Source organism: Gordonia sp. AC31, assembly GCF_031844505.1.
In the GTDB taxonomy this organism is placed as follows: Bacteria; Actinomycetota; Actinomycetes; order Mycobacteriales; family Mycobacteriaceae; genus Gordonia; species Gordonia hongkongensis.
On the sequence record NZ_JAUZVK010000003.1, the window covers coordinates 1 to 57,671 of the forward strand.

The window sequence follows — 57,671 nt, forward strand, 5'->3', positions numbered from 1 at the left end:
GGCGTTTCAACACAATCAGGAAAGCACAACCTGACCAAAATAAACCTAGCAAAATGTGACACCCAGGACGGGGCCCGAACGCCACACAAAAAACAAACATCTACATCCACAAAGATGCACGATGCCACATTGGCATCAGACAATTCATCATCACACTATCGAGTTCTCAAAGAACACACACCCACCAGCTACCCACCCCAAATCAGGGCTCCCACCAGCAGACTTCGCATTCAACCTTGCCAGCCACCCCGTCTCCGGGGAAACTCTTCCAGCCTACCAGACCCCACCCGCAGCCCGCAACCCCGAAGAATTCCGAACCACTGAGAGACCCAGCAACCCCAAACACTCTACCCGAGCCACAACGACTCAAGCCAAAATATTCAGGGGCGGCCAGCCAAGAAACCCGGTCTCCACTCCCCACCATCAGACCCTTCCAGGCCCTTCCGGGGCGGCGCCGTGGCTCGCTGACTTGAAGAAAGTTACGCAAGCGGATCGCTGGGGTCAAATCGCCTGCTCGCCGCCCGCCAGTACAGCCATCGTCGCAGGTCATCGCTTTCCCATCGGAGTCGAATCCCGCTGCTGCGCGCGGATTTCGGTGAATCACATCGATGTGACGTGCGTCGCAGACCGTCCTTTCGGACAGGTCATCACCCCCGGTCGGTCAGTTATGCGCAGGTCAGAGGGTTCATACGGTCGAAACATGACCGCGACCGAACTGGCCACGACCCCGACGACCGCGCCCATCGGCGCATCGCCGGTACCCGGACTCCCACCGCGGGTTGTCTCGTCCGCGCTTGTCCCCGAGGGGTTCACGCGTTGCGGTCTCCTCTCCTGGCGCCGACAGGCGGGCGTCCTGCACATCGCCCATCCCTTCGACGAGCACAGCATCTCCGACGCCGTGGTCGTCGACGGACTCGTCGCTCTCGTCGAGGCCGGCGTGTTGGCCGGGCAGTCGCAGTTCGAATCCGCCGCGATGGGGATCATCCGCACCTCGGCGAGTAGGTCCACCGACGCGTGGGCGGCTTTCTACGACAACTCGCTTCGCGAACTACGCACGGGCGCATCGGCATTCGCGCCCGTCCACAAACGCGCGCGGAGACTCGTCTCGGGCGGGGCCGTCCTCGAGGTGGGATCGTGCTTCGGCTTCTTCGCTCTCGCCTGCGCCCTGGACGGTCTCCAGGTCGCGGCCTGCGACATCTCGCCCGGAGCGGTGTCGTTGCTCTCCGACGCCGCTCACCGACTCCGACTGCCCGTCGTCGCAACCGTCGGGAACGCGATCGCTCTCCCCTACGCCGACGACTCGGCCGACACCGTCACGCTCATCCATCTCCTCGAACACCTCGATCCCGCGGGGGCGCACGCCGCGATCGGCGAGGCCCTCCGGGTCGCCCGGCAGCGCGTGGTCATCGGCGTGCCGTTCGAAGACGAGCCGAGCCCGCACTTCGGCCACCTCGTCCGGCTCACCGAGAACGACCTGTGCGGCTGGGCTCGAGCCGTCCCGCATGCCGGCGCCGAGGTCCTCGTCGATCACGGCGGATGGCTCGTCCTCACCCCCGGGTCCTGATTCCTCGAGTCCGGCCGCGGTACCGAGCGACCGCGTCATATCAGCCCGCGTTTGCTGGCGATGTACACCGCGTCGGTCCGCTTGGACACCCCGAGCTTGCGAATGATGTTGCGAATGTGGAACTTCACGGTTGACTCCGAGATGTAGAGCGTCTCGCCGATCCGCTTGTTCGACAGCCCGTCGGCGAGGAGCCGCAAGACCTCGCGCTCCCGGTCGCTGAGTGCCTCGGACTTCTCGTTCTCGCCGGACACCGCGCGGAGGACGACGGCCGCGCTGCGCGGGTCGAAGGCGCTGCCGCCGCCGGACACCGCCTGGATCGCGCGCACGAGTTCGGTCGTGTCGACATCCTTGACCACGTACCCCCGGGCTCCCGCCCGCACGGCGCGCACGACCAGATCGTCGTCGAGGAACGTGGTCAGCACCAGCGCGGCGACCTCCGGGTGGCGCTGCGCGATCTGCTCGATGAGCCGCAGCCCCTCGTACTCGGTGCCCGCCGACAGCTTGAGGTCGACCACGACGACATCGGGGTGTCGGGCGTTCACCTCGGCCAGCGCGGCGTCGGCCGATCCCGCCTCGCCGACCACGTCCACGACGTCCTCGCGCTCCAGCAGCGACCGCATCCCCTGGCGCAGGAGGGCGTGGTCGTCGACGAGAAGGGTCCGGATGGGGCGCCTGATGTCGTTGTCACTCAACCGAACTCCTTCGTTCTGAGCGGGTCGTCGGGCGTCGCGGTGCCGGCCGTGCCGATCGGCAGCACCACCGCGACGCGGATACCGCCGATGCGCGACCGGCGGATCCGCAGTTCGCCTCCGAGCTCGGCGGCGCGCGAGGACATGTTGGCCAGGCCGCGGTGCCGTCCGGCCGTGAGATCGCCGAGCGACGCAGTGCGCATCACCCGGCGCAGATGTTCGGGATCACCGACGCCGTCGTCGTCGACCGACAGTGCGACGGTGTCCATGGCGTAGGTGAGGGTCACCGTGACCTGGTGGGCACGCGAGTGTACGGCGGTGTTGAAGAGGGCCTCGCCGGCGATCCGCAGCAGGGCGTGCTGGACCTCATCGGCAAGATCGCGCTCCCGGCCGCGCATGTGGACCGCCGTGCGCAGGTCCGGCGGCATGTGCAACGAGCACAGCTCGGTCAGGACGTCGCGCACACTCGGCGACGGCGCGTTCGTGGCGTTGTTGAGCGCGTAGATGAACGACCGCAACTGCTCCACGGCCTCCTTGGTCAGCCGGCCCGCCATCTCCAGGCGATCGAGTGCGGGACCTTCGACGATGCCGCGACACAGTTCGATCTGCACCCCCGCCGACAGCACCGACTGGGTGACCGAGTCGTGGAGCTCGCGGGCGATCCGTCCGCGCTCCTCGTTGAGCACGGTCGCCCGCATCGCCGCCGACAGTTCGCGCTGGGTACGTTCCAGTTCGGTGTTGCGCTCGGCGAGTTCCATTGCGTGGCGGTCGGTCTCGGAGAACAGCTCGGCGTTGAGCAGTGCGACGATCGCCTGGCTGGCCAGGATGCGCAGCACGACGAGATCGGTGGGATCGACCATGCGACCGACCGGTGTCCAGGCCGACAGTCCCCCGACGACGTTGCCGTCGAGTTCGACGGGGACGTGGACGTGGTCCTCCTGGAGGATCGCGCCGTGCAGGACGGTCTCGTGTCCGCGGAGGATGTCGTTGAGCCGGTTGAGCACCTCGTCGGGCAGGTCGTCGGGTGTGGCGGCCCGCTCGGACCCTTCGAAGGCGTAGAGCCGACCACCGCTCGCGCTGATCAGGTGGCGCGGGGCCGACTGCTCGAGTCGGCCGTCCGCGAGCGCGAAGACGACCCAGTCCGCGCCCAGATGGTCCCGTGCCGCCTCGACGACCGCGATGACCAGGGCCTCGGGCCCCTCAGCCGTACGGACGAGCGCGCGCGAAATCCGTTCCAGCGCATCGACGACGCGACTCAGTCGCGCCTCGACACCGCGCAGCGCCGCGTAATGGCTGCCCTTGACGCTGCGGAGTCCGACCAGGCTCTCGAGGTCGGCCTGTTCGGGGAGAGCGCTTCGCTCGGGCGACGGACCGGTCATCACAGCGCTTCGGCGTAGAGGTCCCGGATGCCTGCGGCCTGCGGACGCCGCGGGTTGGTGGTCATGCACGAATCGGCCAGCGCGTGGGCGGTGAGGCGGTCGAGGTCGGCGCTGCGCACGCCCAGCGGTTCGAGCGACGCCGGCATGCCGACCCGGGCGCCGAGCGCGGCGATCGCATCGGCCAGTCGGTCGGCGACGGTCCGGGCGTCACCGGATGTCTCGACCCCGATGGCGTCGGCCAGGTCGACGAAGCCGTCGGCACACACATGGGCGTTGTAGCGGATCACGTGCGGCAGCAGGACGGCGTTGATCGCGCCGTGCGGGGCGTCGCAGTGCCCGCCGACCGGGTGACTCATCGCGTGCGTGGCGCCGAGTATCGCGTTGGTGAACGCCATCCCCGCCCGTAGCGCCGCGAGCGACATCTCCTCGGCCGCCACCCGGTCACGCGGATCGTCGACGAGCCGTTCGAGATGCGTCCACACGCCGCGAATCGATTCCAGCGCAAGCGAATCCGTGAGCCGCCCGTGCGCGAGCGAGACATAGGCCTCGACGCAGTGGGTCAGCACGTCCATGCCGACCTGCGCGGTGACCTCGGCGGGCGCGGTCATCAGCAGGGTCGGGTCGCTCACCGTCACATCCGGCACCAGCGACCGCCCGATGATGGTCACCTTGGTGCGCCGCTCGGCGTCGTTGATGATGCAGAACTGGGAGACGTCCGCGCCGCTACCTGCCGTCGTCGGCACCGCGATGAGCGGTGGGAGCGGTCGCCGCGCGCGGTCGATCCCCTCGTACTCGAGGATGTGGCCGCCGTTTGCAGCCAGCACGGCGACCCCTTTCGCGGCGTCGATCACCGAGCCGCCACCCAGTGCGACGAGTCCGTCGGCGTCGTGCGCCTTGTAGGCGAGGAACGCGGCCGCGACCTCGCCTGACCGCGGGTTCGGCGACACATCCAGGTACGACGCCGCGTCGAGTCCACCGGCGCGCAGCCCGGCGATCAGCTGGGCGTACCAGGGCGTGCGCTCGAGACAACGGTCGCTGACGACGAACGGTCTGCGCATCCCGAGTCCCGCCGTCGCCACCGGCACCTCTCCGAAGGCTCCCGGTCCGAGGACGATCTCCGGGGTGTGGAACTTGGCGACCTGGCCCGAGGTCCGGCGGCGCGCGTCACCCAGCATCCGACCTGCCTCCGATCCATCCGTCCCGACCACTCCGCTCGACCACACCGGCCGGTCGTCTCACCGGTACCCCGACGCTACCCACCTCATCGGAGCGCCGCACCCAACTCGTCGCAGCGCGCGAGCATCTCGGCACCGTCGCGCACGCTGACGACGCCGCTGCAGTGGTCGGCGTAGTCGGCCATCGCGCACCCGGACTGCTGCCAGTAGCGTTCGGGTTCCGGTGTGATCCAGGCGATCCGATGCGATCGCCGGCCCACCTCGGCGACGAGGTCGACGCGCGGGTCGAGTCCGTTGCTGCGCGCGTCCCCGACGACCAGTACCGAGGTCCGTCTGCTGATCAGGTCTCCGAACTCGCCCAGCAGTTCGCCGAACATGCGCCCGTAATCGCTCGTCGCGGCGAGATCGAGACCGTCGGCGGCCAGCACCGCTGCGAGGGCCGAGTCGGCGGCCGCGGTCCGCAATGCGGTCGTGACGCGCACCGGCCTATCCACGAACGCGATGACCTCGCAACGGTCACCGAAGCGGTGCAGTGTCTGTGCCAGACGCAGGATGAACCCCGTGACCGGCCGGACCGAGAGCGAGACGTCCACGAGGACGAGCATCCGGACCGGACCGGGGCGCCGGCGGCGTCGCCACAGTTCGGCGGGCACACCGTCGGTCGCGGCCGCCGCTCGCATCGTTGCCCTGATGTCCAGCGCACCACGGTCGACCGGACGGACCACCCGTCGCGGCGCGCCGCGCATGCGCTGGATCAGCCGGTGGCACGCGCGATCGATCTCCGCCTGGTCGACGTACCCCTCGGCCCGCCGGTCCGCGCCGGACACTGCCTCGACGACTCCGTCGGCGTCCAGTCGGGCGACCAGTGCGTCGACGAAAGCACCCAGTGCGCGTTCGAGTTCGGCTCTCCGCGCATCGCCGAGGTCGTCGTTGCCGTCGGTGCCGTATGCCTTGCGCGGATCGTAGGCGTCGAGTGCGGCGAGGATGGCGTGGGCGCCGGTCAGCCCGAGCGGCCGACTCGAGACCCGGGCCGCCGATCCGGTCAGTTCGCCGACGGTCGACGAGTCGGCGGAGTCGACCTCGACCGTGTAGGTCACTCCCCCACCGGTCGTGCCGCCGTCCGGGTCGACGCCGAGCTGCTCGGCGCCGGCCGAGACGCTGAAGTCGTTCTCCTCCCGGTGAGCGCTCTCGGCGTTCCGGTGCGCGGCGTCGGGATCGTCGGCCATCAGGTGGCCGATCTCGTCGGTGTGTTCGTCGGCGCCGATCTGGCGGGCAGCGCCCTCGAATTCCTCGTCCCAGACCACGTCATCGGGCAGATCGGCCGCGACGCCGCGGGCCCGGGGAAGGTCGTCCTCGTCGGCGCTATCGGGTTCGGCGCCGAGGAAGAAAAGCTCGAAGGCCCGCTCGAAACCCGCTGTCTCGTAGCCGTATTTGACGCACACGCTCTGTAGCGCCGCACGCAGGACCGCCGGCTCGGCACAGCCGACCATCGACAGGGTCCGCCGGATCTCGATGACCTCGGCGGGCGAGGCCGCGATCCCGGAGCTCCGCAGGACCCTTCCGAACGCGACCGCGAGCAGGTCGAGCGGGTCCGCCCGCCTCGCCTTCGCGACGGGTACCGGGGTGGCCGACGCCGCAGTCATCGGCGTCATCGTCCCGGTCGGACACCCGCACTGCGGGCGCGCCCCGCTCCGAAGGCGCGCGCGGTCACCGACCCTCCGGGCGTGGTCCCGTCCACGCCGACCGGCGAGCCTGCCGGCGGCGACCCTCCGTGTTCGGAAGACAGAGCGCGACGGGCGATCTCGCCGTCCGAACCGAACTTCACGAGCAACGCCAGCAGAGCGCTGCGATGCTCGGCGTCGATCGGCGTGCCCACCTGTCCGTCCCGTGCTCCGAGGTACGAGGCGGCCCGCGCGGCGTCTATGACCTCCGCGATGGACGGACTCTTGCGCAACGGGAGATCGCGAAGCCGCCGGGCGAGGTCGACGACCTCGCCGATGATCGTCTCCTCGACGTCGGGGGCGCGGACCGCGACGATGTCCCGCTCGGTCTGCGGATCCGGGTAGTCGACCTGGAAGTGCAGGCAGCGACGTTTGAGCGCGGGCGAGAGTTCGCGGGTGTCGTTGGAGGTCAGGATGACCCACGGCGACGACCGTGCCGTGAACGTCCCGAGTTCGGGGACCGTCACCTGGCGCTCGGCGAGGACCTCGAGCATCACCGCTTCCATCGCCTCGTCGGTGCGGTCGATCTCGTCGACGAGCAGGACCGTCGGCGAGGGCGACGTGATGGCCGCCATCAGTGGCCGGGCCACCAGGAAGTCTTCGGTGTAGACGCCGACCTCGGCGCGCGCCAGCGCCGAACTCGCGGCCGAGAGGGTCGTCTCGGCGGCGAGTTCCGCACTGATGCGATCGCGCAGCATCTGCACATGGAGAAGCTGTCGTGCGTAATCCCATTCGTAGAGGGCACGCGACTCGTCGAGACCCTCGTAGCACTGCAGCCGTACCAGCTCGCGCCCCGAAGCCGCCGCCAACGCCTTCGCCAGCTCCGTCTTGCCGACCCCGGCCGGCCCCTCCAGCAGGAGGGGCCGGTCGAGGAGCGTCGCGAGATGGACGACGACCGCGAGTTCCGGACCGATCAGGTAGCCCTGCTCACCCAACGCGTCGGTCAGCTCCTCCACGGACGGGAAGGAACGGCTGTCCGGGGTGATGTCCCGGGTGATGTCCTCGGCGGTTTCCCGAGGTGCGCACACGTGCGTCATCGGATGTCGGACTCCTTGTCGGCCTGCGGTTCTCGGAACAGTCGGGATCTCGGATCAGGCGGGCGAGCGGGCGGATCAGTAGCTGCCCGTGAATGCGTGCGCCACCATCGGGATCAGCGATTCGACGGTGCTCTCACGCGGGTTGCCCGGCGTGCACCAGTCGTCCATCATGTGCTCGGCGATGGCGCGGATCTGCTTGTCGGAGGTATCCATGGTCTCGCCACGACCCTCGTACTTGCCGGTGTTCATCCGGTTCTTGTCGTAACTGCTCGTCGACAGCTGACCGAAGTTGTCCGGGATACCAAGGTCTTTGCCCAGCCGGATGGCCTCCTCGACGGCGGCGTCGGCGGCCTGGACCGTCGTCATCTTCGATGTGTCGACACCGAGCAGCGCGGCGATCTCGGCGTAACGCTCGTAGCGAGACGGCAGGTTGTACTCCCAGACGCGGGGAAGGGCGATGGCGTTGTTCAGCCCGTGATGGCTGTCATAGAACGCGCTCACCGCATGCGACAGCGAGTGCACGAGACCGAGGCCGCCGGAGTTGAACGCCTGCGCGGAGATGTACTGCGCGTACATCATCCCGGTGCGGGCCGCCAGGTTTCGCGGGTCGTACACGGCGGTGCGCAGATGGTCGCGGATCAGCTCGATCGAGTACTTGGCATTGCCCAGCGAGGGTGCGAAGTCCAGACGCGACACGTAGGGCTCGCTCGCGTGCGCGAGCACGTCGAAACCGCAGAAGGCGGTGAAGTGCTCGGGGCACGTGTAGTAGAGCAGCGGGTCGTCCATCGCCAGGTCGACGAGGCAGGTGTCGTCGAAGGCCACCCATTTGTGCGGCTTGTTCATGTCCGAGGTATCGGTGATGACGTAGGCCCAGGAGGTCTCCGAGCCGGTGCCGGCCGTCGTCGAGACCGCGATGTGCTTCGGATTCTCCTTGTTGGTGGCCTTGGAGAAGCCCTCGAACTCGTTGATGTTGCGGCCGTCGTGGGCGATGACCATACGTGCACCCTTGGCGGCGTCGTGGCTGGAGCCGCCACCGACCGAGATGATGCCGTCGCACTTCTCCGACTGGTAGAGGGCCGCGGCGTCCATGCAGTTGTAGTCCTTGGGGTTGGACTCCACCTGGTCGTAGAGCACCACGTCGACGCCCTGGTACTCGATCTTGCCGATCAGCTCCTCGATGATCCCGGAGCCGCGTAGACCCGTCGTCATCAGGAGCGCACGGGTCATGCCCAGGTCCTTGGCCTCGACACCGAGCATGTCGTGCGCGCCGACACCCAGCTTCGCCTTCGGGAACGGATGGAACTCCTTGATCGGGAAGTCCCAGATCTGGTTCAGCTCAATGGCCATGGTGGTGAACTCCTTGTGACGGTTGGTCTGTCACAACGAGAATGTCGTCCAGATCACAACCGGGACAAGGGGTCCTGCCCGTCCTCGACCACAGTGCACCCGGCCGGACGGGCCGGTACCTGTCCGATCGGACAGGGTTCAGTCGCGCACGCGCTCGATCTCACCGCCGAGACTGCGCAGGATCTCCACGAAGTGCGGGTACCCGCGGTCGATGTGCTCGACGTCGTGTACTTCGGTCACGCCGTCGGCGACGAGCCCGGCCAGCACGAGGCCGGCGCCCGCCCGGATGTCCGAACACCAGACCGGCGCACTCGACAGGCGGTCGATCCCGCGGATGACGGCGTGGTGGCCGTCGGTCCGCGCATCCGCACCGAGACGGACCATCTCCTCGACGAAGCGGAACCGGGCCTCGAAGACGTTCTCCGTGATCACCGACATGCCGTCGGAGATGGCGGCGAGGCCGATCGCCATCGGCTGCAGATCGGTGGGGAATCCGGGAAACGGCAACGTCGAGACGTTGACGGCGGTGGGCCGGCGGTCGTGCCGGACCCGGAAGCCGTCGTCGAAGGTGTCGACCACCGCGCCGGTGTCGCCCAGTTTGTTCAGAACCAGCTGCAGGTGCTCGGGTTTCACGCCGCGCACGGTGACGTCACCGCGCGTCATGGCGGCCGCGATCCCCCAGGTGGCACCGACGATGCGGTCTCCGACCACCCGGTGCGTCGTCGGATGCAGCCGGTCCACACCGACGACGGTCAGGGTCGAGGTGCCGGCGCCGTCGATCTGTGCGCCCATCTGCTGCAGCATCACGCACAGGTCGACGATCTCCGGCTCGCGGGCGGCGTTGTCGATGGTGGTCTGTCCCTCGGCCAGCACGGCGGCCATGAGGATGTTCTCGGTCGCCCCCACCGACGGGAACTCCAGCGCGATCGGTGCGCCGACCAACGTGTCGGCCTCGGCCACCACGCAGCCGTGCTCGATCGAGCTGGTGGCGCCGAGGGCGCGCAGACCCGCCTGGTGCATGTCGAGCGGCCGCGACCCGATCGCGTCTCCGCCGGGCAGCGCCACGACGGCCCGGTGACAACGCGCCATCAGCGGGCCGAGGACACAGACCGAGGCGCGGAACTGCCGGACCGCCGCGAAGTCGGCATGGAACTTCGGCTCCGCCGGCGCCGTGATGGTGACCGTCTCGCCGTCCATGTCGACGACCGCACCCAGACCGCGGAGAACGTCCGCCATCAGCGGGACATCGGCGATCTCGGGTGCGTTGGTCAGCACGGTCGTCCCCTCGGCGAGGAGGGCCGCGGCCATGAGTTTCAGGACGCTGTTCTTCGCGCCCCCCACTGCCACCTCGCCGGACAGACGCGCTCCCCCGGACACCAGAAACCGATCGCTCACGACTGCCACCTTAACCGTCCGGGGTCACCGGCCCACCGGCCAGTACGTCCTCCGACCGTGCGTCCGATCCCGTGGGTCCGGCGCAGTACATTCGACGCATGGCGGTACACCTGACGAGGATCTACACCCGAACGGGCGACGACGGCTCCACCGGGCTGAGCGACTTCTCCCGGGTGTCCAAGACCGATCCGCGTGTCGTCGCCTACGCCGATTGCGACGAGGCGAACGCCGTCATCGGTGTCGCCCTGGCACTCGGGGGTGACGTCCCCGACGACCTGCGGGAAGTGCTCACGACCGTCCAGAACGACCTCTTCGACGCCGGCGCCGACCTCTCCACGCCGGTCGTCGACGACCCCGAGTACCCGCCGCTGCGCATCGCGCAGGATTACATCGACGCCCTCGAGCGCTGGTGCGACTCCTTCGGTGCCGATCTGCCCGCACTGGACTCGTTCATCCTGCCGGGCGGCACACCGCTGGCTGCCCTGCTGCATCAGGCACGAACGGTGACCAGACGGGCCGAGCGCTCGGCGTGGGCCGCGGTCGCCGCCCACCCCGACGACACCAGCGTGCTGCCCGCGAAATACCTGAACCGGTTGTCGGATCTGCTGTTCATCCTGTCGCGGGTGGCGAACCGCACTCGCCCCGCCGCGGGAGGCGACCAGCAGGGCGCGAACTCCCCCGGCGACGTCAAGTGGGTTCCGGGCGGCAACCGGCAACGGCCCCCGGCGAAGCCGGTCCATCAAGACCCGGCGAAGACGGGCGGGAAAGCCCCGGCGCAGCCGGATTCCTAGGCGCTGCGGCGCCGCTGCGATCTCGCGGACTGCCGGGATTCGAGCCAGGACTGGAACGCGGTCACCGCACCCGGGCCCATCGCCAGTTCGTAGTCGTCCTCGGCGCGGCCGGCGGTCTGCACCTGGAGGATGAGCATGCCGTCGAGGATCTCCGTCTCGGTGCCCTCGGGGGCGCGACGACCGGAGATCTCCATGCCCTGTCGTGCGAACGTCACGTTCGGCCCCGGTTTCAGCGACGTGAGCCGGTAGTAGCGCAGAGAGTCGTCGCTGTAGTGCACGGTGCCGTGACGCCATCCCTGGTCGACGCCGGCCGGCACCGTGCGCAGCAGGACCGGAGTACCCGCGCGTCGGAGTTGCGCCAGACGCAGCGCCAGGAAGCCACACAACAGGAGCGCCACCGCCAGCAGCACACTGAGCATCACGACCGCCAGCGACATCACCTACTCCTTCGTGCAGTCACCGCGGATAGGCGAAGCGTCGAACCCGGTAGGGCTCCAGACGGCTTGGGCTGCATACACGCGGGACAGGGGGCTGTGGAACAAGCATGCCAGAACGTGCACATGAGACGCCAAACGACCTCGGCCGGCCATCGGAGAATTCCGATGGCCGGCCGAGGTCGGTCGTTGACCCTAACCGCTCGCGCGGCTCGCTCTACCGGGAAAGGTGTTGTGCCGCAGTCAGACGCGCGTGAGCACGGTGGTACTCGGGCGAATCCGGCTCCGCCTCGTCGAGCGCGGTCTTCTCCGCGTTGACGTCGACGTCGTCGGCCCAGTCGGCCGACTCCGCCAGCACCGTGACGGCCTCGCCGGTGACGGAGAGGAACCCGCCCTCGACCGCTGCCGCACGACGGTTGCCGTTCTCCTCGACGATGACCACGAAGCCACCCGGGACCAGCTGGCCCAGGAGCGGCTCGTGGTTGGCCAGGACACCCAGCTCACCGACGGTGGTCTGCGCGATCACGAACGTGGCCTCTCCCGAGTACAGGCTCGAATCCGCAGAGACAACCTCGACGTGGAAGGACTTCTCAGCCATGGCGAACCGCTACTTTCCGCTGATCTTGGCGGCGGCGGCCTCCACGTCGTCGAGTCCACCGCAGCTGTTGAACGCCTGCTCGGGCAGGTGGTCGAACTCGCCCTTGGCGACACGGTCGAAGGCCTCGATGGTGTCGGCGAGCGGGACGACCGAGCCCTTCTGGCCGGTGAACTTCTCGGCGACGAGGAAGTTCTGGCCGAGGAACTTCTGGATACGGCGCGCACGCTGCACCGTGACCTTGTCCTCTTCGGAGAGCTCGTCCATACCGAGGATGGCGATGATGTCCTGCAGTTCCTTGTACTTCTGCAGGATGCGCTTGACCTCGTTGGCGACGCGGAAGTGCTCGTCGCCGACGATCGACGCCTCGAGGATGCGCGAGGTCGAGGTCAGCGGGTCCACGGCGGGGTAGATACCCAGCTGCGAGATCGGACGCGAGAGCTCGGTGGTCGCGTCGAGGTGCGCGAAGGTCGTGGCCGGTGCCGGGTCGGTGTAGTCGTCGGCGGGGACGTAGATCGCCTGCAGCGAGGTGATCGAACGACCCTTGGTCGAGGTGATGCGCTCCTGGAGCTCACCCATCTCGTCGGCCAGGGTCGGCTGGTAACCCACCGCGGACGGCATACGGCCGAGGAGGGTCGAGACCTCCGAGCCCGCCTGCGTGAAGCGGAAGATGTTGTCGATGAAGAGCAGCACGTCCTGGTGCTTCACATCGCGGAAGTACTCCGCCATGGTCAGCGCCGACAGCGCCACGCGCATACGCGTGCCCGGCGGCTCGTCCATCTGACCGAACACCAACGCGGTGTCCTGGAGAACGCCCATCTCCTCCATCTCGAGGTGGAGGTCGGTGCCCTCACGGGTGCGCTCACCGACGCCGGCGAACACCGAGGTGCCGGAGAACTCACGCGCGATACGCGTGATCATCTCCTGGATGAGGACGGTCTTGCCGACGCCCGCACCACCGAACAGACCGATCTTGCCGCCCTTGACGTACGGGGTCAGCAGGTCGATGACCTTGATGCCGGTCTCGAGGATCTCGGTCTTGCCCTCGAGCTCGTCGAAGGCCGGCGGCTTGCGGTGGATGCTCCACTGCTCGCCGTCGCGGCCGAGGCCCGGGCTGTCGAGGCAGTCACCGAGGGCGTTGAACACGTGGCCCTTGACGACGTCGCCGACCGGCACGACGATCGACTTGCCGGTGTCGGACACGGCCGCGCCGCGGACCAGGCCGTCGGTCGGCTGCATCGAGATCGTGCGCACCAGGTTGTCACCGAGGTGCTGCGCGACCTCGAGGGTCAAGGTCTTGGCGACCGAGGAGAGAGCGACCTCGGCGTGCAGGGCGTTGAACAGTTCAGGAATCGAGCCCCGCGGGAACTCGACGTCGACCACGGGGCCGATGATGCGGACGACCCGCCCGTCGGCGGAACCCGCCGACTGCGCGGAGGGGGTTTCTACTGCTGCGGTCATGGTGCTTGGGTCACTTCCTCTTTATCGAAGTATGGGTTCTCGTCGATCCGGACTCGGCTGGCGCGCACGCTAATTCGCCAGTGCGCTCGAGCCGCCGACGATCTCGCTGATTTCCTGGGTGATCTGGGCCTGGCGGAGCTGGTTGGCCTCGCGCGACAACGACTTGGACAGTTCTTCGGCGTTGTCCGTCGCGGCCTTCATCGCGGTGCGGCGCGCGGCCGACTCCGATGCCGACGAATCCAGCAGCGCCGCGTAGACCCGCGTCGCCACGTACTTCGGCAGCAGCGCGTCGAGCAGGGCGTCGGCCCCGGGTTCGAAGGTGTAGTTGCGCGACGGCGTGTCGTCGGACGAATCCTCGTCGTGCGACACGACCAGCGGGGCGATCCGCCGGACCTCGGGCACCTGCGCCAGCATCGACTGGAACCGCGTGTAGACCAGGTGCAGCTCGTCGACACCCTCGAGGGTGCCGTCTCCTTCTGGGCGCTCGACCTCGGTGCCCGATCCTGCCTGGAAGAGGTCCACCAGGAAGCTGGTCGCCGTCGCCGCGTCCGAGTACTGCGGTGACTCCGAGAAGCCCGTCCACGAGTCCGAGATCTCCAGACCCCGGAAGCTGAAGAACCCGACACCCTTGCGACCCATGACGAACAGGACCGCTTCCTTGCCTTCGTCGCGCAGGAGCGCGATGAGTTCGCGGGTCGCCTTGAGCACGTTCGCGTTGTAACCACCGCACATACCGCGGTCGCTGGTCACGACCAGGATCGCCGCGCGCTTCGGGTTCTCCCGCTCGTTGAGCAGCGGGTTGTCCAGCGATCCCGAGTTGCTCGCCAGCTCCGAGAGCACGGCGGTCATCTCCTGCGAGTACGGCTTGGCCGCCGCCACCCGTCCCTGTGCCTTGGTGATACGCGAGGTCGCGATCAGTTCCTGAGCCTTGGTGATCTTCTTGGTCGACTGGACCGACCGGATGCGTGAGCGCAGCTCACGAATGCTGGCCATGAGCCCTCACCCCTTCCTTTTCGCGATGTCCGTTGACGTCTGAGATCACTTGCGGATCTTGATCTCTTCGTTCTCGACGTTGTCGGCATCCATCGCCTCGGCCTCGGCCTCGTTGACGACGCGACGGCCGTCGTGGGTGAGGTAGCCGTTCTTGAACTTGTTGGTCTCGGCGATCAGGGCCTCGGCCTGGTCGTCGCTGAGCACCTTGCCGCCGGCGATCGAGTCGTAGACACCGGTCGCGTTGTGGTGCAGGTGGCTCAGCAGCTGGGTCTCGAAGTTGCGCACGTCGTCGACCGGGACCGAGTCGTAGTGGCCCTCACCGCAGAGGTAGATCGAGACGATCTGATCCTCGACCGAGAAGGGGCTGTACTGGTCCTGCTTCAGCATCTCGACCCAGCGGGCACCGCGCTCGAGCTGTGCCTTCGAGGCGTCGTCGAGGTCGGAGGCGAAGGCCGAGAAGGCCTCCAGCTCACGGAACTGGGCCAGCTCCAGACGCAGCGATCCCGAGACCTTCTTGAGGCCCTTGGTCTGGGCGGCGCCACCGACGCGCGACACCGAGGTACCGACGTTGATGGCCGGTCGAACACCCTTGTTGAAGAGGTCCGACTCCAGGAAGACCTGGCCGTCGGTGATCGAGATGACGTTGGTCGGGATGAACGCCGAGACGTCGTTGGCCTTGGTCTCGATGATCGGCAGACCGGTCATCGAGCCGCCGCCGAGCTCGTCGGACAGCTTCGCACAACGCTCCAGCAGACGGGAGTGCAAGTAGAAGACGTCACCGGGGTATGCCTCGCGGCCCGGCGGACGACGCAGCAGCAGCGAGATGGCGCGGTAGGCCTCGGCCTGCTTGGTCAGGTCGTCGAACACGATGAGGACGTGCTTGCCCTGGTACATCCAGTGCTGGCCGATGGCCGAGCCGGTGTACGGGGCCAGCCACTTGAAGCCGGCCGAGTCCGAGGCGGGAGCCGCGACGATGGTGGTGTACTCCATCGCGCCCGCCTCTTCGAGGGCGGACTTGACGCCGGCGATGGTCGAACCCTTCTGACCGATCGCGACGTAGATGCAGCGAACCTGCTTGGTGGGGTCGCCGGTCTCCCAGTTGGCCTTCTGGTTCAGGATGGCGTCGATGCAGACCGCGGTCTTGCCGGTCTTGCGGTCGCCGATGACGAGCTGACGCTGTCCGCGGCCGATGGCGGTCATGGCGTCGATGGCCTTGATGCCGGTGGCGAGGGACTCCTCGACCGGCTGGCGCTCGAGCACGGTGGCGGCCTGCAACTCGAGGACGCGCTGGTCGTCGGCTTCGATGTCGCCCTGGCCGTCGATCGGGGCACCCAGCGGGTTGATGACGCGTCCCAGGAACGCATCACCGACGGGGACGGAGAGCACGTCGCCGGTGCGGCTGACCTGCTGGCCTTCTTCCAGGGACTCGTAGTCACCCAGGATCACGGCGCCGATCTCGTCCTCGTCGAGGTTCAGTGCGACGCCGAGGACACCGCCGGGGAACTCGAGGAGCTCGTTGGCCATTGCGCTCGGAAGGCCGCTGACGTGGGCGATGCCGTCCGAGGTATCGGTGATGATGCCGACCTCGTCACGCGACGCTTCGGCTTCGAACGACGAGACGTACTGCTCGATCGCTCCCTTGATCTCGTCTGGTGAGATCGTCAACTCCGCCATGGGTTCTCGTCTTTCCTTGATGTGGCTCGGAGTCTCGAAGGCTCTGAGCTCTGGGCTTCGTGGGTTCGGGTGTGTCGGGGTGGTCGTCAGCGCGGCAGCGTCTCGGCGGCCTTGGCCAGCCGTGTCGCGACATCGGCGTCGATGACCTCGTCGCCGACACTGATCCGGAGACCGCCGAGCAGTTCCGGGGCGATCTCGGTCTGCACCGAGATGGTCCGACCGTAGATTCCGCCGAGCACGCCCGACAGTCGATCGATCTGGGCATCGGACAGCGGTGAGGCGGACACCACGTGGGCGACCGACTCGCCGCGACGGGCGGCGGCCAGCTCGGCGAGCTGATCGACCGCGACGTCGGCGGCCTGGCCGTGCAGCAGGCGCACGGTCGAGGACAGCAGCGTCCAGGTGTGGGTGCCGACTTTGTCGCCGACCAGCTTCTTCAGCAGGTCGACGCGCTTGTCGGCGTCCTTGCCGTGGTCGGACAGCAGCGAGGACAGCTGCGGGTTGGCCTCGAGGACTCTGCTCACCCGGAAGAGCTCGTCCTCGACCTGCTCGATGACCCCGTCGCGTTCGGCGGCGGTGAGGACGATCAGGGAGTTCTGACGACGCAGACCGACGACGAAGTCGCTCGACGACGACCACCGCTGACTCGACGCGGTCGCGAGCACCTCGACGACGACCGGGGCGAGCTTGCCGTCGAACAGACGGTGCACCATGGCCTTCTTGCCCTCGGGGTTCTCGTCGTCCTCGACCAGGCGCTTGCGCAGCACCGGGTTCTCGCCGAGGAAGTTGATGGCCGCGGTGAGGTCACCCGAGGCGTCGGCAAGTGCCGAACCGTCGAGATCGATTGCCGCCGAATCGAAGTGCTCCGACACGGCGAGAGCGGCGTCGCGGCTGGCGGCACGCATCGCGTGCAGACCGACGAGCGAGGCGCTCGAGGGAACCGCGTTCGCCGAACCCGACGACATCTCCTCGAGTTCGTCGATGACCCGGTCGACGCTCGCCGCCTGGGCCGAGTCGTCGGCGAGATGATTGCGCACCAGTTCGCCGGCCTTGTCGACCGCGGTGAGTCCGAGATCGGTGCGCAGCTGACGAACGAGGTTGGCGCGCACCAGGGCGACCTGGTTGCGGCCGTGCTCGGAGATGCGCTTGACCTCGTGGTCGGCCTGTGCGCGGATGTCGGAGGTGATCGCCTCGGCGTCGGCCGCGGCGTCCTTCTGCATCTGTTCCGCCTCGGCCTTGGCCTCGGCGACCGCCTTCTCGCGGGCCTGCTTGCCGTCGGCGACGCGCTTGGCAGCGGCCTCGCTCTCGGCGAGCTGCTGACGCACGGTCTCCTGTCGATCCCGCATCATCTTCGCCACCGGCGGCCGGACGTACTTCCACAGGAGGAAGAGGATGACCGCGAAGCCGAAGAGCTGAGCGATGAAGATCGCGGGGTCGAACGCAGCACCGATGTCGTGCAGCCAGGTGCCGATGGGGCCCTGGTCGGATTCGGTCTCAGTGTTGGCAGCCATGATCAGTTCACCGCTCCGCTCGTCGATCGGGTATCGGAAAGAGTTGCCGAGTCGACACCGAGCACACGCGCCGCAAGCGTCTTGGCGAGTGCGTCCACATCAGCTGCAGCCGTCGAAGCGGCCTGCTCACCCTGCGTCGCCAGCTCGGAGCTGGTCGACTGCAGGGCGGCGTCGGCCTCGGCGGTCGCTCGCTGCTTCATCTCGTTCAGCTGTTCCCGCCCCTGGGCGCGAGCATCGTCGCGCTTGGCGGTGGCCTCACCGCGCGCTTCCTTGAGGAGCGAACGGAACTGGACGTCCGCATCCTCGAATTCGGCGGCGGCGGTCCGGTTGTCCTCCACGGTGCGGTGGATCATCGCGTCCCGCTCCTCGAGGACCTGCTGGATCGGCGGAACCACGAACTTGCGGATGACCAGCAGCAAAATCACGAAGATGAGCAGGACAACGAAGAACGTTCCATTCGGGAGCAGGAAGTTCTCTGCAGCAAGCGTCATTGTGGTGAGGTGTCGTTTCTACTCGGCGACAAAAGGGAGAGCGACGATCAGCCGGCGCTGATCGGGGTGGCGAACACGAAGAGCGCCATGAAGGCCAGGTTGATGAAGTAGGCCGCCTCGACCAGACCGACGGTGATGAAGAACGGGGTGAACAGGCGACCCTGTGCCTCGGGCTGGCGAGCGATACCGGCGATCAGCTGGCTACCGGCCAGACCGTTACCGATACCGGCACCGACGGCGCCACCGGCCATGATCAGGCCGCCACCGATGAGTGCGCCGAGGCCAATCATTGGATCCATTGTGATATTTCCCTTTCGTTGCTGACATCTGGTGTGTCAGGTCTGGAGTTGCGCCGACAGGTGCCGGAGCAGGTCGTCATGTTCGGTTGTGGGCGCGGCCGTGTCCGTCTCCGCGCGGTGCCCGGGTTCGGGCGGGTCAGTGATCCTCGGTCTCCATCGACTGCGAGAAGTAGAGGATCGTCAGCAGCGCGAAGATGAACGCCTGGATCAGACCGACGAAGAGCTCGAAGGACTTCCAGATCGCGTTGGGCGCCCACATGATGTACGGCGGGAAGAGTGCGATCAGGGCGACCATCATGCTGCCGGCGAAGACGTTGCCGAAGAGTCGCAGCGAGAGCGAGATCGGCTTGGTGAACTCCTCGATGACGTTGATCGGCGCGAGGAATGCGACGTGGCCCTTGATGATCCGCTTCGGGTGACCCAGCAGGCCGCGCTTCCGGAAGCCGGCGATCTGGTACCAGACGAAGACGAAGAGCGCGAGGGCGTAGGCGAAGTTCACGTCCGCGGCCGGCGGCTTGAGGATCTCGTGGTGACCGACCTGGACCGGCAGGACGGACAGCCAGTTGGAGATCAGGATGAAGGTGAAGAGCGAGACCGCGAGCGGGAGAACGTAGGGGGCGATCTTCATGCCGATGGCACTCTCGACCTGCCCACGCATCTGGATGGTGATGGCCTCCCAGAACAGCTGCACACCCGACGGCACGCCGGTCGAGGTGACCTTCGACTTCAGGTAGAACGCCAGCGCGAGCATGATCGCCGCGGCCAGCGCCGTCGCGATGATGGTCTCCAGGTTGAAGGTCAGTCCGAACAGCTCGAACTTGGTGTAGTGACCCACCTGGATGGCCGGTTCGCCATCCTCTGCGGCAAGGTTGAAGGCGGTCGTCATGGTTGGCTACGAAGTCCTTTCATCACCGGAATGACCGTGTTCAGCACCAAGACCACTTGGCCGATGGCGAGTCCGAACATCGCGCCCAACCCGTCGGGTTGGACCAGAAAAGCCGCCAGCAGCGCGAGCGCCGTGATGGCACCGAGTCGCATGGCGGAGTTGAGAGCAAGGGCGGTCTTGCGCGGGTTCTCGTCGGCGACCACGACGTCGACGGCACGTCGGACGAGGATCGCGTTGACGAAGATCCCGGCGACACCGAGAAGGAAGAACACCGCGAAGAGCGGATGTCCGACGGCGAGCGAGACGGCAGCCACGACCACGATGAACCCGCCCGCGATGAGCGCGGGGCGGCGGAGTCCGGTCGGCGCCTGGGGATAGACGGGGGCCGAATCAGGGGCAGATGCGGTCATGTCCCTCCTCAGCTCTCCTACTCCATACCGATGGCACGGATCACCCGCGTACGTGCAGCAACACATGGCCGCTGGGCGTCAGCTCGCGTTTCGTTGTGACCCTACCAACACCGTTCTTGGTGTCTCACCGGGGGGTATTGCGTCGTGTGAGACAGAACCGGGGCTTTGTGTCCGGGTCTGCGCACATGTTGACTACTACGGGCGATAGTACACGATAATTTACGGTTTCCTTACCTTAGGCCCAGGTATCGCCCTCACGGAAATGACAGGGTCGCAGACGCCGGTCAGCGGTACGCCTTCGTCGACGTTCGCAGTTCGGCGAGGCGTCGATGCAGGCGCGGCGCCATCGTCACCAGCATCGCGACGACGAGGCCCGCACCGAAGGCCGGGGCGACCACCGACAGCGGGAACAGCGTGCTGGCCGCCGCCGAGAACGCGAGCACCCCGACCCACAGATAGATGATCAGCGCGACCCGGCGCTGCGAGTGCCCGAGTTCGAGCAGGCGGTGGTGCAGGTGCATCTTGTCCGGGGTGTAGAAACCGACGCCGGCCCGGGTCCGCCGGATCACCGCCAGCAGCATGTCGAGCATCGGGATGAAGACGACGGCGGCGACCAGGATCAGCGGGGACAGCAGCGTGAAGATGTCGGCCGGTCCGTAGGCGTTCACGGCGATACGGCCCGAGGCACTCGTGGAGGCCGCGGCGAGCAGCAGACCGATCAGCATCGCACCCGAGTCACCCATGAAGATCCGTGCCGGCGAGAAGTTGTGCGGGAGGAATCCGAGGCACGCGCCGGCCAGTGCCACCGAGATGAGGGCCGGGGGGTAGTAGCTGACGTCGCCGCCCTGGTCGCGCAGCAGACCGAGCGAGAACATACAGATCGCCGCCGCGGCGATGAGTCCCAATCCCGCGGCCAGACCGTCGAGGCCGTCGACGAAGTTGATCGCGTTGATCGTCGCGACCGTGATCGCGACCGTGAGGAGACCGGCCTGCAGCGGGTCGAGCACCAGCGTGCCGATGTCGGCGAACGGGATGTAGAGCTGCAGCCAGCTGATGCCGAGCAGCACCAGGACGCCGGCGGCGGTGAGCTGACCGACGAATTTGGTCAGCGCGTCCAGGCCCCACCGGTCGTCGACGACGCCGACGAGGACGATCACCGTGCCGGCGGCGATCACCGCCGTCATGTCCGTGGTGTAGGCGAATCCGCGATTGAGCGCGGGGAGGTTCGCGGCGAGCGCGATGCCGGCGACCACTCCACCGAACATCCCGAGCCCGCCGAGGCGAGGTGTCGGGATCACGTGCACGTCGCGGACCCGCGGCACGGCGACCGCGCCGGCGCGGATCGCGAAGACGCGGACCGCCGAGGTCAGGAGGTAGGTCATGGCCGCGGCCGTGAGCCCCACGAGCAGGAGCTCGCGCAGGGGGACCCCCGTCCCTCCCCCGTCCGCGGCGGCGGCGAGCAACACCGGTGCGGCACCGGTCATCGCGCCACCACCGGTGTCAGACGGGCAAGGGTCTCTGACATTGCGACCACGCTACCCGTAGGCCAGCGCGGCGATCTCGCGACGGATCCGCTCGTGTGTCTCACGGTCGCGCGTCGACATCGCCGCGGCCATCGCGTCGGCGACGACCGGATGCATCGCGGCGGTCATGCCGCGCTCGGTGGCCACCGGCGTACCGATCCGGATCGCCGATCCCTCGGAGACGGGGCGGGTGTCGAACGGGAGGACCGCCTTGTCGACGACGATCCCGGCCGCGCCGAGCCGGTGCTGCGCCTCCATCCCGGAGATGCCGAAGCCGCTGACGTCGACGACCGCGAGGTGGATGTCGGTGCCGCCGGACACCACCCGGGCGCCCCGAGACGCCAGTTCCGCGGCGAGACCGCGGGCGTTGTCCACCGCACGACGGACGTAGCCGGCGAACTCGTCGGTACCGGATTCCGCGCAGGCGACCGCCTTCGCGGCGACGGCGTGCATCGCGGGACCGCCCTGCACGAACGGGAAGACCGCCTTGCGCAGGGCCTCGCCGTGTTCGGCCCGCGCGAGGATGACCCCGCCGCGCGGACCGCGGATCACCTTGTTGGTGGACAGGGTGACGATGTCGGCGTGCGGCACCGGCGAGGGCAGCAGGCCGGCCGCGATGTGCCCGGCGAGATGTGCGGCGTCGACCCAGAGGATGCATTCGGCCTCGTCGGCGATCCGGCGCAGGGACGCAAAGTCGAACGTCCGCGAGTAGGACGCGGCGCCGGCGACGAGGATGCGGGGGCGGTGCACCAGCGCGAGATCCCGGACCTGGTCGTAGTCGACGAGTTCGTCGTCGCGGCGGACCTCGTAGTGCAATGGCGAGAACCACCGGCCGGAGAAGTTCGCCCGAGAACCATGCGTCTGGTGGCCGCCGTGTTCGAGGCGCAGCGCGAGCACCGGGTCTCCGGGCTGGGCGAAGGCGGCATAGACGGCGAGGTTCGCCGCACTCCCCGACAGCGGCTGGACATTGACGTACTCGGCGCCGAACAGCGCGCGGGCCCGTCCGACGGCGAGCTCCTCGAGCTCGTCGGCCACCTCACAACCGCCGTGGTAGCGCGCCCCGGGATACCCTTCCGCATACTTCGCGTCGAAGACCGACGCCATCGCGGCACGCACCCCGGGCGTCGGCTCGGTCTCGCTGGCGAGCAGCTGCAAGGTGTCGCGGCGCCGGCCGACCTCGCGGCTCACCAGGGCGTCGACCGCGGCGTCACCGGTCGGGGCGCTGCCCGCCTCGACGCCGTGTGGTCCGAACCTCGGCGCGTCGGGGCTCATCGCTCCGCGAGCAGCGCGGCCGGGTCCGTGTCGAGTACGTCGGCGACGGCGTCCGTCGAGACCGCGCCCTCGCGCAGGATGCGCGGACTCGGCCCGGAGACATCGACGATCGTCGACGCCTGCGCGGCCGGCGCCGGGCCACCGTCGAGGTACACCGCGATCTCGTCACCGAGTTGTTCGCGCGCCTCGTCGGCGGTGGTCGCCGGCGGACGCCCCGAGACGTTCGCGCTCGAGACCGCCATCGGCCCCACCTCGCGCAGAACGTCGATCGCGACCGGGTGCAGCGGCATCCGCAGCATGACGGTGCCGTCGGTGTCGCCGAGGTCCCACGCCAGCGAGGGTGCTTGTCGGACAACCAGACTCAGGCCGCCCGGCCAGAAGGCCTCGATCAGGTCGCGGGCAGGCTGCGGCACCGAGAGGACCAGTCCGTCGATCGAGTGCCAAGAGCCGACCAGGACCGGCACCGGCATGTCCCGGCCGCGGTGCTTGGCCGCCAGCAGCGCACCGACGGCGTCGGAATCGAACGCGTCGCATCCGACGCCGTAGAGCGTGTCGGTGGGCATCACGATCAGCCGTCCGGCCTTCGCCGCCCCGACCGCCGCCCGAATCCCCGACGAGCGGTTCTGTGGATCGTTGCAGTCGAAAACAGTGCTCACGCGATCATCCTGCCATGCCGCGTCCGACGGACCCGGCCTGCCGTCGGCGCGCCGTCACGAACCTCGGCCGGCCCGTCAGATCCGTGTGCCGGGTGACTTCCTCGAAGTCGCCGTGCGCGTGCAGGCACGACACGACGGCGTCGGCGGTCGTGTCGTCGTGTTCGATCCCGACGACGCCACCCGGCGTCAGCGTGCGGGCGATGACCGGCACCATCGGCACGATGACCGACATCCCGTCCGCGCCGCCGAAGACCGCGCGAGCCGGGTCGTGGGCGACCTCCGGTCCGACCACGGCGTCGAGCGGCACGTAGGGCGGGTTCGTGACCAGGACCGACACGCTGCCGGCCGGCACGGCTCCCCCGACCTGATCCGGGTCGGTGACGTCCGCGGCGACGACGTCGACCCGTGACCCGACGGCCGGTGTCGCGGCGGCGACGTTGCGACGCAACCACACCAGCGCGTCCTCGTCGGCCTCGATCGCCACGACCCGCGTCGCCGGACTCATCGCGGCGATGCCGATCGCCAGTGCCCCACTGCCGCTGCAGAAATCGGCCGCGGAATGCGGTCCGGGGGTGGCCCGGAGTCGGTCGACCGCCCATTCGAGGAGGTACTCGGTCTCCGGCCGGGGGATGAACACTCCGGGGCCGACGGCCAGCTCGACCGGGCCGAAGGCGGCGGTCCCGATGATGTGCTGCAACGGAATCCGCTGCGACCGCAGGTCGATCGCGGACCGGAACGCGCGCGCCGGCGCGTCGTCGATCGCGTCCACCAGCACGAGACGGCCCGCATCGATCCCGAGCACGTGCGCCATCAGCCATTCGGCGTCACGGCGTGCGGAGTCGATCCCGGACGCGGCGAGACGGGCGGTTGCGGCACGCAGTTCGTCCGGCACCGGGGTCGGCCTGCCGGTCACGACACCTATTCCGCTTCCATGCGGGCCTGCCGGTCCGCGGCGACGAGCGCGTCGAGCAGGTTGTCCATGTCACCGGCGAGGACCGCGTCGAGATTGCTGGCCTTGTAACCGATCCGGTGATCGGTGATGCGGTTCTCGGGGAAGTTGTAGGTCCGGATCCGCTCGGACCGGTCCACGGTGCGGATCTGGGCCGCACGACCCTGCGCGGCGGCGGCCTCCGCCTCTTCCTCGGCTGCGGACTGCAGCCGGGCGGCGAGGACCTGCATCGCGCGCGCCTTGTTCTGCAACTGCGAACGTTCGTTCTGGCATGTGACGACGATTCCGGTGGGCAGGTGGGTGATCCGGACCGCCGAATCGGTGGTGTTCACGCCTTGGCCGCCCTTGCCGGACGAGCGGTAGACGTCGATGCGCAGTTCCGATTCGTCGATCGTCACCTCGGCCACCTCTTCGGGCTCGGGGTAGATCAGCACCCCGGCCGCCGACGTGTGGATGCGGCCCTGCGACTCGGTGACCGGCACCCGCTGGACGCGGTGCACACCGCCCTCGAACTTCAGTCGCGACCAGACCCCGTCGCGCACGGCCTCTTTCGACTTGATCGAGAAGGTGGCCTCTTTGTAGCCGCCGAGATCGGACTCGGTCACGCCGAGCACCTGCGCCTTCCAGCCGTGACGCTCGCAGTACTTGAGGTACATCCGGGCCAGGTCCGCCGCGAACAGTGCCGATTCCTCGCCGCCCGCACCGGATTTGATCTCCAGGACCACGTCGTCGGCGTCGTGGGGGTCGCGCGGGGCGAGCAGGTCGGTCAACGTCGCGTCGAGTTCCTCGACGGCCTCTTCGAGAGAGGGGATCTCGGCGGCGAACGACGCGTCATCGGCGGCCAGTTCCCGTGCGGCCTCGAGATCCTCGCGTGCCGCCTTCAACCGGGTGTAGGTCGCCATGACGGGCGCGAGCTCGGCGAATCGCTTGCCGACGCGACGGGCCGCGGCGGGATCGTCGTGCAGGGCGGGATCGGCCAGCTGGCGTTCGAGACCCGAGTGCTCGGCCAGGATGTCGTCGATGGCCGAGGGACTCTGCGTACTCATGAAGGCGACCTCACTTGTCGACCGGCGCACGCCGGATGATCGGCGACACCGGGAAGAACTCTGACCGGAAAACACAGCGACGCCCGTCCCGACATCGTCGGGCGGGCGTCGCAGCGTGGTCTACTTGGCGCGCTTGCCGTAGCGCTTCTCGAACCGGGCAACGCGGCCGCCGGTGTCGAGGATCTTCTGCTTGCCCGTGTAGAACGGGTGGCACTGCGAGCAGACCTCGACGTTGATCCGACCGTTGGCAGCGGTGCTGCGGGTCTCGAAGGTGTTGCCGCAGCCGCAGACGACGGTGGTCGTCGCGTACTCGGGGTGGATTCCCTGCTTCATGTCTGACTGTCCCTTTCTGAGGTCGCCGGGTCACCGTCGCTTGTCGACGGTGTGAACCGGAACCGGACTCGACCGATCAGTATGCCACGGGGGCATCACCCGGGAAAAATCCCGGTCACCGCGGTCGCAGGTGCCTCAACGGCAGGCCGCTCGGATCCATTCCCGGCACGGCCACCCGCACTCCACTGCACGTGACGCAGATCGCGATCCTCGTAAGGGTTGCCTAAGTGTAGTACCGTGGCGTCGCCCGCCCTGTCGGCGGCACACGCTCCCCCGCACCCCGTCCCCGAAGGAATCCTCGATGTACGACGCCGCCTCCACCGGCAGCAGCCTCGCAGTCGACACCGCACGGACCTCCCCCGCCCGTCGTACCGGCAAGACGGCCCGATCGCCGTGGAACCGGCGCAATCCCTACCCGGCGACGGTCGTACGGAACGAACTCCTCTCCGGTCCCGGATCGGCCAAGGAGGTCCGGCATCTCGAACTCGATCTCGGCGACAGCGGCATCACCTACGAGCCCGGCGACGGCATCGGCATCGCTCCGACGAACGATCCCGCGCTGGTCGATCTCCTGCTCGCCCGGCTGCGCGCGGTGGGCGACGAGATCATCGCCGACCGCAAGGCGACCTACACCCTGCGCGAGGCACTGACCAGCAGGTACGAGATCGGCGCGCCGTCGAAGTACCTCGTCCGGGTCGTCGCCGAACGCACCGGACACCCCGAACTCGCCCGACTTCTCGACGCCGGTGACCCGCAGGCACTCGACGCGTGGCTCCACGGACTCGACGTCCTCGATCTCCTGGATCTGGACCCGACCTTCACCCCGACTCCCGAGGAACTGCTCGAGGAGTTGAGTCCCCTCGCGCACCGCGAGTACTCGATCTCGTCGAGCCCGCGGGTCCACGGCGACACCGTCCACATCACGATGGCCACGGTGCGCTACCGCGTCGCCGACCGGGATCGCGGAGGTGTGTGCTCGACCCACCTGGCCGACCGCTGCGCGCCCGGCGACACCGTGCCCGTCTTCATCTCCCCCAACAAGAAGTTCCGGCTGCCCGCCGACGACGTCTCGGCCATCATGATCGGCCCGGGCACCGGCATCGCCCCGTTCCGCGGTTTCCTGCATGAGCGGGCCGCGGCCGGCGCACCCGGCGGCAACTGGCTGTTCTTCGGTGACCAGCATCGCGGCCACGACTACCTCTATGCCGAGGAGCTCGACCGGTTCGTCACCGACGGGCTTCTCGACCGGCTCGACCTCGCCTTCTCCCGCGATCAGGAACACAAGGTCTACGTCCAGGACCGGATGCGCGAACACGGCGGTGAGCTGTTCGCGTGGCTCGAGGCCGGCGCGCATCTGTATGTGTGCGGCGACGCCACGACGATGGCCGACGACGTCGACGCGGCGCTGCACGAGATCGTCGCCGAACACGGTGGTCTCGAGCCCGACCAGGCCGTGGCTTACGTCGATCGCCTGCGCGCGGAGAATCGCTACTCACGCGACGTCTACTGAGATGACCCACTCCGCCGGGGACCATCCGCAGGCCCGCAGCGATCTCGAGATCCTGCTGCGGACAGCCGGATTCGCGGGATCCTCGGTGAATCACGACGTCCCCGCGGTCGCCGCGCGCCTGCCCGGCCTGGCCCAGGTCGTCGGCGTGACCGTTGCCGGTCCGGTGATCATGAACGCGGTCGGCGTCCATGACCTCCCGACGGCCGTGGGCGGTCCGCTACGTGTCGACTCGCAGCAGATCGCACTGCGGCTCAACCCCTCTCGCTTGTCGTCGGCGTTGCTCAGCGATCCCGCCGCCCACGTTCCGCCGACCCTGCGACTGTTCGACCACCGCGGCAACACCGCTCACGCCACCTACCTGACGGAGAACTCCGACCGGCTGGCGTTCGAGGCGATGACCTGCGGCCGCGCGGCCGCGGTCCTCGATGGACCCTTCGTGGATTCGCCTGCGCCACAATGCGTGGAGCCGTCCGCCTCGATCGACGACGATCAGGTCGCACAATTCGACGCGGTACTCACCGACGGAGGTGTCGCCCGCCTGGCGGCCCTCCCCCATCTCGACTGCGCGCGTACCGTCCGCGTCGAGACACGTGCGGTGATCGCCGCACTCGAGCACGCAGCGGGACTGGGGATGACCGTGACCTTCGCGACGGCGGCGCCGGGACGCATCCAGATGCGCCAGGACCGTCTCGACGGAGCCCGCGAGCATCGGGGCCAGATGGTGCTGGCATCCGGCAGCACCCGCGTGATGATCAACTTCGATCTCGTCGGCGAATGCTGGGTGACGTGGCCCCGCGGGGTGTGGGACCGCACGGGATCACTCGAGATCTACAGCCGCGGAGGCGAGTGCGCGCTCATCGTGACCCAGACCGGGGCCGTCGCACCGCCGAGTGCGCAGGCGTGGCAACACCTGGCGGCCGACCTCGCCGGCTGAGAGGGCACCGCGCGAGTCGCGCACCCGTACCGTCTCACACTGCTTCTCCAAGCCGAGAGAACGACCTGCCCCCTGCTCCTAAGGAGCACCCGAAGCGTGCGGAGGGCGCGTCCAACCCCGCTCCCTGAGGAGCGCCCGGAGCTTGCGGAGGGCGCGTCACGAAGGGTCTTCGCAACCCGTCGTCTCACCAGGACCCTTCGTGACGCTCGCAAGCTCGCTCCTCAGGGAGCGGGGATATGACGCTCGCAAGCTCGCTCCTCAGGGAGCGGGGATATGCCGGACGAACTCAGTCGTCGTTGTTCCCGCCCGGTGCGGTCTTCTGCACCGTCATCAGGAACTCGATGTTCGTCTTGGTCTTCTTGAGCTGACTGATCAGCAGGTCGATGGCCTGCTGCGAGTCGAGACCCGAGAGCACGCGACGCAGCTTGTGCACGATGGAGAATTCCTCCGGCGACAGCAGCAGCTCGTCCTTACGAGTACTCGACAGGTTGACGTCCACCGCCGGGAACACCCGGCGCTCGGAGATCTTGCGGTCGAGCTTGAGCTCGGCGTTGCCGGTGCCCTTGAACTCCTCGAAGATCACCGTGTCGCCGGTGGAGCCGGTCTCGACGAGCGCCGAGGCGATGATCGTCAGCGATCCGCCGTTCTCGATGTTGCGCGCCGCGCCGAGGAACCGCTTCGGCGGGTACAGCGCGGTCGAATCGACACCACCGGACAGGATCCGACCCGACGCGGGCGACGCGTTGTTGTACGCACGACCCAGACGGGTGATCGAGTCCAGCAGCACCACAACGTCTTTCCCGCTCTCGACGAGTCGCTTGGCGCGCTCGATCGCGAGCTCGGACACCGAGGTGTGGTCTGACGGCGGCCGATCGAAGGTCGAGGCGATGACCTCACCCCGCACCGAACGCTGCATGTCCGTGACCTCCTCGGGACGCTCGTCGACGAGGACGACCATGAGGTGGCATTCGGGATTGTTGGTCGCGATCGCGTTGGCGATGTCCTGCAGGATTGTCGTCTTACCGGCCTTCGGCGGCGACACGATCAGGGCGCGCTGCCCCTTGCCGATCGGCATGATCAGATCGATCACACGGGTGTCGAGTCGTTCGGGGGTGGTCTCCAGTCGCAGGCGCTGGTTCGGGTACAGCGGCGTGAGCTTGTTGAACTCGGGGCGACGCTTGGCCGTCTCGACGTCTCCGCCGTTGACGGTGTCCAGCCGCACCAGCGGGTTGAACTTCTGGCGCTGGTTCTGCTGGTCGCCCTCGCGCGGCACCTTGACCGCACCGGTGATCGCGTCGCCGCGTCGAAGTCCGTTCTTGCGGACCAGGTTCATCGAGACGTAGACGTCGTTCGGACCGGCGAGGTACCCCGAGGTGCGCACGAAGGCGTAGTTGTCGAGCACGTCGAGGATGCCGGCGACGGGCTGCAACACGTCATCGTCGGACACCTGCGGCTCGTTCGGGGTGTCGCGATTCTGGCCGCGACGACGCTCACGGAACCGGCGGCCCCGACGGCGACCGCCGCCCTCGCCGTCGTCGTCCTGACCACCGTCGCGGTTCTGGCCCCCGTCACGATTTTGATTTCCGTCGCGGTTCTGGTTGCCGTCGCGGTTCTGCTTGTCGCGATTCTGGCCCCCGTCGCGATTCTGGTTGTCGCGGTTCTGGTTGCGGTTGCGGCGAGTGCGCTGGTCGTTGCCGTCGGAGTCACCCGCGGCCTCGCCCGAGCCGTCACGGCCGCGGCGTCGCTCGCGTCCCGCACCGGTCTCCGACGAGTCGGTCTCGGAAGCGCTGCCGCCCTTGGGTGCATCCCCGGCCTGGGCCTCGGACTTCGCCGCGTCGGCGCCGTTCCTCGAGCCGTCGGCCTGGGTGGCAGCCGGGTTGTTCGTTGGTCCCGTAGCGTCGGCGTTCGCGGTCTCGGTGGACGACGCCTCGGCCGGTGCGTCGGCGGCAGCGGCCTTGCGGCCGGCGCCGCGCTGGGTGCGCGCGCCGCTCCGGGGGGCGTCGTTCTTCTCGGTCGAGTCCGCCCCGGCCGTTGCCGGGGAGTCGCCGATGGCCAGTTGGTCGTCGTTCGTCGCCGGCTTCGACGTGCCAGCCTTCGACCGGGCGGGAGCGCTCTTCGCGGCCGGGGCGTCGCCACCCGCCTGGCGCTCCTTGATCGCGGCGATCAGATCGCCCTTGCGCATCCCGGAGGTGCCCTTGATGCCGAGTTCACCGGCGACCGTCCGCAGTTCGCTGAGCACCATGCCGGACAGGCCGGTTCGTGCACGTGTCTTGGTGGCCGGTCGTCCCGAGTCGGGGCCGGCCGAACCCGCGGATTCCTGCTCGGCAGGTGCGGTGATCAGGTCCGTATCGGTCACGGAAGTCCTTTCGTTCCTCCCGCAGACGAGAACTGCGTGAGGTCTACGTTTCCCTGCTTCTGTGCGCTAGGGAGTCCGTCCGCGGTGGACGGTGAGAATGTGTGGTCCGCTGCGAGCGTGCCCGGAAACACCTGCGCTTCGGCACCGTCGACAGAGATCCATGACCCCGGCCCGGATACACAGCCGGTCATCTCCGATCGGTGAAGGATGAGAAGCGGCAGGACAAGCCTGCGCGGCTAGACCAGAATATGGTAACCCCGTTCGCATGATAGGGGCAACACGCCGGAAGCGCCAAATGAATGCGCATTCACTCCGGCGGTCGTGCGGACGACGCCGATCAGCCGACGGTGATCTCGACGCCGCCGGCGACGGCGACCGACCGGGCGTCGAATCCGAGGCCCTGCGCCAGCTGACGGATCTCGGCGGGCACCGGCGCCGTACCGAGCACCAGGACGGTCGGTCCCGCTCCGGACACGGTCGCGGCATGTCCACGCGCACGCAGCGCGCTGACCAGATCGTGCGTCGGCGCCATCGCCGACGCCCGGTACGGCTGGTGCAGCCGATCCTGGGACGCGGCCATGAGGTTGCGCGGATCGGTGGTCAGCGCGACGACGGCGAGGGCCGACCGGCTCAGGTTGAACACGGCGTCGGCGCGCGGGACCGAATCCGGGAGCAGTCCGCGGGTGAACGACGTCGACGACTCGGTGTCGGGCACGAAGACCGTTGCGTAGATGTCGGGGTGCACCGGGAGGCGGTGCGCGTGATACGAGGCGACGCCGTCGGCCGATTCGGTCCACGTGACGACCGCCGAGCCGAGCACGCTCGCGGCCGCGTTGTCGGGGTGGCCCTCGAATTCGCTGGACAGTTGTACCAGTTCGTCGGCCGAGAGCCCCGGACCGAGGCCGGCGGCCGAGATCAGGCCCGATGCGGCGGCGAGACCCGACACCGCGGCGGCGGCGGACGAACCCAGACCCCGGGAATGCGGGATCCGGTTGACGCAGCGCAATGTCAGACCGGGGGCCCGCAGCCCGGCGTGTGCCAGTCCGCGGGTGAGCGCCCGCACCACGAGGTGCGAGTCGTCGCGGGGCACGGCGTCGGCGCCCTCACCCTCGACCTCGAGGGTGACGCCATCCGGGACCGTCTCGACGATCACCTCGTCGTAGATTCCGAGAGCTATTCCGAGACAGTCGAATCCGGGCCCCAGATTGGCACTGGAGGCGGGCACGCGGACCCTCGTCGAGAGCCCTACCGGCACCGTTCCCGCGGCAGCCGCCGCGGACCCGGCCCCGTCAGCCGACACCGAGAGCATCCGCGACCGCCACCGGGTCCACCGGAATGGCCTCGACCGCCGGGATGCCCGCCAGCGCGGTGTCGGGGTCCTTCAGACCGTTGCCGGTGACCGTGCACACCACGGTCGAGCCCCGCCCGATCCAGCCGTCGGCACTCGCGGCGAGCAGACCCGCGACGCTGGCCGCCGACGCCGGCTCGACGAACACGCCCTCCTTGCCGGCGACGAGGCGGTAGGCCTCGAGCAGCTTCTCGTCGGTGGCCGCCAGGAACTGCCCGTTCGACTCGTCCTTCGCGGCGACGGCCTGGTTCCAGCTGGCCGGGGAGCCGATGCGGATGGCGGTGGCGACGGTCTCCGGGTCCTTCACCGGCGCACCGTTCACCAGCGGCGCGGCGCCGGCGGCCTGGACACCGAGCATGCGCGGCACCGACGACGAGACGCCGTCGGCGTGATACTCCTTGTAGCCCTTCCAGTACGCGGTGATGTTGCCCGCGTTGCCGACCGGCAGAGCGTGGACGTCGGGGGCACGGCCCAGCACGTCGACGATCTCGAAGGCGGCGGTCTTCTGACCCTCGATCCGCGCCGGGTTGACCGAGTTCACGAGTTCGATCTCGGTGAACTCGGCGGTCGCCTTGCGCGCGAGTTCGAGACAGTCGTCGAAGTTGCCCTCGACCTGGATGATCTTGGCGCCGTGCATGACCGCCTGAGCGAGCTTGCCCATCGCGATCTTGCCCTGCGGGATCAGGACGGCGCAGGTGATCCCGGCCCGGGTGGCGTATGCGGCGGCTGATGCCGAGGTGTTGCCCGTGGATGCGCACAGGACCGCGGTCTTGCCGTTGTTGACCGCGTTGCTGACGGCCATCGTCATGCCGCGGTCCTTGAACGAACCGGTGGGGTTGAGACCCTCCACCTTGAGGTAGACCTCGCAGCCGGTCAGCGACGACAGATGCGGCGCACTGATCAGCGGGGTGCCACCCTCGAGCAGCGTGACGACCTTCCAGTCGTCGGCGACGGGCAACCGCGACCGGTAGGCCTCGATGAGGCCCGGCCACGCGCGGTGCACAGGCGTAGAAGTCGCTTCAGTCATCGGTACCTTCCAATCGCAACACACTCGACACCTTGATGACGGCGTCCATGTCTTCAAGCGCCGCAACACAATCCGATTGAGCTCGGTCGGGGGCGCGGTGGGTGACCAGGATCAGGCGGGCGTCGTCGCCCGCGCCCTCCTGGCGCACCGCGGCGATGCTGACCGACCGCTTCGAGAACTCCCCCGCGACCTGCGCCAGCACGCCGGGCTTGTCGGCCACCCGCATCGAGACGTAATACCGCGTGAACACGTCGTCGATCGGGGCGACGGGCAGGGAGGCGTAGGTCGACTCGAGCGGTCCGCGCCCGCCGTGCACGCGGTTGCGGGCGGCCATGACCATGTCGCCGAGAACCGCCGATGCCGTCGGTGATCCCCCGGCACCCTGCCCGTAGAACATCAGCCGCCCGGCGTTCTCGGCTTCCACGACGACGGCGTTGAACGCGCCGTTCACGGTCGCCAGCGGGTGGGTCAGCGGAATCAGCGCGGGGTACACGCGCGCCGAGATCCGTTGCGCGCCATTGGCGTCGCGGACGCGCTCGCAGATCGAGAGCAGTTTGATCGTGCAGTCGAACTTCTTGGCCGCGACCAGGTCCGCGGACGTGACCGAGGAGATGCCCTCGCGGTGCACATCGGCCGCCGTGACCCGCGTGTGGAAGGCGATCGAGGCGAGGATCGCCGCCTTGGCCGCGGCGTCGTAGCCCTCGACGTCGGCCGTCGGATCGGCTTCGGCATATCCGAGGCGGCCGGCCTCGGCGAGGGTGTCGGCGTAGTCGGCGCCCGTCTCGTCCATCGCGGAGAGGATGAAATTGGTGGTGCCGTTGACGATTCCGTTGACCCGCTCGACGGTGTCGCCGGCCAGTGACTGCATCAGCGGACGGATGACCGGGATGGCGCCGGCGACCGCGGCCTCGAAGTAGAGGTCCACCTTGGCATCTGCCGCGGCGGTCGCGAGTTCGCCGGTGTATTCGGCGAGGAGCGCCTTGTTCGCCGTCACCACCGACTTGCCGCTCTCGAGCGCCGACCGGATCAGACCGCGGGCCGGGTCGATGCCGCCCATCAACTCCACGACGATGTCGACGTCGTCGCGCGCGACGAGTGCCGCCGGGTCGTCGGTCAGGAGATCCTGCGCGATCTTGCGGGGACGGCCGAGATCCCGCACCGCGACGCCGCGGATCTCCACGGGAGCCCCGACGCGCGCCCGGAGGTCGTCGGCGTTGTCGGTGATGATGCGCACCACCTCGGCACCGACATTGCCCATGCCGAGCACCGCGACACCGATGGTGCGCGAGTCCGCATCGGTTGCGCCACTTGTGTTCTGCACGGATTCGGTCACAGGCCCACCTCCAGGCTGAGGAAGTCGTCGATGGTCTCCCGGCGCAGCAGTAGCCGGGCGTTCCCGTCGGCCACCGCCACCACGGGCGGTCTCATGGTCATGTTGTATCGGCTCGACATCGAGTAGCAGTAGGCACCGGTCGCCGCCACCGCGATCAGGTCGCCGGGGCCGAGATCCTCCGGCAGCCAACAGTCCTTGATCACGATGTCGCCGCTCTCGCAATGCTTTCCCACGACCCGGCACACCACCGCACGGGCCTCCGACACCCGGGACACGAGCCGCACGTCGTATTCGGCGTCGTAGAGAACGGTGCGGATGTTGTCGCTCATGCCGCCGTCGACGGAGACGTAGCGTCGTACGGCGCCGCCGCCCAGTGCGACGTCCTTCACGGTGCCGACGCGATACAGCGTGATCGTGCCGGGACCGGCGATGGCGCGGCCCGGTTCGACGGCGATGGTCGGCACGGGCAGCCCGAGTGCTGCCGACTCCCGCTCGACGATCGCCGCGAGCGTCTCCGCCACCTTCTGCACCGGCAGCGGACGCTCGTCGGGGAGGTACGAGATCCCCAGTCCGCCACCGAGATCGACGACCGACATCTGCGCGGTCTTCTCGACACCGAACTCGCCGACGACGTCGCGGAGCAGTCCGAGCACCCGGTGGGCGGCCAGCTCGAATCCGTCCATGTCGAAGATCTGCGACCCGATGTGGCTGTGCAGACCCACAAGCCTGAGGTTGTCGGTCGCGAAGACCCGCCGGATGGCTTCCATCGCGATCCCACCGGCGAGCGAGAATCCGAACTTCTGGTCCTCGTGTGCGGTCGAGATGAACTCGTGGGTGTGCGCTTCGACACCGACGGTCACGCGCACCAGCACGTCGGCGACGACACCGCGTTCGCCGGCGATCGCGTCGAGCCGATCGATCTCGATCATCGAGTCGAGGACGACGTGCCCGATTCCGGCATCGACCGCAGCGCGCAGCTCGTCGACGCTCTTGTTGTTGCCGTGCAATGCGATTCGCTCCGGCGGGAAACCGGCGCGCAGTGCGATGGCGAGTTCACCACCGCTGCAGACGTCCAGGGACAGCCCCTCGTCGTCGACCCAGCGCGCGATCTCGGTGCTCAGGAACGCCTTCGACGCATAGTGCACTCGCCCGTACGGGCCGAACGCCGCCATCATGTCCCGGCAGCGCGACCGGAAGTCGGCCTCGTCCACGACGAACGCCGGCGTCCCGAACTCTTCGGCGAGCTGACTCACCGGCACGCCGGCCAACCGCAGCTCGCCCGATTCGTCGCGGGATGCGTTGCGTGGCCACACCTGTGCGGGGATGGCGGCGAGCACGGCCGGGTCGTTCGGACGCTCGGCTAGATGGGGCGCGGCCAGCAGTTCGGCGTGCCGGGGGCCGGCGGGGTGGGCGTTCACATCTGCTCCGGCGCGGTGACGCCGACGAGACCCAGCCCATTGGCCAGGACCTGACGGGTGGCCTCGCACAGGGCGAGCCGGGCCCGGTGGATGTCCGCCGGTTTTTCGTCACCCTGCGGCAGGACACGGCACTTGGCATAGAACCGGTGGTAGGTGCCGGCGAGGACCTCGAGGTAGCGACAGACCCGGTGCGGCTCGCGCAACGTGGCGGCGGTCGCGACGACATCGTCGAAATCGCCGATGGTGCGGATCAATTCCCCCTCGGCGGGATCGTCGAGCAGGTCCAGATGGTCCAGCGACGACACGACCCCGAGGTCAGCGGCGTTGCGGGCCAGTGCGGACATCCGCGCGTGGGCGTACTGCACGTAGTACACCGGGTTGTCGTTGGACTGTTTGGTGAGCAGGTCGAGATCGATGTCGATGTTGACGTCGACCGACGAGCGGATCAGCGAATAGCGCGCGCCGTCGACGCCGACCGCGTCGACGAGGTCGTCGAGCGTGATGACCGTGCCGGCACGCTTGCTCATACGGACCGGCGTGCCGTCGCGCACGAGGTTGACCATCTGGCCGATCAGCACCTCGACGGTGGCCGGGTCGTCGCCGAGCGCCGCCGCCGCGGCCTTGAGCCGGCTGATGTACCCGTGGTGATCGGCGCCGAGCATGTAGATGCAGAGGTTGAAGCCGCGGTTGCGCTTGTCACGGTAGTAGGCGATGTCGCCCGCAATGTAGGCGGCGTTGCCGTCGCTCTTGAGGACCACACGGTCCTTGTCGTCACCGAACTCGGTGGACCGCAGCCACCACGCGCCGTCCTTCTCGTACAGGTTGCCGTTGGCCTTGAGCTCGCCGATGCACTCGTCGACGAGGCCGGTGGCGAACATCTTGTCCTCATGGGTGAAGACGTCGAAGTCGGTGCCGAAGTCGTGGAGGCTCTGCTTGATGTGGGTGAACATCAGGTCCACCCCGACCGAACGGAACGTCTCGAGGCGGTCGGCGTCGGGCTGCGACAGCACCTCGGGGACCGTCTCGACGACCTTCGCGGCGATGTCGGCGATGTAATCGCCCGCGTAGCCGTCCTCCGGGGTCGGGTTGCCCAGTGCCGCGGCCTCCAGCGACCGGGCGAACCGGTCGATCTGGGCACCGTGGTCGTTGAAGTAGTACTCGCGCGTGACCGCACCACCGCGAGCGGCCAGCACGCGGCCGAGCGCGTCGCCGACGGCCGCCCAGCGGGTACCGCCCAGGTGGATCGGCCCGGTCGGATTGGCCGACACGAATTCGAGGTTGATGACCGAGCCGGCGAGTTCGTTTCCGCGGCCGTAGTCCGCACCCCGGGCCAGCACCGCCGCGACGACGGTGTTCTGCGCGGCGGCCCCGAGCCAGAGGTTCACGAACCCGGGACCGGCGATCTCGGCCTTCGCGACACCCTCGGCCGCGGCGAACGCCTCCGCGAGCCAGCCGGCGAGTTCCCGCGGGTTCACGCCGAGCCGCTTGCCCATCTGCAGGGCGACGTTGGTGGAATAGTCGCCGTGGTCAGCGTGACGGGGGCGCTCGACGACGATGGAGTCGGGCACCAGGTTCTCGTCCAGTCCGCGGTCGCGGACCACGGTCAGGGTCACGTCGCGCAGCAGCGCGGCCAGGTCGGCGGGAGTCACAGGACACCATCCTATTGGCCGCGGCCACTACACCGACAATCGCACCCTGCTCCACCCATCGGGCCCACCAGTACACTCGTGTGCGCCGAGCGCGGGCCGGGTCTCCCGCGGGTCCGCTCGGCCCCCGCAGTCGGATGAGGAAAGAAGTCAATGGCGCGCAAACCAGGGGCCAACGTCCCCAAGTCCCGCAAGCGAGCAGGATCCGTTCCCTCGGCGACGGGACGTCAGGTCGACTGGATGCTGATCGGCGCCGTCGTGGTGGTCATCGGCCTCATCGCCGGACTCGCGATCTACCTCGTCCCCAAGTTCAACGAGCGGCGGGCCGAACAGAAGGACGACTTCGCCGTGGAAACGGTGTCCGAGTTCGTGCCCTCACCGCAGAATCCCGATCCGTCGGCGAACATCCCGGGTGTCACGAAGCGCTACTACGAGGCCGCGCGGCACGTCACCGCGACCCAGCGTGTCGCCTACGACCAGTCGCCTCCGTTCGGCGGACCGCACGATGAGATCTGGGCGACCTGCACCGGCGTCGTCTACCCGAACCCGCTGCGGTCGGAGAACGCCGTCCACGCCCTCGAACACGGCGCGGTCTGGATCACCTACAACCCGGACACGATCTCACCGGAGGACCTCGACTACCTCAAGCAACTCGTCCGCGGTGAGCAGTACCTGTTCCTCTCGCCCTACCCCGGACTCGACCAGCCGGTGTCGCTGCAGAGCTGGGGACACCAGCTCAAGCTCGAATCCGCCCGCGATCCGCGCGTCAACCAGTTCATCACCGCGCTACGCCGCAACATGATGCCCGGGGTCTACCCGGAGAACCCGCAGACCGCCGCGTACCCCGAGACCCAGGCCACCTGTACCGCCATCCCCGGGTTCGATCCGTCGAACCCCCCGCCGGCCGACGAGGGTGAGCCCGGCCCCGACGCCGTCCCGATGGATGGCGGCAACCAGCAGCCCGCGGGCTGACGCGGGTTCCCACCCGACCAGCAGACCAGGTAACGGACCGGGCCGCACGCCCCGACGAGATCGGCGAGGACCAGCGATGACCGACAACAGCGACCGGCCCGAATCGCGGGACGGGACAACGACTCCCGAGGGTCCGGACGACACGGCCGAGCCGTCGTCGCGCCCACGGATCCTGCTCGCCCTGGGCGGCGCCGCACTCCTCCTGTTCGGTCTCGGCCTGGGACTGCTGATCCAGGCGAGCCTCGCCGACGACTCCACCGGCGACGATTCCCCGGCTGCGAACTCGGCGGCCGTCGGCTTTGCGCAGGACATGACCCGCCACCACGAGCAGGGTGTGGAACTGGCCGCCATCGAACTCGAACACGGCACCGACCCCGAGGTGCGGAGCATGGCGTTCGACATCCTCACCGCCCAGAGCAATGAGATCGGCCAGATGCAGTCGTGGCTGACGCGGTGGGGTCAGCCCGTCACCAACCCCGGCGCGACCATGGCGTGGATGGGCCACGGCGGTTCCGAGACTAACGGGCACGACCACTCCGATCCCGCGGATCACACAGCCGGCGGTCACGATCACGGCCACGGTGGCGACGGCAGTTCGGACCACGGAGACATGGACCACGGAGACATGGACCACGGGGACATGGACCACGGGGACATGTCGGCACCCGCCTCCGGCGCACCAGCGGCGGGTGCCGCGGAATCCGACGCCGAACAGCCGCCGATGCCCGGGATGGCGACGTCGGCGGAGATGCAACAGTTCCGTGCGATGCGGGGTCCCGAGGTCGACATCCGGTTCCTCCAGCTGATGCTGCGTCACCACGAGGGCGGTCTGCACATGATGGAGTACGCCGCCGACCCGGCGAACGTCGAGCAGGCCTATGTCCGCGACCTGGCGTCGAGCATGAAACGGACCCAGGACAAGGAGATCGCCATCATCACCCAGATGCTGGCCCTGCGTGGCGCACAACCACTTCCGCTGAACTGAGCGCCCCGCACGGCGGGCACGCCGGTGAGGTGAGCAAGTTCGGTCGGGCCACGCGGCTCTCCAAACGGCGATGATGGCGGCATGCTCTCACCACGCCTCGCTGCCGCGGTCGCCGCGTTGCCACTGGCCCCTGGTCTGCGAGTCCTCGAGATCGGCTGCGGGCCCGGGCCGGCAGCACGCGAGGTGGCGCAGCGGGTGGGACCCGACGGCTTCGTACTCGGCATCGATCGGTCGCCTCAAGCCGTGAACGCCGCCCGCCGGGCCGCGATCGCCGGCGGCTTCGGTCCGGACCGACTCGACTTCGACTGCAGCGCCATCGAGGACTTCGATCTCGGCACGCGCATCCCGTTCGACGTGGCGTTCGCTCTGCGCGTCGGCGCACTCGACGGGCGACACCCCGATCTCTACGACGCGGCCGTGGGGGCCGTGGCCCGGGCGCTGCGTCCGGGCGGAGTGCTGCTTGTCGACGGCGGTGATCCGTTGCGGCGCATCGAGTTGCCAATGGGTTGAGGTGACCGGTCGGCTCAGTCGTGCGCGAGAGCGCGTCTGACGGCCTCACACTGACGGCCGAAGAAATCCTGCGCGATCGACGTTCGGGGCGCGACGATGTCGAAACCGTGAAAAGCGCCGGGCACCACGTCCACCTGGCAGTCGACCCCTGCCGCGCGCAGCCGCTCGGCGTAGTCGCGGTCTTCGGTGGCGAACAGGTCCAGGGTGCCGACCCCGATCCACGCGGCCGGCAATCCCGCGAGGTCGGTACGCCGCGCCGGGACGGCCTCCTGTGTGTCCGCACCACCGAGATAACTGGACCACCCGAAGGCGTTGGCCGAGGCGTTCCAGAGGCGGTGGTGCGGATCGGGCTCGCGCGTGCGGTCGTCGAGCATCGGGTAGGTCAACAGCTGCAATCGCAACCCCACCCCTTCATCGCGTGCGCGAAAGGCAAGTGCCGCAGCGAGTCCCCCACCGGCGCTGTTGCCGCCGATCGCGATGCGGGTCGTGTCGATGTCCGGCTGGCCGGTCATCCACCGCAGCGCGTCGAAACAGTCCTCAATGGCCGCCGGGTACGGATGTTCCGGGGCCAGGCGGTAGTCCACGGAGACCACCTCGATGCCGACACGTTCGGCCATCGCCCGCGCCCAGCGATCGTCCTGGGCGGCACTGCCCGTGATGTAACCGCCCCCATGGATCCACAGCAGCGCGGGCAGGCGACCTGAGGAGTGCGCCGGACGGAACACCCGAACCTCGACGCCGCTGGGTGTCGTCGCGGTGGTGACCGGCGCCCGTCCGTTGCGTACCCGGTAGAGCCGACGGACGACGGGGAGCGTGCGCCGGGACACGAGTTGTGCGGGCGCGATCAGCGCCACCCGGCGCAGGTCGGGCGCAAAGTCGTTCCGGATTCTCCAGCGGTTCAGCACAGGTGGAGACTATTCGCCCGATGTCACCCACGCGCGGGATTGTCGCGATTTGCTCACGACTGTGGCATGCTGCTGCCCAGCGTCGCGTGCCGGTGGCGGACCGCGTCCGGCATGGAGGCGCCAGGACGAAAGTTTCGTCATGCCAGTCAGTTTCAATCACATCATCATCGGTGCGCACGATCCGCAGGAATCCGCCGACTTCTACCTCGACGTACTCGGGGCTCGGCCCGCCCCCGGCTGGGGCCCGTTCGTCAACATCCTCCTCGACGACGACACGCTGCTGCAGCTCGCACCGGCGCCGGTCGCCGAGCCCATCCACATGGCGTTCCTGATGGACGACATCGAGTTCGACCGCGGTTACGACGCACTTCGTCGTAGGGGCGTCGACCACTGGGCCGATCCGCAGATGCGTCGCCCGAACGAGATCTCGACCGAGGAGGGCCGGCGGGTGTACTTCAAGGACCCGTCGGGCCAGTTGCTCGAAATGCTCACCGAGCCGTACGTGTGACGCCAACGCAAGAACGCCACACGAGGACCTCTGCGCCGGTTGTCACCGGCACTTCTGATCGCGAGTGGCGCTTCTGCGGCAATGGTGCGCCCGCGTGAATCTCTTTCCAACTACACAGTGGGCGCACACCAGGCGGAGGCTGGCATGGATGTCACAGTGCCCCCGATAGGATTCGAACCTATGGCCTTCTGCTCCGGAGGCAGACGCTCTATCCCCTGAGCTACGGGGGCTCATCGGGCGGGACTCAGCCTAGCGCACCGATCCGTCGACATCCCAATCGGCAGCTCAGGACACGCCGAGCGGGCTCTGCACTCGGACCGACGACCCGTGCTCGCCGCGGAGGACGTGCAGCTGGGCAGGGATTCGGGCCCGGAGTTCGTCAACGTGACTCACCACGCCGACGACACGCCCGCCGGCCCGCAAGTCATCCAGGACCCCCATGACGAGGTCGAGCGCCTCGGGATCGAGGGTGCCGAATCCCTCGTCGATGAAGATGGTGTCGAGCACGCGGCCGCCCGACTCCGCGGAGACGACATCGGCGAGTCCGAGTGCGAGGGCAAGCGATGCGAAGAAGGTCTCGCCGCCGGACAGCGTCGTCGTCGGGCGGAGCGCGCCGGTGTACTCGTCGCGGACCTCGATACCGAGGCCGCCACGCCGGCCCCGCACACCCGCGGCGTCGGTGTGGACGAACTCGTAACGCCCCGAGGACATCTCGCGGAGACGCCCCGACGCGGCGACGAGGACCTCGTCGAGACGCGCGGCCAGCACGTAGGACCGCAGCGACATCCGGCGCGCGTTCTGTCCGCGCCCGCTGACCAATTCGGCGAGTCCCTGGAGTTCGGCGTGGCGTGCCTGCAGAGGCGCCAGGGCGTCGATGGCCTCCCAGAAGTGGGTGACGTACTCCTGGAGGTCGGCCGCCTGCCGGCCGGCCACGGCGTGTTCCTTCGCGGCGGTGTCCAGGCGGCGGCGGGCGGCATCACGGTCTGCGGTGAGCTGTTCGACATCCGGCTCCGGAGTCGACATCGCGGCGCGCACATCCTCGTCGGCGAGGGTCTCCTCGGCAGCGGCGCGCAGACTGGCGGCCTCCTGCAGCAACGTGTCCCACGCCGCGATCTGCTTGTCCGGGGCGAATGCCGCTCGGACGGCGGCGACATCGTCGAACCCGGCGTCGGCACACGCCGCGGACAATCGATCGGTCGCCTCGGCGACCCGGTCCCGCGCTCGCGCGGCTTCTTGCCGGGCGTTCCGGTGACGACGGGTGCGACGGACCAGCTCGGCGAGTTCACGGCGCCGCTCGGCGACCCCGCCGCGGCCGCCGGTTGCCTCCCGGACGGCCTCATCGAGCTCGGTGAGGTTCTGCCGCAACGCGGTCACCCGCTCGCGACGGGCGGACTGGGCCGACTCGTCGTCGGCGAGGGTGGTGCGCCACCCATCGACCTCGGCGTCGATCCGATCGACCGCCGTCTGCAGCGCGGGTAGTCGCGACGCGGCACGTTCCGCGGCAGCCAGTTCGGCGCCCACCCGGGCGAGGTCGGCGTCGACGGCGTCGGAACGAGCACCACCGATCACGGCGTCGAGATGCGTACGGCGTTCGACGAGAGCCGCCACCGCGGATTGCGCGATGGCCTTGATCGCGCTCGCCCGCTCCTCGGCGGCCGCTGCCGCGTCTTCGTAGGCTGTGACCTCGGACGCCGGGGCGTCGCCGTCGTCGGTGGCCGGTCGAGGGTGCGTCTCTGAACCACACACGACGCAGGGTTCACCCTCGACGAGCCCGCCCGCCAGTTCCACTGCCATCCCGGCGAGGCGACGCTCGCGGGCGTCGAGCACGCGCTCCCGCGCAGCGGCATTGGCGTCGCGGGCGTCGAGCAACTCCTTCTCCGCGGTCGCGAGCCGGACCAGCACCTCGTCCCGGTCGGTGAGTGCGTCGCGTACGCGGCGGAGTGCGTCGCGCTCGGCCCGGAGTTTCGGGCCCTGCATCCGCAACTCCCCCGCTTCCGCCAGTGCGGCGACGGCCTCGGCGCGACGGCCCGGCGCGGCGTCGAGCAGGGTCCGGGTCTGGGCAGTGCGGCGGTCCGCCTCGACGATGGCCGAGTCCAGGGTCTGGATCTCGGCGACCAGAGCCGGCCGCTGCGCGACGCGTTCGGCGAGGGGCTCCCACCGCCCCGACTCCTCGGTCCAGCGGTCGATCGCCGCATCCAGGCGTGCGTCGAGATCCTCGTCTGACCCGCCGGCGCACAGCGACTCACCCTCCGGCAGCGCGCACAGCTCTGCGTGCGCACGCGTAACGGCCTGCTCGGCGACCGTGAGTTCGCGGGTGACACGGTCGGCGTCGTCGGCGAGCGGCACGATGGGCGCCGCCTGCAGGGCCTGCCGACGAGCCTGCGCCGCCGCGCTCAGAGCGGCTTCGCCGTCCGCGAGCCGTGCGAGTCGCTCGGTGGCCGCACGCCCCCGGCGACGCAGCTCGGCGAGCCGGCTCCCGCTCTCGTACGCGGCCTGCGTCTGGTCGGCCGCGGCCTGCGCCGCACCTGACTCGAGGCGCGTGCGCTCCGCGGCGGTGCGCGCACGCTCGAGACATTCCTGCGCCCAGTCGAAGTCGGGTTCGGCGGTCGGTTCGACCCCGCCCACCGCCACGATCTGACCGGCGACCCGCTCGAGCACGGCGGTCTGTTCGGTCAGCTTCGCCGCGCTCTCCCGCGCCCGGTCACGCAACCACTCCTCGAGGTCACCGAACCGCTCAGTGTCGAACAACCGCTCCAGCAACGCTTCCCGCTCATCGGAGTGCGCGCGCAGGAATCGGGCGAAGTCGCCCTGCGGCAGCAGGACCACCTGGAAGAACTGATCGGCACTCATCCCGAGCAGCCGGACCACGGCGTCGCCGATCTCGGGGATGCGGGTCAGGTCGGGCCCGGATCCGTCGACCCACACGAGAGTCGCCCGGGCATTCACCTTGCGGGTGCCGTCGCCGCGCTTCTTGGGTCGTTCGTGCTCGGGCGACCGCGTGATCCGGAGTCGGCGGGACGCGATCGTCGCCTCGAGTTCGACCTCCGGGACATCCTCGGCCGCAGCGTGATCCGAGTGCAGGCGCCGGTTGGTGTCGCGCACGCCCGGTACCCGGCCGAACAGCGCGAAGGCGACCGCGTCGAGGACCGTGGTCTTGCCGGCGCCGGTCTGGCCGTGCAGCAGGAACAGTCCGTCACCGCCGAGGTCGTCGAAGTCGACCGTGATCTCGTCGGCGAACGGACCGAAGGCCCGGACGCGCAGACGGTGCAGCCTCATGCGGACTCCGCGACGATCGCCTCGATGTCGAACAGGGTCAGTTCGGCCGCGTCGGACTCGGGTTCACCGACCACGGCGCGGAGTGCGCGTTCGAGGAGCACCCGCTCCCCCTTGGTCGGCTCGTCGCGCACGTCGGAGATGAACGACGCGATGATCTCGGCGTCGGTCCGGCCGCGCACGCGGGAACGGTAGTCGACGCCGGAGCCGGAATGCGGCCGCTCCCACTGCACATGGACCGCGAACGGGAACCGCTCGCGCAGCCGACGCATCGCGTCAGTCGGGCGGACCGGGTCGGTCAGCGTCACCTCGACGTAGTGGTCCTGCGCCGCGGCGTACCGTTCGTCGGTCAGCAGGTCGCCGAGAACGCCGGTGAGAGAGCTCAGTTCGCGGACGACGGGCAGCTCGTGTGCGCGGACCTCGGCGACGCCGTCGGCGTCGAGCTCCACCACCAGCGCCGCCTTCCGGTGGGTTCGCTCACCGAAGGAGTACGGCAGCAGCGAACCGCTGTACCGGACCGTGTCGGTGACACGTTGCGGCGAGTGCAGATGCCCGAGGGCGACGTAGTCGGCGCCCGAGAACGTCTCGGCGGGAACCGTTTCCACCCCGCCGACACTGATCGAGCGCTCCGAACCGGAGGCCGCGGCCCCGCTGACGAAGGCGTGGGCGACGACCACGGACCGAACCCGGCGCGCAGCCAGATCGGTGCGGACGCGAGTCATGGCGGCGTCGAGGACAGCGGTGTGCCCGCCGATCGACTCGACGCCGAGGTGGCGTCGCGCGGTGTCGGGTTCGAGATAGGGAATGCCGTAGAACGCGACGTCTCCGTGGGCGTCCGACAGGATGACCGGACGGTCGATGTCGGCGATCGAGGTCCGCAGATGCAGGCCACCGGCGGCGGCGAATCCCGACCCCGCACCGAGGCGAGTGGGCGAGTCGTGATTGCCCGAGGTGACGACGATCTGTGCTCCCGCAGCGGCGATCTCGGCCAGGCCCTCGTCGTACACGCGGACCGCGTCGGCGGACGGGACGGACCGGTCGTACACGTCACCGGCGACGATGACGGCGTCGGCCGACTCCGCGTCGACCAGTGCGGCCAGATGCGACAGTGCGCGACGCTGGTCGGCGAGCAGCTCGACCCCGTGGAACGTCCGGCCCAGGTGCCAGTCGGAGGTGTGCACGATCCGCATGGGCGCAACCTTACGGTCGGGTGCCGACAGATCGTGGGACGCGCGCTCGCCTACGCCGTCGACCCCGGCACCGAGTCGGACCGACCGGCGTCGGCGCCCACCGCGTGCGGGTCGACGACCTGCGGTGGGACCGTCTGATGCGCGGGCCGGACGAAGAAGAAGGTCGCCACGACGCCGATCAGCAGCGCGGCCGCGGGCAGGTAGAGAGACTGCCCCATGGCGGTCGCGAACCCCTCGCGCAGGAACTCCGGCAGTTGCCCGGCCGCACCGTCCTGGGCGTTCTCGGCGTCGACGCCGGGCAGCTCGGCCGCCAGCCGGGTCTGCAGGAGCGCTCCGATCATGGCGGAGCCGAGGACCGAACCGATGACCCGCAGGGTGTTGTAGACGCCGGCCCCGGCCCCGGCCTGATGCCACGGCAGATTGCGGGTGGCGGTCGCGGCCAGCGGCGCCCAGATACCGGCCGAGGCCACGCCCATCAGGCACAACGGAATCACGATCAACCAGACCGGGGTCTCCGGGCGGGCGACGAAGCCCAGCCACGCGATGGCGATCGCGTTCAGCAGCAGTGCCGAGGACACGATCGTGCGTGGGTGGACGCGATCGACCACCCGGCCCACGATCGGAGCCAGGACACCGGTCAGCACCGCCATCGGCACCAGGACGACCGCCGACTCCGTCGGCGACATCCCACCGACGAGCTGGAGGAAGAACGTCAGGGGGATCATCATCGCCGACACCGCGAAGCCCATCGACGCGATGCCGATGGTCGACAGCGAGAAGTTGCGGTCGCGGAACAACGACAACGGGACCAGGGGCTCGGTGCGGATGCGGGACTGCCAGTAGACGAAGACCCCCAGGACGGCGACCCCGCCGACGATGAGCAGCCAGATCCAGGTGTCCCAGTCGAAGGTCTCCCCCTCCTGGATGCCGAAGACCAACGCGGACAGACCCACCGCGGAGAGACCGACACCGATCCAGTCGAACTGGTGGTCGTTGGTGCTGACCCGCGGGACGAGAACGGCCGCGAGGACGAGACCGGCGAGGCCGACGGGCAGGTTGATGAAGAAGATCCACTCCCAGCCGAACGCGTCGGTCAGCACGCCTCCCAGCAGCGGACCGACGAGGGTCGCCACGCCGGCGACCGTGCCCCACACCCCCATTGCCGCGCCACGCTTCTCGGCCGGGAAGATGCGGGTGATCAGCGCCATCGTCTGCGGGGTGATGAGGGCGGCGCCGACACCCTGCAGACCGCGGGCCGCGATCAGCTCACCGATCGACGACGACAGGCCGCACCAGAGGCTGGCCGCGGTGAAGACCGCGAGACCGAGCTGGTACATCGTCTTGGGGCCGAACTTGTCGCCCAGGCGACCGGTGATCAGCAGCGGCACCGCGTAGGTGAGCAGGTACGCACTGGTGACCCAGACGACGCCGTTGACGTTCGTGTCGAGGTCGGCCTGGATACGCGGCTGGGCCACGGCCACGATCGTCATGTCGACGAGGATCATGAAGAAGCCCACGCAGAGCGCCAGCATCGCGGCCCACGGGCGGCCGGTGACCATCTCGTCGGTGCCCGCGTTCTGGCCGCGGGCGGCGTCGCTCGACTGCATTTCCTCGATGCTAGTGGTGTGTCTCGGAAAGAGGTGGCCGGTCTCCGGTGGAGCGATCGGTGAGCTGGCAAGGCGGAGGAGGGAGCGATAGCGGAGCTATCTCGACCGACGACAACGCAGCCAGGCGCCGATCGAACGCCGGAGACCAGTCGCCTGTTTCCGAGACACACCACTCACCCTGTCCGATTCGTGAACGGCCCGCGCGATCACGGGTTTCGCGGCAGCTCGGGGCGGGATGTCGCTCCGGATCATTACTGTGGAGCCCATGAGCACAGAGTCCGAGCAGAGCACCGCGTCCGAGGGCGAACAGGGTTCGTACGTGATGACCGGCGAGGAGTTCGTCCGGGACACGAAGTACATCGAGACCCGCATCACCGCCGACGGCCGGGACGGCTATCCGGTGGAGGCCGGCCGGTACCGGCTCGTCGCAGCCAGGGCCTGCCCGTGGGCCAACCGGACTCTCATCGTGCGGCGGCTACTCGGCCTCGAGGACGCCATCTCGCTCGGGCTGTGCGGTCCCACGCACGACAAGAACTCGTGGACCTTCGACCTCGACCCCGGCGGGGTGGACCCGGTCCTGCAGATCCCGCGACTCAAGGACGCCTACGAGAAGCGGATCCCCGGCTACCCGAAGGGGATCACCGTGCCGGCGATGGTCGACGTGCCGACCGGCGAGGTCGTCACCAACGACTTCCCGCAGATCACCATCGACTTCTCGCTGGAATGGACCGCCTTCCATCGCGACGGCGCGCCGGAGCTCTACCCGGAGCGTCTGCGCGACGAGATCGACGAGGTCAGCCACGGCATCTACACGGAGGTCAACAACGGCGTCTACCGCTGCGGATTCGCCGGCAGCCAGGAAGCCTACGACGCGGCGTACGACCGGTTGTTCACCAAACTCGACGAGTTGTCCGAGCGGTTGTCGACGCAGCGTTACCTGGTCGGCGACACCATCACCGAGGCCGACGTCCGGCTCTTCACCACCCTGGCGCGCTTCGACGCGGTGTATCACGGCCACTTCAAGTGCAATCGGAGCAAGTTGAGCGAGATGCCGGTGCTGTGGGCCTATGCCCGGGACCTGTTCCAGACGCCCGGCTTCGGCGACACCACCGACTTCACCCAGATCAAACAGCACTACTACATCGTCCACACCGACGTGAATCCCACGCAGATCGTGCCGAAGGGCCCGGACCTCCGCGGCTGGCTCACCGCACACCATCGCGACGACCTGGGCGGTCGCCCGTTCGGTGACGGCACACCCCCCGGTCCCCCACCACCGGCCGAGGTCGTGCCCGCAGCGGACTGGGTACCGACGGAACGAGCGGCGGCCGAATGAAAGACAAGGCGTCACAGGGACTTTCGGCAGACCACGGCCGTACGCCCCCCGGCAAGGCCGTCGAGGTGACCGGCGGAATCCTGGACCGGGCACAGCGACTGCAGGCACCCGCGGTGAAGAAGTACGTCGATTCACTGCGGCGGAAGTACCCCGACGACTCACCCGCGCAGATCATCGAGCGGCTCGAGAAGCGTTATCTGAACGCGGTCACCGGTTCCGGCGGCGCCGTCGGCGCGGCGGCCGCGGTGCCCGGTGTCGGCACGATGACCGCGTTCGGGGCGATGACCGGGGACACGGCGTTCTTCCTCGAGGCGTCGGCCCTGCTCGCGCTGTCGATCGCCGAGGTGCACGGCATCCCGGTGCACGAGTCCGAGCGTCGCAAGGCCCTGGTCATGACCGTCGCGCTGGGCGAAGAGGGTGTGCTGGCCCTCGGTCGCGTGGTCGGCACCGGAGGCGGTGCGCTGCGCCGACTCGGTGGAGCCGCCCTGCCATCCGGTGCGATCACCAAACTGAACAAGACCCTGGTGAACAAACTCGTCAAGAAGTACGCGATCCGCCGGGCGCCGCTGATCTTCGGCAAGCTCATGCCCGCCGGTATCGGTGCGGTCATCGGTGGTGTGGGGAGTCGCGCCCTCGGCCGGAAGGTCGTCCACAACGCGCGCGAGGCGTTCGGGCCGGCACCCCGGACGTGGGTCATCGACGTCGACTTCAGTGAGGCACCCACCCCGGATCCGCTCCCACCCGGTTCGTGGTGACCGCGGCGGCCGCACCGTCCCCGCAGTCGGCAGCCACGCCCGGCTGGATCCGCCGGCTCGTCGGCGAGTCCTGGCGATACCGACGCGTCGCTGTCGTCACGATGATCTTCACCCTGGTCGCCGTCGGGGTGGACGTGCTGATGCCGCTGCTGACCAAGGCCGCGATCGACCACGCCACCGGCGTCGTCGACGACGGCCTCTCGCTACAGACCGTGATCGTCGCGCTGGTCGTCTTCGCCGTCGTCCGTTACGCCTGCCATCTCGGCCGGCGGGTGTTCGCGGGACGGCTCGCGGTGAACGTGCAGAACACGCTGCGACTCCGACTCCTCGACACCCTGCTGCACCTCGACGGCCGCAGCCAGCACCAGATCCGCACCGGACAGATCGTGTCCCGCTCGATCTCCGACATCCAGGTCGTCCAGAGTCTGCTGGCCATGGCGCCACTGTCGTTGGGCGCCGCGGTGCAGATGGTCGTGGCCCTGGCCATCATGGCGTACCTGTCGCCGCTCCTGACCGGGGTGGCGTTGCTGATCGCCCCGCTCATCGCCCTCGAGGTGTGGCGTACCCGGCGTCGGCTGTTCGCGGCGACGTGGTCGGCGCAGCAGGCCGCCGCCGACGTCGCCCAGCACGTGGAGGAGACCGTCACCGGCGTGCGGGTCGTGAAGGGTTTCGGCCAGGAGGAACGCGCGGTCGACGACCTCGTCACCCGGTGCCGGACGGTGTTCGCTCGCCGGCTCCGCGCCGCCCGGATCAATGCTCGATTCGCCCCGACCCTGGCCGCCATCCCGCAGCTGGGCATGGTCGGGGTAATCGTCGTGGGCGGCTACCTCACGATGACCGGCGCGATCACGGCCGGCACCTTCGTCGCGTTCAGCACGTACGTCGCCACCATGACCGGCATCGCCCGACTGCTGACGAACCTGATCGTCAACGCCCAGCTGGCGCGGGCGGCCGTCGAACGCGTCTACGACGTCATCGACCATCCCCACGATCCGGGCGACACCGCGACCGGCACGCTGCCCGACGGCCCCCTGGGCGTCGAACTGGACGGTGTGGGGTTCGCCCACCACACCCACGACGCCGACGACCCGCCCGCCGTGCTGTCCGGTATCGACCTGCGGATCGAGCCGGGCGAATGTGTGGCGATCGTGGGTCCGCCCGGTTCCGGCAAGTCGACCATCGCCGACCTGGTCAGCCGGTTCGAACGACCCGACATCGGAACGATCTCGCTGCTCGGCGCCAGCACCGGTGACGAGCCGTCCCGGTACCGGATCGACGACCTCGCGCCCGAGGCGCTCCACCGTGCCGTCGCCGTCGTGTTCGACGAGCCGTTCCTGTTCTCCGACACCATCACCGCGAACATCGCGATGGGCCCGGCAGCCGCCGGGGCCGACGCCGCCGACCGGGTTCGGGCGGCAGCCGCCGCGGCCGACGCCGCGGAATTCGTCGAGGCGCTCCCCGACGGATACGACACCGTCATCGGCGAACGCGGGCTCACTCTGTCGGGCGGGCAGCGTCAGCGAATCGCCCTGGCCCGCGCCCTGTTCGCCGACCCCCGCATCCTCGTGCTCGACGACGCGACGTCCGCAGTGGACGCCACCACCGAGGCGCGCATCCTGGGCGGGCTCCGCGACCGCCGCGCCACGATGCTGGTCCTCGCCCATCGACGTTCGACGCTCGTCCTCGCCGATCGCGTCGCGGTGCTCGACGACGGCCGGATCACCGCGCTGGGGACGCTCGCCGAACTCGAGGCGACCTCACCGCGCTTCCGCGAGCTGATGTCGAGCACCACGCAACCGGCGCCCGATGGCGTCCACGACGACATCCCCGGCGCGGCCCCGGTCGCCGACACCGCGCCACCGCTGCGCGGACCGGGCCCGACCGAGATCGAGAGCCTGTGGCCCGAAGTTGCTTCCGACTCGATCGACGTCGCGGCCCGGACCTCTCCGGCGATGGGGGCGGGCTCACGGACCGGTCGCGGCGGCGGCGTGGCCAGCGCTCTCGGTTCGATGCCGGCCACCCCCCGGCTCCAGGCCTCGGTGGACGCGCTCCCGCCTGCGGTCGAGCGGCCAGAGGTCGACGTCGCCGCCGCCCGACGCGAGAACCCGGTCTTCACCCTGCGCGGACTCCTCGCGCCGGTCCGGTGGCTGCTCGCCGCCGCACTGCTCGCCATCGCCATCGACACGCTCGTCGGCCTGGCCTTCCCGAGCATCGCCCGGGCGGTCATCGACTCGACCGGACACACCGAGGGGTCGACCCTGATGTGGGCCGCGGTCGGCGGCGTCGTACTGGTCGGAGTCGGCTGGGTCGCCGCGTCGTCGATGGCGATCACCTCGACCAGGGCCGGCGAACGGGTGCTGTTCGGACTGCGGATCCGCAGTTATGCCCACATCCAGCGCCTCGGACTCGACTACTACGAGCGCGAGCTGTCGGGCCGGATCATGACCCGGATGACGACCGACATCGACGCCTTGTCGACGTTCCTGCAAACCGGACTGACCTCGGCGATCGTGGCGGTGCTGACGCTCGTCGGCGTCAGTGTCGCGCTCCTGATCACCGGCCCGCTGCTCGGACTCCTGGTGCTGCCCGTCTTCCCCCTCCTGATCGCCGCGACGGTCGTCTTCCGCCGCGTCGCAAGCCGCGCCTACACGCGCTCGCGCGAACTGATCAGCGTCGTCAATGCGGACTTCCAGGAGAACATCGCCGGCATCAAGACCACGCAGACCTACCTGCGCACCGACGACGCCCAGGCCCGGTTCGCGCGTCGCTCCGGAGAATGGGTCGAGGCCCGGATGGTCTCGCAGCGGGCGATCGCCTCGTACTTCCCGCTCATCCAGCTCATGTCCGACATCGCGACCGCGATCGCGCTGGGCGTCGGCGCCGGGCAGGTGGCGTCGGGTTCGCTCTCGGCGGGCACACTCGTCGCCTTCGTCCTCTACCTGACGATGCTGTTCGGTCCGGTGCAACAGCTCTCGCAGGTCTTCGACGGCTACCAGCAGGCGGCCGTGGGGCTCCGCCGGATCGGCGACCTGCTGCGCACGCCGAGTTCGCTGCGCACCTCGGCGAGAGCCGAGTCCCCGCCACACGGCGGGTTCGACGGCGTCGTCGACTTCGACCGGGTCGGATTCCGCTACCAGGGTTCGACGACGGATGCGCTGTCCGCCGTCGACCTGCACATCCCGGCCGGGTCGTCGCTCGCCCTGGTCGGCCGGACGGGTGCCGGCAAGTCGACGATCGTCAAGCTGCTGGCGCGCTTCTACGATCCGACCACCGGACGGGTACTTGTCGACGGCACCGACATCGGTGACTACGAACTCGCCGGATATCGGCGGCGGCTCGGCCTCGTCCCGCAGGAGCCGCACCTGTTCACCGGCACCGTCGCCGAGAACATCGCCTACGGCCGGCCCGACGCCGATCGGGCCGCGATCGTCGACGCCGCCGCCGCGGTCGGCGCACTGCGCATGATCACCGCCCTGCCCGGCCGGATGAACCATCCCATCGGGGAACGCGGCCAGGGGCTGAGCTCGGGCCAGCGCCAACTCATCGCACTGGCCCGGGCCGAACTCGTCGAGCCCGATCTGCTGCTGCTCGACGAGGCGACCGCGACCCTCGACCAGGCCACCGAGGCGCAGGTCCTCGCCGCCGGACGGGCGGTGACCCGGCACCGCACGTCGGTGATCGTCGCCCACCGACTGGCCACGGCCGCCCGCGCAGACACCATCGCGGTGGTGGACGGCGGACGGATCGTCGAACTCGGAACACACGAGGAGCTGCTCGCGTTGGGACAGAGGTACCGCGGCTTCTGGGATGCCGGTGTCGATCCCGACGAGCCGGCGGTGCCCCGCCCCGACTCACCCGCTCCGACCAGCGCACGGAGGGCCGCCACGGCGGTCACGCGGGCCACCTCGGAACTGACTCCGTAGTAACAGGTCGGTAGGTGTGAGCGAGTCGACGACGCGTAGCATCGTCAGGTGGTTCACCGATAGTCTCCACAAGAGACGACGCGTGGCAGAGAACCCGGCACCTTCAGGGAATTGAGGCGAGATACCGCTGTGAGCAGCAGTTCGATTTCAGACTTCGGACAGAACACGTGGCTGGTCGAGGAAATGTACCAGCAATACCAAGAAGACCCGAACTCGGTCGACCCGAGTTGGCACGAACTACTGAAGAACTACGAACCCGGCGACAACGGTGGCTCCGCCCCGGCCGCCGCTCCGCCCTCGAATTCCGCAAAGCCCACTGCCGCAAAGACTTCGGCCACCACAGCGGCCACCTCGTCCTCCTCCTCGACCACGAGTGCGTCGACCAACGGGTCGGCACGCAACACCTCCGCGCCGGCCACCGAGACCACGCCGCGCAAGCAGGTCACCCTGGATCAGACCCCGGCGCGCACGGCACCGCGCAAACCCACCCCCGCCAAGGAGTCGACCGCCACGAAGGCGGCGTCGGGGCACAGCGTCGCCAGCCGCGACGGGTCGGCCCGCTCGCAGCCCAAGCCCGAGGCGGGCAAGACCGCCGCGCCCGAGGCCCAGAAGTCCGGGTCCGCGAAGTCGGACGCACAGAAGTCCGAGAGCGCCGACGGCAACAAGGTCCTGCGCGGTCCCGCCGCGGCCATCGCGAAGAACATGGCGCTGTCGTTGGAGATCCCGACGGCCACCAGCGTCCGTGCGGTGCCCGCCAAGGCGATGATCGACAACCGGATCGTCGTCAACAACCACCTCGCGCGGACCCGAGGCGGCAAGATCAGCTTCACCCACATCCTGGGTTACGCGATCGTGCAGGCCATCAAGGCGTTCCCGAACATGAACCGGCACTTCGCCGAGATCGACGGCAAGCCGAACGTCGTCACACCCGCGCACACCAACCTCGGCCTGGCCATCGACCTGGTCGGCAAGGATGGCAACCGCACCTTGGTCGTCGCCGCGATCAAGGAATGCGAGACGATGGGCTTCGCCGAGTTCTACACGGCGTACCAGGACATCGTCCGTCGCGCCCGCGACGGCAAGCTCGGCGCGGCCGACTTCTCCGGCGTCACCATCTCGCTCACCAACCCGGGCACGATCGGCACCGTGCACTCGGTGCCGCGCCTGATGAAGGGCCAGGGCGCCATCATCGGCGCCGGCGCGATGGAGTACCCGGCGGAGTTCCAGGGCGCGAGCGACGAGCAGATCGCCGAACTCGGCGTCGGCAAGCTGATGACCCTGACGTCGACCTACGATCACCGGATCATCCAGGGCGCGGAGTCGGGCGATTTCCTCCGCACCATCCACGAGCTGCTGATCGACGACGCCTTCTACGACGAGATCTTCACCGCGTTCCACGTGCCCTACGAGCCGATCCGCTGGCGTCGCGACCTGCCCGCCGGCCTCGTCGACAAGAGCACCCGCGTCCTCGAGCTGATCGCGGCCTACCGCAGCCGCGGCCACCTGATGGCCGACATCGATCCCCTCATGATGGACAGCGATGCGCGCAGCAGCCATCCGGATCTGGACATCCAGAACTACGGGCTGACGCTGTGGGATCTCGACCGCAGCTTCAAGGTCGGCGGGTTCCACGGCCAGGAGAAGATGAAGCTGCGGGACGTGCTGTCGATCCTGCGCGACGCGTACTGCCGGCACGTCGGTGTCGAGTACACCCACATCCTCGAGCCCGAGCAGCAGAAGTGGCTGCAGGAACGCGTCGAGATCAAGCACGTCAAGCCGCCGGTCGGTGAGCAGAAGTACATCCTGAGCAAGCTCAACGCCGCCGAGGCGTTCGAGACGTTCCTGCAGACCAAGTACGTCGGGCAGAAGCGCTTCTCGCTCGAGGGCGCCGAGTCGGTCATCCCGATGATGGACGCGGTGATCGACCAGAGCGCCGAGCACAGCCTCTCCGAGGTGGTCATCGGCATGCCGCACCGCGGCCGTCTGAACGTGCTCGCCAACATCGTCGGCAAGCCGTACTCGAAGATCTTCACCGAGTTCGAGGGCAACCTGAACCCGTCGCAGGCGCACGGATCGGGCGACGTGAAGTACCACCTCGGCGCCGAGGGCAAGTACTACCAGATGTTCGGCGACAACGAGATCAACGTGTCGCTGACCGCCAACCCCAGCCACCTCGAGGCAGTCGACCCGGTGCTGGAGGGCCTGGTGCGCGCCAAGCAGGACCTCATGGACGAGGACGATCGGTTCCCGATCCTCCCGCTCATGCTGCACGGCGACGCGGCGTTCGCCGGTCAGGGTGTGGTCGCCGAGACGCTCAACATGGCGATGCTGCCCGGTTACCGCACCGGCGGCACCGTGCACATCGTGGTGAACAACCAGGTCGGCTTCACCACCGCACCGGAACACTCGCGCTCGACCGAGTACTGCACCGACGTGGCGAAGATGATCGGCGCACCGATCTTCCACGTCAACAGCGACGACCCCGAGGCCTGCGTCTGGGCCGCGAAGCTCGCCGTCGACTACCGCCAGGCGTTCCACAAGGACGTCGTCATCGACCTCGTGTGCTTCCGCCGTCGCGGACACAACGAGGGCGACGACCCGTCGATGACGCAGCCGGCGATGTACGAGGTGATCGACACCAAGCGCGGCGTCCGCAAGAGCTACACCGAAGCCCTCATCGGCCGCGGTGACATCTCGACCAAGGAGGCCGAGGACGCTCTGCGCGACTACCAGGGACAGCTCGAGCGCGTCTTCAACGAAGTCAAGGAACTCGAGAAGTTCAGTGTCGAGCCGTCGCCCTCGGTCGAGGCCGACCAGACGCTGCCGACGAAGTTGGTGACCGCGGTCGACAGCAAGACGCTCGAGCTCATCGGCGACGCGTTCGTCAACGTGCCCGACGGTTTCACCCCGCACCCGCGTGTGAAGCCGGTCCTGGAGCGCCGCGCCGAGGCCGCCCGCAAGGGCAACATCGACTGGGCGTTCGCCGAACTGCTGGCGTTCGGGTCGCTGGTCATGGAGGGGCGCACCGTGCGTCTGTCCGGCCAGGATTCGCGCCGTGGCACCTTCACCCAGCGCCACTCGGTGCTCATCGACCGCAGCACCGGCTCGGAGTACACCCCCCTCAACCACCTGCAGCCCGCAGACGAGGAGAGCAACGGCGGCCGGTTCATGGTCTTCGACTCCCCGCTCTCGGAGTTCGCGGTCGTCGGCTTCGAGTACGGCTACTCCGTCGGCAACCCGGACGCCCTCGTGGTGTGGGAAGCGCAGTTCGGTGACTTCGTCAACGGCGCGCAGTCGATCATCGACGAGTTCATCTCCTCGGGCGAGGCCAAGTGGGGCCAGCTCTCCGACGTCGTGCTGCTGCTGCCGCACGGCCACGAGGGACAGGGACCCGACCACACCTCGGGCCGCATCGAGCGGTTCCTGCAGTTGTGCGCCGAGGGTTCGATGACGGTGGCGCTGCCGTCGACGCCGGCGAGCTACTTCCACCTGCTGCGCCGCCACGTGCTCGACGGCATCAGCCGTCCGCTCATCGTCTTCACCCCGAAGTCGATGCTGCGCAACAAGGCCGCGGTGAGCCCGGTGGAGGACTTCACCGAGGACAAGTTCCGTTCGGTGATCGACGACCCGCACTTCCTCAAGGACGGCGCGGACCGCAGCAAGGTCAAGCGGGTGTTGCTGGTGAGCGGCAAGCTCTACTACGAACTCGCCGCGCGCCGCGACAAGGAGAAGCGCGACGACATCGCGGTCGTCCGGATCGAGCAGCTCTACCCGGTGCCGCACCGCCGCCTGCGCAAGACGCTCGAGCAGTACGGCAACGCGAGTGAGTTCCGGTGGGTCCAGGAAGAGCCCGCGAATCAGGGTCCGTGGCCGTTCCTCGGCCTCTGGCTGCCCGAGGTGCTGCCGGATGTGCTCGGCGGACTGCGCCGGGTCTCGCGCCGCGCGATGTCCGCGCCGTCGTCGGGATCGAGCAAGGTCCACGCGGTGGAGCAGCAGGAGATCCTCGACGAGGCCTTCGGCGAGTAACCTGCCAGACGACGCCTGCGGCCACCGACCCGAGAGGGTCGGTGGCCGCAGTCGTCTGTGGGTTCTAGGTCAGCCGGGCTTCGCAGATGTCGGCGGCCGCCGCGGCGGCCTTGTCGGCGGGCGTCATCCGGCGGGCGAGAGCAGCAGCGGCCGAACGGGTTCCGTCGTCGAACAGGACCGCGAGACCCGCGCGCGCGTCGTCGTCGGTGAAACTCGACAGCCGGACGGCCGCCCCGACGCCCAGGGCACGGACCCGTTCAGCCCAGAACGGCTGATCGGCGGTGACCGCGCAAACCAGGGTGGGGAGGCCGGCCCGCAGACTCGCCGCGGTGGTGCCGGCGCCGCCGTGATGGACTGCGGCCGCGCATCGCGGCAGGACCGACGCGTGGTCCACACCCGCGACGTAGAACACGTCCGGGTCGTCGGGATCGACTCCGGTCGGATCTCCCATGGCGATGAGGCAGCGCACCCCCTGGGC

Annotated in this window: 46 protein-coding genes and 1 tRNA gene (1 of these 47 running past the window's edge); 12 read left to right on the top strand and 35 right to left on the bottom strand. The window is 68.8% G+C overall.

All coding sequences use genetic code 11. The features are described from left to right. The first annotated feature begins 700 nt into the window (after positions 1–700). Positions 701–1,564 carry a mycofactocin oligosaccharide methyltransferase MftM gene (mftM, locus tag Q9R39_RS04410; RefSeq protein WP_058252765.1) on the top strand — a complete coding sequence of 288 codons (864 nt, stop codon included), beginning with the start codon at positions 701–703 and terminating at the stop codon, positions 1,562–1,564. 35 nt (positions 1,565–1,599) lie between these two features. Here the strand turns inward: mftM and Q9R39_RS04415 are convergent, their stop codons facing one another. The 7 genes from Q9R39_RS04415 to murA all read right to left on the bottom strand — a co-directional run bounded on the left by Q9R39_RS04415 (position 1,600) and on the right by murA (position 10,307). Beyond that, the gene (locus Q9R39_RS04415) at positions 1,600–2,256 is read right to left on the bottom strand and encodes a MadR family response regulator transcription factor (protein ID WP_058252764.1); all 657 of its coding nucleotides are present in this window, start codon (positions 2,254–2,256) and stop codon (positions 1,600–1,602) included. Continuing rightward, a complete protein-coding gene (locus tag Q9R39_RS04420; RefSeq protein ID WP_058252763.1) occupies positions 2,253–3,632 on the bottom strand; it encodes a MadS family sensor histidine kinase in 1,380 nt (459 codons plus the stop codon). Before Q9R39_RS04420 ends, Q9R39_RS04415 begins: the two co-directional genes overlap by 4 nt. Beyond that, positions 3,632–4,807 carry an iron-containing alcohol dehydrogenase gene (locus Q9R39_RS04425; RefSeq protein ID WP_078112007.1) on the bottom strand — a complete coding sequence of 392 codons (1,176 nt, stop codon included), beginning with the start codon at positions 4,805–4,807 and terminating at the stop codon, positions 3,632–3,634. Before Q9R39_RS04425 ends, Q9R39_RS04420 begins: the two co-directional genes overlap by 1 nt. A gap of 86 nt (positions 4,808–4,893) precedes the next feature. Then, positions 4,894–6,450: a MadC family VWA domain-containing protein gene (locus Q9R39_RS04430; protein ID WP_058252774.1), complete on the bottom strand. Its 1,557-nt coding sequence runs from the start codon at positions 6,448–6,450 to the stop codon at positions 4,894–4,896. Positions 6,451–6,455: 5 nt separating this feature from the next. Further along, the gene (locus Q9R39_RS04435) at positions 6,456–7,565 is read right to left on the bottom strand and encodes a MadB family AAA-type ATPase (protein ID WP_058252761.1); all 1,110 of its coding nucleotides are present in this window, start codon (positions 7,563–7,565) and stop codon (positions 6,456–6,458) included. Between the two features lie 75 nt (positions 7,566–7,640). Beyond that, entirely contained in the window at positions 7,641–8,912 is a 1,272-nt protein-coding gene (mdo, locus tag Q9R39_RS04440; protein ID WP_004021262.1) for an NDMA-dependent methanol dehydrogenase, read from the bottom strand. A gap of 138 nt (positions 8,913–9,050) precedes the next feature. Then, positions 9,051–10,307: a UDP-N-acetylglucosamine 1-carboxyvinyltransferase gene (murA, locus tag Q9R39_RS04445; RefSeq protein ID WP_058252773.1), complete on the bottom strand. Its 1,257-nt coding sequence runs from the start codon at positions 10,305–10,307 to the stop codon at positions 9,051–9,053. A gap of 98 nt (positions 10,308–10,405) precedes the next feature. On the opposite strand from murA, the gene Q9R39_RS04450 reads away from it, so the two are divergent. Further along, positions 10,406–11,098, top strand: a complete 693-nt coding sequence (locus Q9R39_RS04450; protein WP_058252760.1) for a cob(I)yrinic acid a,c-diamide adenosyltransferase — start codon at positions 10,406–10,408, stop codon at positions 11,096–11,098. On the opposite strand, the gene Q9R39_RS04455 is transcribed toward Q9R39_RS04450, so the two are convergent. The 16 genes from Q9R39_RS04455 to rpmE all read right to left on the bottom strand — a co-directional run bounded on the left by Q9R39_RS04455 (position 11,095) and on the right by rpmE (position 25,631). Continuing rightward, the gene (locus Q9R39_RS04455; RefSeq protein ID WP_058252759.1) at positions 11,095–11,535 is read right to left on the bottom strand and encodes a DUF2550 domain-containing protein; all 441 of its coding nucleotides are present in this window, start codon (positions 11,533–11,535) and stop codon (positions 11,095–11,097) included. The two genes, Q9R39_RS04450 and Q9R39_RS04455, sit on opposite strands and share 4 nt — an antisense overlap. Positions 11,536–11,749: 214 nt before the next feature. Then, positions 11,750–12,130 (bottom strand): F0F1 ATP synthase subunit epsilon, encoded by a 381-nt coding sequence (locus Q9R39_RS04460; RefSeq protein ID WP_055474987.1) that lies wholly within the window; start codon positions 12,128–12,130, stop codon positions 11,750–11,752. A gap of 9 nt (positions 12,131–12,139) precedes the next feature. Beyond that, on the bottom strand, positions 12,140–13,588 hold the full coding sequence (gene atpD / locus Q9R39_RS04465) for a F0F1 ATP synthase subunit beta (RefSeq protein WP_010842985.1): 1,449 nt from the start codon (positions 13,586–13,588) through the stop codon (positions 12,140–12,142). Positions 13,589–13,657: 69 nt separating this feature from the next. After that, positions 13,658–14,581, bottom strand: coding sequence for a F0F1 ATP synthase subunit gamma (locus tag Q9R39_RS04470; protein ID WP_055474988.1), 924 nt, complete (start codon positions 14,579–14,581; stop codon positions 13,658–13,660). A gap of 45 nt (positions 14,582–14,626) precedes the next feature. Further along, entirely contained in the window at positions 14,627–16,255 is a 1,629-nt protein-coding gene (gene atpA, locus Q9R39_RS04475) for a F0F1 ATP synthase subunit alpha (RefSeq protein ID WP_311277144.1), read from the bottom strand. 86 nt (positions 16,256–16,341) lie between these two features. Then, positions 16,342–17,766: a F0F1 ATP synthase subunit B/delta gene (locus Q9R39_RS04480; protein WP_058252758.1), complete on the bottom strand. Its 1,425-nt coding sequence runs from the start codon at positions 17,764–17,766 to the stop codon at positions 16,342–16,344. Positions 17,767–17,768: 2 nt separating this feature from the next. Continuing rightward, positions 17,769–18,257, bottom strand: a complete 489-nt coding sequence (locus Q9R39_RS04485) for a F0F1 ATP synthase subunit B (RefSeq protein WP_055474991.1) — start codon at positions 18,255–18,257, stop codon at positions 17,769–17,771. Positions 18,258–18,304: 47 nt separating this feature from the next. Then, positions 18,305–18,556, bottom strand: a complete 252-nt coding sequence (locus Q9R39_RS04490; RefSeq protein WP_004021252.1) for a F0F1 ATP synthase subunit C — start codon at positions 18,554–18,556, stop codon at positions 18,305–18,307. A gap of 136 nt (positions 18,557–18,692) precedes the next feature. Further along, the gene (gene atpB / locus Q9R39_RS04495; protein ID WP_058252757.1) at positions 18,693–19,442 is read right to left on the bottom strand and encodes a F0F1 ATP synthase subunit A; all 750 of its coding nucleotides are present in this window, start codon (positions 19,440–19,442) and stop codon (positions 18,693–18,695) included. Then, complete coding sequence (locus tag Q9R39_RS04500) at positions 19,439–19,852, bottom strand: hypothetical protein (protein ID WP_004021250.1); 414 nt, start codon at positions 19,850–19,852, stop codon at positions 19,439–19,441. Before Q9R39_RS04500 ends, atpB begins: the two co-directional genes overlap by 4 nt. A 284-nt stretch (positions 19,853–20,136) precedes the next feature. Beyond that, the gene (locus Q9R39_RS04505; RefSeq protein ID WP_058252756.1) at positions 20,137–21,336 is read right to left on the bottom strand and encodes a glycosyltransferase family 4 protein; all 1,200 of its coding nucleotides are present in this window, start codon (positions 21,334–21,336) and stop codon (positions 20,137–20,139) included. A gap of 51 nt (positions 21,337–21,387) precedes the next feature. Beyond that, positions 21,388–22,647: a serine hydroxymethyltransferase gene (glyA, locus tag Q9R39_RS04510; RefSeq protein WP_078112010.1), complete on the bottom strand. Its 1,260-nt coding sequence runs from the start codon at positions 22,645–22,647 to the stop codon at positions 21,388–21,390. Further along, positions 22,644–23,303 (bottom strand): L-threonylcarbamoyladenylate synthase, encoded by a 660-nt coding sequence (locus Q9R39_RS04515; RefSeq protein ID WP_058252755.1) that lies wholly within the window; start codon positions 23,301–23,303, stop codon positions 22,644–22,646. The genes glyA and Q9R39_RS04515 overlap by 4 nt, the downstream gene beginning before the upstream one ends. A gap of 4 nt (positions 23,304–23,307) precedes the next feature. Next, entirely contained in the window at positions 23,308–24,216 is a 909-nt protein-coding gene (locus tag Q9R39_RS04520) for a HemK/PrmC family methyltransferase (protein ID WP_137810075.1), read from the bottom strand. Positions 24,217–24,221: 5 nt separating this feature from the next. Next, positions 24,222–25,298 (bottom strand): peptide chain release factor 1, encoded by a 1,077-nt coding sequence (gene prfA / locus Q9R39_RS04525; protein ID WP_058252753.1) that lies wholly within the window; start codon positions 25,296–25,298, stop codon positions 24,222–24,224. Between the two features lie 120 nt (positions 25,299–25,418). Next, entirely contained in the window at positions 25,419–25,631 is a 213-nt protein-coding gene (rpmE, locus tag Q9R39_RS04530) for a 50S ribosomal protein L31 (protein ID WP_010842972.1), read from the bottom strand. A 301-nt stretch (positions 25,632–25,932) separates the two neighbouring features. Between rpmE and Q9R39_RS04535 the strand changes: the two genes are divergently transcribed. Both Q9R39_RS04535 and Q9R39_RS04540 read left to right on the top strand, forming a co-directional pair. After that, on the top strand, positions 25,933–27,141 hold the full coding sequence (locus Q9R39_RS04535; RefSeq protein ID WP_265969143.1) for a sulfite reductase subunit alpha: 1,209 nt from the start codon (positions 25,933–25,935) through the stop codon (positions 27,139–27,141). A 1-nt stretch (position 27,142) separates the two neighbouring features. Beyond that, complete coding sequence (locus Q9R39_RS04540; protein WP_265969144.1) at positions 27,143–28,075, top strand: heme transporter; 933 nt, start codon at positions 27,143–27,145, stop codon at positions 28,073–28,075. Between the two features lie 286 nt (positions 28,076–28,361). Here Q9R39_RS04540 and rho read toward each other — a convergent pair whose 3' ends face one another. The 6 genes from rho to argS all read right to left on the bottom strand — a co-directional run bounded on the left by rho (position 28,362) and on the right by argS (position 37,206). Beyond that, positions 28,362–30,431 carry a transcription termination factor Rho gene (gene rho / locus Q9R39_RS04545; RefSeq protein ID WP_311277145.1) on the bottom strand — a complete coding sequence of 690 codons (2,070 nt, stop codon included), beginning with the start codon at positions 30,429–30,431 and terminating at the stop codon, positions 28,362–28,364. Positions 30,432–30,768: 337 nt separating this feature from the next. Then, positions 30,769–31,740 carry a homoserine kinase gene (thrB, locus tag Q9R39_RS04550; RefSeq protein WP_058252749.1) on the bottom strand — a complete coding sequence of 324 codons (972 nt, stop codon included), beginning with the start codon at positions 31,738–31,740 and terminating at the stop codon, positions 30,769–30,771. Beyond that, on the bottom strand, positions 31,721–32,806 hold the full coding sequence (gene thrC, locus Q9R39_RS04555; RefSeq protein ID WP_311277146.1) for a threonine synthase: 1,086 nt from the start codon (positions 32,804–32,806) through the stop codon (positions 31,721–31,723). Before thrC ends, thrB begins: the two co-directional genes overlap by 20 nt. After that, a complete protein-coding gene (locus Q9R39_RS04560; protein ID WP_058252747.1) occupies positions 32,799–34,139 on the bottom strand; it encodes a homoserine dehydrogenase in 1,341 nt (446 codons plus the stop codon). The genes thrC and Q9R39_RS04560 overlap by 8 nt, the downstream gene beginning before the upstream one ends. Beyond that, the gene (lysA, locus tag Q9R39_RS04565; protein ID WP_311277147.1) at positions 34,136–35,557 is read right to left on the bottom strand and encodes a diaminopimelate decarboxylase; all 1,422 of its coding nucleotides are present in this window, start codon (positions 35,555–35,557) and stop codon (positions 34,136–34,138) included. Before lysA ends, Q9R39_RS04560 begins: the two co-directional genes overlap by 4 nt. Continuing rightward, positions 35,554–37,206, bottom strand: coding sequence for an arginine--tRNA ligase (gene argS / locus Q9R39_RS04570; RefSeq protein ID WP_058252745.1), 1,653 nt, complete (start codon positions 37,204–37,206; stop codon positions 35,554–35,556). Before argS ends, lysA begins: the two co-directional genes overlap by 4 nt. 150 nt (positions 37,207–37,356) lie before the next feature. Between argS and Q9R39_RS04575 the strand changes: the two genes are divergently transcribed. The 3 genes from Q9R39_RS04575 to Q9R39_RS04585 all read left to right on the top strand — a co-directional run bounded on the left by Q9R39_RS04575 (position 37,357) and on the right by Q9R39_RS04585 (position 39,670). Beyond that, entirely contained in the window at positions 37,357–38,175 is an 819-nt protein-coding gene (locus Q9R39_RS04575; protein ID WP_058252744.1) for a DUF3105 domain-containing protein, read from the top strand. A gap of 76 nt (positions 38,176–38,251) precedes the next feature. Then, a complete protein-coding gene (locus tag Q9R39_RS04580; protein ID WP_078112016.1) occupies positions 38,252–39,160 on the top strand; it encodes a DUF305 domain-containing protein in 909 nt (302 codons plus the stop codon). Positions 39,161–39,241: 81 nt separating this feature from the next. Beyond that, entirely contained in the window at positions 39,242–39,670 is a 429-nt protein-coding gene (locus Q9R39_RS04585) for a bifunctional 2-polyprenyl-6-hydroxyphenol methylase/3-demethylubiquinol 3-O-methyltransferase UbiG (RefSeq protein WP_058252742.1), read from the top strand. Between the two features lie 14 nt (positions 39,671–39,684). Here the strand turns inward: Q9R39_RS04585 and Q9R39_RS04590 are convergent, their stop codons facing one another. After that, complete coding sequence (locus Q9R39_RS04590) at positions 39,685–40,557, bottom strand: alpha/beta hydrolase (protein WP_058252771.1); 873 nt, start codon at positions 40,555–40,557, stop codon at positions 39,685–39,687. A 157-nt stretch (positions 40,558–40,714) separates the two neighbouring features. On the opposite strand from Q9R39_RS04590, the gene Q9R39_RS04595 reads away from it, so the two are divergent. Beyond that, positions 40,715–41,083 (top strand): VOC family protein, encoded by a 369-nt coding sequence (locus Q9R39_RS04595; protein ID WP_058252741.1) that lies wholly within the window; start codon positions 40,715–40,717, stop codon positions 41,081–41,083. Positions 41,084–41,240: 157 nt separating this feature from the next. On the opposite strand, the gene Q9R39_RS04600 is transcribed toward Q9R39_RS04595, so the two are convergent. From Q9R39_RS04600 to Q9R39_RS04615, 4 genes are all read right to left on the bottom strand, one after another. Then, positions 41,241–41,313, bottom strand: a tRNA-Arg gene (locus Q9R39_RS04600). A gap of 55 nt (positions 41,314–41,368) precedes the next feature. Then, a complete protein-coding gene (locus tag Q9R39_RS04605) occupies positions 41,369–44,359 on the bottom strand; it encodes an SMC family ATPase (RefSeq protein ID WP_311277148.1) in 2,991 nt (996 codons plus the stop codon). After that, a complete protein-coding gene (locus tag Q9R39_RS04610) occupies positions 44,356–45,546 on the bottom strand; it encodes an exonuclease SbcCD subunit D (protein WP_058252739.1) in 1,191 nt (396 codons plus the stop codon). The genes Q9R39_RS04605 and Q9R39_RS04610 overlap by 4 nt, the downstream gene beginning before the upstream one ends. Positions 45,547–45,596: 50 nt before the next feature. Further along, positions 45,597–47,153 carry an MFS transporter gene (locus Q9R39_RS04615; protein ID WP_058252738.1) on the bottom strand — a complete coding sequence of 519 codons (1,557 nt, stop codon included), beginning with the start codon at positions 47,151–47,153 and terminating at the stop codon, positions 45,597–45,599. A gap of 265 nt (positions 47,154–47,418) precedes the next feature. Between Q9R39_RS04615 and Q9R39_RS04620 the strand changes: the two genes are divergently transcribed. The 4 genes from Q9R39_RS04620 (at position 47,419) to Q9R39_RS04635 (ending at position 57,193) form a co-directional block, all read left to right on the top strand. After that, positions 47,419–48,489, top strand: coding sequence for a glutathione S-transferase family protein (locus tag Q9R39_RS04620; protein WP_058252737.1), 1,071 nt, complete (start codon positions 47,419–47,421; stop codon positions 48,487–48,489). Further along, complete coding sequence (locus Q9R39_RS04625; RefSeq protein WP_058252736.1) at positions 48,486–49,244, top strand: hypothetical protein; 759 nt, start codon at positions 48,486–48,488, stop codon at positions 49,242–49,244. Before Q9R39_RS04620 ends, Q9R39_RS04625 begins: the two co-directional genes overlap by 4 nt. Then, entirely contained in the window at positions 49,238–53,167 is a 3,930-nt protein-coding gene (locus tag Q9R39_RS04630; protein WP_205333592.1) for an ABC transporter ATP-binding protein, read from the top strand. Before Q9R39_RS04625 ends, Q9R39_RS04630 begins: the two co-directional genes overlap by 7 nt. A gap of 183 nt (positions 53,168–53,350) precedes the next feature. Further along, positions 53,351–57,193, top strand: a complete 3,843-nt coding sequence (locus Q9R39_RS04635; RefSeq protein ID WP_058252734.1) for a multifunctional oxoglutarate decarboxylase/oxoglutarate dehydrogenase thiamine pyrophosphate-binding subunit/dihydrolipoyllysine-residue succinyltransferase subunit — start codon at positions 53,351–53,353, stop codon at positions 57,191–57,193. A gap of 64 nt (positions 57,194–57,257) precedes the next feature. On the opposite strand, the gene Q9R39_RS04640 is transcribed toward Q9R39_RS04635, so the two are convergent. Beyond that, positions 57,258–57,671, bottom strand: partial view of a glycosyltransferase gene (locus Q9R39_RS04640; RefSeq protein WP_058252733.1) — the 3' end only. The gene runs 885 nt beyond the window's last position; the window shows 414 of its 1,299 coding nt (coding positions 886–1,299); the start codon falls outside the window, past its right edge; its stop codon occupies positions 57,258–57,260.

Bases quoted from the DNA above. Each gene is read 5' to 3' on its own strand.
- Q9R39_RS04455 (WP_058252759.1), bottom strand. From the start codon at position 11,535: ATGTCGCTGGCGGTCGTGATGCTCAGTGTGCTGCTGGCGGTGGCGCTC.
- Q9R39_RS04500 (WP_004021250.1), bottom strand. From the start codon at position 19,852: ATGACCGCATCTGCCCCTGATTCGGCCCCCGTCTATCCCCAGGCGCCG.
- atpB (WP_058252757.1), bottom strand. From the start codon at position 19,442: ATGACGACCGCCTTCAACCTTGCCGCAGAGGATGGCGAACCGGCCATC.
- Q9R39_RS04535 (WP_265969143.1), top strand. From the start codon at position 25,933: ATGTACGACGCCGCCTCCACCGGCAGCAGCCTCGCAGTCGACACCGCA.
- glyA (WP_078112010.1), bottom strand. From the start codon at position 22,647: ATGAGCCCCGACGCGCCGAGGTTCGGACCACACGGCGTCGAGGCGGGC.
- Q9R39_RS04605 (WP_311277148.1), bottom strand. From the start codon at position 44,359: ATGAGGCTGCACCGTCTGCGCGTCCGGGCCTTCGGTCCGTTCGCCGAC.
- Q9R39_RS04425 (WP_078112007.1), bottom strand. From the start codon at position 4,807: ATGCTGGGTGACGCGCGCCGCCGGACCTCGGGCCAGGTCGCCAAGTTC.
- Q9R39_RS04490 (WP_004021252.1), bottom strand. From the start codon at position 18,556: ATGGATCCAATGATTGGCCTCGGCGCACTCATCGGTGGCGGCCTGATC.
- Q9R39_RS04625 (WP_058252736.1), top strand. From the start codon at position 48,486: ATGAAAGACAAGGCGTCACAGGGACTTTCGGCAGACCACGGCCGTACG.
- Q9R39_RS04435 (WP_058252761.1), bottom strand. From the start codon at position 7,565: ATGACGCACGTGTGCGCACCTCGGGAAACCGCCGAGGACATCACCCGG.
- Q9R39_RS04620 (WP_058252737.1), top strand. From the start codon at position 47,419: ATGAGCACAGAGTCCGAGCAGAGCACCGCGTCCGAGGGCGAACAGGGT.
- Q9R39_RS04585 (WP_058252742.1), top strand. From the start codon at position 39,242: ATGCTCTCACCACGCCTCGCTGCCGCGGTCGCCGCGTTGCCACTGGCC.
- Q9R39_RS04635 (WP_058252734.1), top strand. From the start codon at position 53,351: ATGTACCAGCAATACCAAGAAGACCCGAACTCGGTCGACCCGAGTTGG.
- Q9R39_RS04460 (WP_055474987.1), bottom strand. From the start codon at position 12,130: ATGGCTGAGAAGTCCTTCCACGTCGAGGTTGTCTCTGCGGATTCGAGC.
- thrC (WP_311277146.1), bottom strand. From the start codon at position 32,806: ATGACTGAAGCGACTTCTACGCCTGTGCACCGCGCGTGGCCGGGCCTC.
- prfA (WP_058252753.1), bottom strand. From the start codon at position 25,298: ATGAGTACGCAGAGTCCCTCGGCCATCGACGACATCCTGGCCGAGCAC.
- Q9R39_RS04615 (WP_058252738.1), bottom strand. From the start codon at position 47,153: ATGCAGTCGAGCGACGCCGCCCGCGGCCAGAACGCGGGCACCGACGAG.
- Q9R39_RS04610 (WP_058252739.1), bottom strand. From the start codon at position 45,546: ATGCGGATCGTGCACACCTCCGACTGGCACCTGGGCCGGACGTTCCAC.
- Q9R39_RS04420 (WP_058252763.1), bottom strand. From the start codon at position 3,632: ATGACCGGTCCGTCGCCCGAGCGAAGCGCTCTCCCCGAACAGGCCGAC.
- atpA (WP_311277144.1), bottom strand. From the start codon at position 16,255: ATGGCGGAGTTGACGATCTCACCAGACGAGATCAAGGGAGCGATCGAG.
- atpD (WP_010842985.1), bottom strand. From the start codon at position 13,588: ATGACCGCAGCAGTAGAAACCCCCTCCGCGCAGTCGGCGGGTTCCGCC.
- Q9R39_RS04575 (WP_058252744.1), top strand. From the start codon at position 37,357: ATGGCGCGCAAACCAGGGGCCAACGTCCCCAAGTCCCGCAAGCGAGCA.
- mftM (WP_058252765.1), top strand. From the start codon at position 701: ATGACCGCGACCGAACTGGCCACGACCCCGACGACCGCGCCCATCGGC.
- mdo (WP_004021262.1), bottom strand. From the start codon at position 8,912: ATGGCCATTGAGCTGAACCAGATCTGGGACTTCCCGATCAAGGAGTTC.
- Q9R39_RS04485 (WP_055474991.1), bottom strand. From the start codon at position 18,257: ATGACGCTTGCTGCAGAGAACTTCCTGCTCCCGAATGGAACGTTCTTC.
- Q9R39_RS04480 (WP_058252758.1), bottom strand. From the start codon at position 17,766: ATGGCTGCCAACACTGAGACCGAATCCGACCAGGGCCCCATCGGCACC.
- Q9R39_RS04430 (WP_058252774.1), bottom strand. From the start codon at position 6,450: ATGACTGCGGCGTCGGCCACCCCGGTACCCGTCGCGAAGGCGAGGCGG.
- Q9R39_RS04505 (WP_058252756.1), bottom strand. From the start codon at position 21,336: ATGACCGGTGCCGCACCGGTGTTGCTCGCCGCCGCCGCGGACGGGGGA.
- Q9R39_RS04450 (WP_058252760.1), top strand. From the start codon at position 10,406: ATGGCGGTACACCTGACGAGGATCTACACCCGAACGGGCGACGACGGC.
- Q9R39_RS04540 (WP_265969144.1), top strand. From the start codon at position 27,143: ATGACCCACTCCGCCGGGGACCATCCGCAGGCCCGCAGCGATCTCGAG.
- Q9R39_RS04470 (WP_055474988.1), bottom strand. From the start codon at position 14,581: ATGGCCAGCATTCGTGAGCTGCGCTCACGCATCCGGTCGGTCCAGTCG.
- rpmE (WP_010842972.1), bottom strand. From the start codon at position 25,631: ATGAAGCAGGGAATCCACCCCGAGTACGCGACGACCACCGTCGTCTGC.
- Q9R39_RS04580 (WP_078112016.1), top strand. From the start codon at position 38,252: ATGACCGACAACAGCGACCGGCCCGAATCGCGGGACGGGACAACGACT.
- thrB (WP_058252749.1), bottom strand. From the start codon at position 31,740: ATGCTCTCGGTGTCGGCTGACGGGGCCGGGTCCGCGGCGGCTGCCGCG.
- Q9R39_RS04595 (WP_058252741.1), top strand. From the start codon at position 40,715: ATGCCAGTCAGTTTCAATCACATCATCATCGGTGCGCACGATCCGCAG.